The sequence below is a fragment of the Pseudomonas sp. Irchel 3E13 genome (assembly GCF_900187455.1).
Lineage (GTDB): Bacteria > Pseudomonadota > Gammaproteobacteria > Pseudomonadales > Pseudomonadaceae > Aquipseudomonas.
The window spans coordinates 56,874-113,033 of record NZ_FYDX01000021.1; the positions used below are offsets into that span (position 1 = coordinate 56,874).

The 56,160-nt window shown below is 64.1% G+C and carries 52 protein-coding genes and 2 pseudogenes (2 of these 54 running past the window's edge); 23 read left to right on the forward strand and 31 right to left on the reverse strand.

Annotation, left to right across the window (positions count from 1 at the left end; all coding sequences use genetic code 11):
- The 6 genes from ssuE to CKW37_RS28630 form a co-directional block, all read left to right on the forward strand.
- Positions 1–330 carry the 3' portion of an NADPH-dependent FMN reductase gene (gene ssuE / locus CKW37_RS28605; RefSeq protein WP_095159466.1) on the forward strand. Its footprint begins 264 nt before the window's first position, so 330 of the gene's 594 nt are visible here — the last part of the coding sequence; its start codon lies beyond the left edge, outside the window; its stop codon occupies positions 328–330.
- 100 nt (positions 331–430) lie between these two features.
- Complete coding sequence (locus CKW37_RS28610) at positions 431–1,396, forward strand: sulfonate ABC transporter substrate-binding protein (RefSeq protein WP_095159467.1); 966 nt, start codon at positions 431–433, stop codon at positions 1,394–1,396.
- 58 nt (positions 1,397–1,454) lie between these two features.
- The gene (ssuD, locus tag CKW37_RS28615; RefSeq protein ID WP_095159468.1) at positions 1,455–2,603 is read left to right on the forward strand and encodes an FMNH2-dependent alkanesulfonate monooxygenase; all 1,149 of its coding nucleotides are present in this window, start codon (positions 1,455–1,457) and stop codon (positions 2,601–2,603) included.
- Positions 2,604–2,613: 10 nt separating this feature from the next.
- Positions 2,614–3,411: an aliphatic sulfonate ABC transporter permease SsuC gene (gene ssuC / locus CKW37_RS28620; protein WP_095159469.1), complete on the forward strand. Its 798-nt coding sequence runs from the start codon at positions 2,614–2,616 to the stop codon at positions 3,409–3,411.
- Positions 3,408–4,220, forward strand: a complete 813-nt coding sequence (ssuB, locus tag CKW37_RS28625) for an aliphatic sulfonates ABC transporter ATP-binding protein (protein WP_177454491.1) — start codon at positions 3,408–3,410, stop codon at positions 4,218–4,220. The genes ssuC and ssuB overlap by 4 nt, the downstream gene beginning before the upstream one ends.
- A 28-nt stretch (positions 4,221–4,248) precedes the next feature.
- Positions 4,249–4,464 (forward strand): molybdopterin-binding protein, encoded by a 216-nt coding sequence (locus tag CKW37_RS28630; RefSeq protein WP_009400132.1) that lies wholly within the window; start codon positions 4,249–4,251, stop codon positions 4,462–4,464.
- 85 nt (positions 4,465–4,549) lie between these two features.
- Here the strand turns inward: CKW37_RS28630 and CKW37_RS28635 are convergent, their stop codons facing one another.
- The 4 genes from CKW37_RS28635 to CKW37_RS28650 all read right to left on the reverse strand — a co-directional run bounded on the left by CKW37_RS28635 (position 4,550) and on the right by CKW37_RS28650 (position 9,661).
- Entirely contained in the window at positions 4,550–5,176 is a 627-nt protein-coding gene (locus CKW37_RS28635) for a TetR/AcrR family transcriptional regulator (protein ID WP_095159470.1), read from the reverse strand.
- Between the two features lies 1 nt (position 5,177).
- Positions 5,178–6,761, reverse strand: a complete 1,584-nt coding sequence (gene gshA / locus CKW37_RS28640) for a glutamate--cysteine ligase (RefSeq protein WP_095159471.1) — start codon at positions 6,759–6,761, stop codon at positions 5,178–5,180.
- Positions 6,762–6,958: 197 nt separating this feature from the next.
- The gene (locus tag CKW37_RS28645) at positions 6,959–7,342 is read right to left on the reverse strand and encodes a PaaI family thioesterase (protein ID WP_075805926.1); all 384 of its coding nucleotides are present in this window, start codon (positions 7,340–7,342) and stop codon (positions 6,959–6,961) included.
- Entirely contained in the window at positions 7,343–9,661 is a 2,319-nt protein-coding gene (locus CKW37_RS28650; protein ID WP_095159472.1) for a Tex family protein, read from the reverse strand.
- 243 nt (positions 9,662–9,904) lie between these two features.
- Here CKW37_RS28650 and ompR point away from each other — a divergent pair, with 243 nt between their 5' ends.
- Complete coding sequence (gene ompR / locus CKW37_RS28655; protein ID WP_095159473.1) at positions 9,905–10,645, forward strand: two-component system response regulator OmpR; 741 nt, start codon at positions 9,905–9,907, stop codon at positions 10,643–10,645.
- A 126-nt stretch (positions 10,646–10,771) separates the two neighbouring features.
- A complete protein-coding gene (locus tag CKW37_RS28660; RefSeq protein ID WP_095159474.1) occupies positions 10,772–12,085 on the forward strand; it encodes an ATP-binding protein in 1,314 nt (437 codons plus the stop codon).
- On the opposite strand, the gene rimK is transcribed toward CKW37_RS28660, so the two are convergent.
- Together rimK and CKW37_RS28670 are read right to left on the reverse strand one after the other, a co-directional pair.
- A complete protein-coding gene (rimK, locus tag CKW37_RS28665; RefSeq protein ID WP_095159475.1) occupies positions 12,082–12,987 on the reverse strand; it encodes a 30S ribosomal protein S6--L-glutamate ligase in 906 nt (301 codons plus the stop codon). The two genes, CKW37_RS28660 and rimK, sit on opposite strands and share 4 nt — an antisense overlap.
- Positions 12,984–13,466: an ATP-dependent zinc protease gene (locus CKW37_RS28670; RefSeq protein WP_095159524.1), complete on the reverse strand. Its 483-nt coding sequence runs from the start codon at positions 13,464–13,466 to the stop codon at positions 12,984–12,986. The genes rimK and CKW37_RS28670 overlap by 4 nt, the downstream gene beginning before the upstream one ends.
- Positions 13,467–13,574: 108 nt before the next feature.
- On the opposite strand from CKW37_RS28670, the gene CKW37_RS28675 reads away from it, so the two are divergent.
- The 4 genes from CKW37_RS28675 (at position 13,575) to CKW37_RS28690 (ending at position 17,436) form a co-directional block, all read left to right on the forward strand.
- A complete protein-coding gene (locus tag CKW37_RS28675) occupies positions 13,575–13,973 on the forward strand; it encodes an RNA-binding S4 domain-containing protein (RefSeq protein WP_095159476.1) in 399 nt (132 codons plus the stop codon).
- Between the two features lie 206 nt (positions 13,974–14,179).
- Positions 14,180–15,082 (forward strand): Hsp33 family molecular chaperone HslO, encoded by a 903-nt coding sequence (gene hslO, locus CKW37_RS28680; protein WP_095159477.1) that lies wholly within the window; start codon positions 14,180–14,182, stop codon positions 15,080–15,082.
- A 179-nt stretch (positions 15,083–15,261) separates the two neighbouring features.
- Positions 15,262–16,803 carry a phosphoenolpyruvate carboxykinase gene (locus CKW37_RS28685; RefSeq protein WP_095159478.1) on the forward strand — a complete coding sequence of 514 codons (1,542 nt, stop codon included), beginning with the start codon at positions 15,262–15,264 and terminating at the stop codon, positions 16,801–16,803.
- A gap of 207 nt (positions 16,804–17,010) precedes the next feature.
- A complete protein-coding gene (locus CKW37_RS28690; RefSeq protein WP_095159479.1) occupies positions 17,011–17,436 on the forward strand; it encodes a thioesterase family protein in 426 nt (141 codons plus the stop codon).
- Positions 17,437–17,448: 12 nt separating this feature from the next.
- On the opposite strand, the gene CKW37_RS28695 is transcribed toward CKW37_RS28690, so the two are convergent.
- The 14 genes and pseudogenes from CKW37_RS28695 to CKW37_RS28755 all read right to left on the reverse strand — a co-directional run bounded on the left by CKW37_RS28695 (position 17,449) and on the right by CKW37_RS28755 (position 31,285).
- A complete protein-coding gene (locus CKW37_RS28695; RefSeq protein WP_095159480.1) occupies positions 17,449–18,105 on the reverse strand; it encodes a response regulator transcription factor in 657 nt (218 codons plus the stop codon).
- A gap of 154 nt (positions 18,106–18,259) precedes the next feature.
- Positions 18,260–19,327 carry a chemotaxis response regulator protein-glutamate methylesterase gene (locus CKW37_RS28700; protein WP_095159481.1) on the reverse strand — a complete coding sequence of 356 codons (1,068 nt, stop codon included), beginning with the start codon at positions 19,325–19,327 and terminating at the stop codon, positions 18,260–18,262.
- A complete protein-coding gene (locus CKW37_RS28705) occupies positions 19,324–20,136 on the reverse strand; it encodes a protein-glutamate O-methyltransferase CheR (protein WP_095159482.1) in 813 nt (270 codons plus the stop codon). The genes CKW37_RS28700 and CKW37_RS28705 overlap by 4 nt, the downstream gene beginning before the upstream one ends.
- A 1-nt stretch (position 20,137) precedes the next feature.
- The gene (locus CKW37_RS28710) at positions 20,138–20,641 is read right to left on the reverse strand and encodes a chemotaxis protein CheW (RefSeq protein ID WP_095159483.1); all 504 of its coding nucleotides are present in this window, start codon (positions 20,639–20,641) and stop codon (positions 20,138–20,140) included.
- A gap of 145 nt (positions 20,642–20,786) precedes the next feature.
- A pseudogene (locus CKW37_RS33865) lies at positions 20,787–21,723 on the reverse strand (methyl-accepting chemotaxis protein); the annotation flags it as partial.
- A gap of 12 nt (positions 21,724–21,735) precedes the next feature.
- Positions 21,736–22,275, reverse strand: a pseudogene (locus tag CKW37_RS33870) (MCP four helix bundle domain-containing protein); the annotation flags it as partial.
- Positions 22,266–24,317 (reverse strand): chemotaxis protein CheA, encoded by a 2,052-nt coding sequence (locus tag CKW37_RS28720; RefSeq protein ID WP_095159485.1) that lies wholly within the window; start codon positions 24,315–24,317, stop codon positions 22,266–22,268. The gene CKW37_RS28720 and the pseudogene CKW37_RS33870, both read right to left, overlap by 10 nt.
- A 3-nt stretch (positions 24,318–24,320) precedes the next feature.
- Positions 24,321–24,629, reverse strand: coding sequence for an STAS domain-containing protein (locus CKW37_RS28725; protein ID WP_095159486.1), 309 nt, complete (start codon positions 24,627–24,629; stop codon positions 24,321–24,323).
- The gene (locus CKW37_RS28730) at positions 24,629–24,994 is read right to left on the reverse strand and encodes a response regulator (RefSeq protein ID WP_095159487.1); all 366 of its coding nucleotides are present in this window, start codon (positions 24,992–24,994) and stop codon (positions 24,629–24,631) included. Before CKW37_RS28730 ends, CKW37_RS28725 begins: the two co-directional genes overlap by 1 nt.
- A gap of 17 nt (positions 24,995–25,011) precedes the next feature.
- Positions 25,012–26,097, reverse strand: coding sequence for a methyl-accepting chemotaxis protein (locus CKW37_RS28735; RefSeq protein WP_095159488.1), 1,086 nt, complete (start codon positions 26,095–26,097; stop codon positions 25,012–25,014).
- A gap of 336 nt (positions 26,098–26,433) precedes the next feature.
- Positions 26,434–26,907 (reverse strand): YMGG-like glycine zipper-containing protein, encoded by a 474-nt coding sequence (locus CKW37_RS28740; RefSeq protein ID WP_095159489.1) that lies wholly within the window; start codon positions 26,905–26,907, stop codon positions 26,434–26,436.
- 226 nt (positions 26,908–27,133) lie between these two features.
- Entirely contained in the window at positions 27,134–29,470 is a 2,337-nt protein-coding gene (locus CKW37_RS28745) for an FdhF/YdeP family oxidoreductase (RefSeq protein ID WP_095159490.1), read from the reverse strand.
- The gene (gene fdhD, locus CKW37_RS28750) at positions 29,467–30,303 is read right to left on the reverse strand and encodes a formate dehydrogenase accessory sulfurtransferase FdhD (protein WP_095159491.1); all 837 of its coding nucleotides are present in this window, start codon (positions 30,301–30,303) and stop codon (positions 29,467–29,469) included. The genes CKW37_RS28745 and fdhD overlap by 4 nt, the downstream gene beginning before the upstream one ends.
- Before the next feature lie 94 nt (positions 30,304–30,397).
- Positions 30,398–31,285 carry a LysR family transcriptional regulator gene (locus tag CKW37_RS28755; RefSeq protein ID WP_095159492.1) on the reverse strand — a complete coding sequence of 296 codons (888 nt, stop codon included), beginning with the start codon at positions 31,283–31,285 and terminating at the stop codon, positions 30,398–30,400.
- Between the two features lie 80 nt (positions 31,286–31,365).
- On the opposite strand from CKW37_RS28755, the gene lysM reads away from it, so the two are divergent.
- Positions 31,366–31,806 carry a peptidoglycan-binding protein LysM gene (gene lysM, locus CKW37_RS28760; RefSeq protein WP_095159493.1) on the forward strand — a complete coding sequence of 147 codons (441 nt, stop codon included), beginning with the start codon at positions 31,366–31,368 and terminating at the stop codon, positions 31,804–31,806.
- A 10-nt stretch (positions 31,807–31,816) separates the two neighbouring features.
- Here the strand turns inward: lysM and yrfG are convergent, their stop codons facing one another.
- Positions 31,817–32,479: a GMP/IMP nucleotidase gene (gene yrfG, locus CKW37_RS28765; RefSeq protein ID WP_095159494.1), complete on the reverse strand. Its 663-nt coding sequence runs from the start codon at positions 32,477–32,479 to the stop codon at positions 31,817–31,819.
- 73 nt (positions 32,480–32,552) lie between these two features.
- On the opposite strand from yrfG, the gene nudE reads away from it, so the two are divergent.
- Positions 32,553–33,119: an ADP compounds hydrolase NudE gene (nudE, locus tag CKW37_RS28770; RefSeq protein ID WP_095159495.1), complete on the forward strand. Its 567-nt coding sequence runs from the start codon at positions 32,553–32,555 to the stop codon at positions 33,117–33,119.
- The gene (gene cysQ / locus CKW37_RS28775) at positions 33,116–33,943 is read left to right on the forward strand and encodes a 3'(2'),5'-bisphosphate nucleotidase CysQ (protein WP_095159496.1); all 828 of its coding nucleotides are present in this window, start codon (positions 33,116–33,118) and stop codon (positions 33,941–33,943) included. The genes nudE and cysQ overlap by 4 nt, the downstream gene beginning before the upstream one ends.
- Here cysQ and CKW37_RS28780 read toward each other — a convergent pair.
- From CKW37_RS28780 to rfbB, 7 genes are read right to left on the reverse strand one after another with little or no spacing between them, the layout of a single operon-like run.
- Positions 33,932–34,387: a YiiD C-terminal domain-containing protein gene (locus CKW37_RS28780; RefSeq protein WP_095159497.1), complete on the reverse strand. Its 456-nt coding sequence runs from the start codon at positions 34,385–34,387 to the stop codon at positions 33,932–33,934. The genes cysQ and CKW37_RS28780 overlap by 12 nt on opposite strands.
- Positions 34,387–35,799: a sigma-54 dependent transcriptional regulator gene (locus CKW37_RS28785; RefSeq protein WP_095159498.1), complete on the reverse strand. Its 1,413-nt coding sequence runs from the start codon at positions 35,797–35,799 to the stop codon at positions 34,387–34,389. Before CKW37_RS28785 ends, CKW37_RS28780 begins: the two co-directional genes overlap by 1 nt.
- Positions 35,796–37,610: an ATP-binding protein gene (locus tag CKW37_RS28790; protein WP_095159499.1), complete on the reverse strand. Its 1,815-nt coding sequence runs from the start codon at positions 37,608–37,610 to the stop codon at positions 35,796–35,798. The genes CKW37_RS28785 and CKW37_RS28790 overlap by 4 nt, the downstream gene beginning before the upstream one ends.
- Positions 37,611–37,647: 37 nt before the next feature.
- On the reverse strand, positions 37,648–38,508 hold the full coding sequence (gene rfbD / locus CKW37_RS28795; RefSeq protein ID WP_095159500.1) for a dTDP-4-dehydrorhamnose reductase: 861 nt from the start codon (positions 38,506–38,508) through the stop codon (positions 37,648–37,650).
- Entirely contained in the window at positions 38,505–39,050 is a 546-nt protein-coding gene (rfbC, locus tag CKW37_RS28800) for a dTDP-4-dehydrorhamnose 3,5-epimerase (RefSeq protein WP_095159501.1), read from the reverse strand. Before rfbC ends, rfbD begins: the two co-directional genes overlap by 4 nt.
- The gene (rfbA, locus tag CKW37_RS28805) at positions 39,047–39,922 is read right to left on the reverse strand and encodes a glucose-1-phosphate thymidylyltransferase RfbA (protein ID WP_095159502.1); all 876 of its coding nucleotides are present in this window, start codon (positions 39,920–39,922) and stop codon (positions 39,047–39,049) included. The genes rfbC and rfbA overlap by 4 nt, the downstream gene beginning before the upstream one ends.
- Positions 39,919–41,001, reverse strand: a complete 1,083-nt coding sequence (gene rfbB / locus CKW37_RS28810) for a dTDP-glucose 4,6-dehydratase (protein WP_095159503.1) — start codon at positions 40,999–41,001, stop codon at positions 39,919–39,921. The genes rfbA and rfbB overlap by 4 nt, the downstream gene beginning before the upstream one ends.
- A 211-nt stretch (positions 41,002–41,212) precedes the next feature.
- Here rfbB and CKW37_RS28815 point away from each other — a divergent pair, with 211 nt between their 5' ends.
- The 3 genes from CKW37_RS28815 (at position 41,213) to CKW37_RS28825 (ending at position 45,796) form a co-directional block, all read left to right on the forward strand.
- Positions 41,213–44,113, forward strand: coding sequence for an aminotransferase (locus tag CKW37_RS28815; RefSeq protein ID WP_095159504.1), 2,901 nt, complete (start codon positions 41,213–41,215; stop codon positions 44,111–44,113).
- Positions 44,114–44,293: 180 nt separating this feature from the next.
- On the forward strand, positions 44,294–45,403 hold the full coding sequence (gene aguA / locus CKW37_RS28820; RefSeq protein ID WP_095159505.1) for an agmatine deiminase: 1,110 nt from the start codon (positions 44,294–44,296) through the stop codon (positions 45,401–45,403).
- Positions 45,404–45,595: 192 nt separating this feature from the next.
- The gene (locus CKW37_RS28825; RefSeq protein ID WP_095159506.1) at positions 45,596–45,796 is read left to right on the forward strand and encodes a hypothetical protein; all 201 of its coding nucleotides are present in this window, start codon (positions 45,596–45,598) and stop codon (positions 45,794–45,796) included.
- A 63-nt stretch (positions 45,797–45,859) separates the two neighbouring features.
- Here the strand turns inward: CKW37_RS28825 and CKW37_RS28830 are convergent, their stop codons facing one another.
- On the reverse strand, positions 45,860–47,968 hold the full coding sequence (locus tag CKW37_RS28830; protein ID WP_095159507.1) for a TonB-dependent siderophore receptor: 2,109 nt from the start codon (positions 47,966–47,968) through the stop codon (positions 45,860–45,862).
- 467 nt (positions 47,969–48,435) lie between these two features.
- On the opposite strand from CKW37_RS28830, the gene CKW37_RS28835 reads away from it, so the two are divergent.
- Positions 48,436–49,716: an OprD family porin gene (locus CKW37_RS28835; protein ID WP_095159508.1), complete on the forward strand. Its 1,281-nt coding sequence runs from the start codon at positions 48,436–48,438 to the stop codon at positions 49,714–49,716.
- A gap of 95 nt (positions 49,717–49,811) precedes the next feature.
- Here CKW37_RS28835 and CKW37_RS28840 read toward each other — a convergent pair whose 3' ends face one another.
- A complete protein-coding gene (locus CKW37_RS28840; protein WP_095159509.1) occupies positions 49,812–51,467 on the reverse strand; it encodes an FMN-binding glutamate synthase family protein in 1,656 nt (551 codons plus the stop codon).
- A gap of 346 nt (positions 51,468–51,813) precedes the next feature.
- On the opposite strand from CKW37_RS28840, the gene CKW37_RS28845 reads away from it, so the two are divergent.
- A complete protein-coding gene (locus CKW37_RS28845; protein ID WP_159985339.1) occupies positions 51,814–52,494 on the forward strand; it encodes a CatB-related O-acetyltransferase in 681 nt (226 codons plus the stop codon).
- Positions 52,495–52,548: 54 nt separating this feature from the next.
- On the opposite strand, the gene CKW37_RS28850 is transcribed toward CKW37_RS28845, so the two are convergent.
- A complete protein-coding gene (locus tag CKW37_RS28850; RefSeq protein ID WP_095159510.1) occupies positions 52,549–53,001 on the reverse strand; it encodes a DUF2846 domain-containing protein in 453 nt (150 codons plus the stop codon).
- Between the two features lie 244 nt (positions 53,002–53,245).
- Here CKW37_RS28850 and CKW37_RS28855 point away from each other — a divergent pair, with 244 nt between their 5' ends.
- The 3 genes in view from CKW37_RS28855 to CKW37_RS28865 are tightly spaced (each overlapping or abutting the next) and all read left to right on the forward strand, a layout consistent with a single transcriptional unit that may run on beyond the window.
- On the forward strand, positions 53,246–54,367 hold the full coding sequence (locus CKW37_RS28855; protein WP_095159511.1) for an AAA family ATPase: 1,122 nt from the start codon (positions 53,246–53,248) through the stop codon (positions 54,365–54,367).
- Positions 54,364–54,798, forward strand: coding sequence for a hypothetical protein (locus tag CKW37_RS28860; protein ID WP_095159512.1), 435 nt, complete (start codon positions 54,364–54,366; stop codon positions 54,796–54,798). The genes CKW37_RS28855 and CKW37_RS28860 overlap by 4 nt, the downstream gene beginning before the upstream one ends.
- Positions 54,798–56,160 carry the 5' portion of a hypothetical protein gene (locus tag CKW37_RS28865; RefSeq protein WP_095159513.1) on the forward strand. The gene runs 461 nt beyond the window's last position, so the window shows 1,363 of its 1,824 coding nt (coding positions 1–1,363); its start codon is at positions 54,798–54,800; its stop codon lies beyond the right edge, outside the window. The genes CKW37_RS28860 and CKW37_RS28865 overlap by 1 nt, the downstream gene beginning before the upstream one ends.

Sequence of the window (56,160 nt, forward strand, 5' to 3'; positions counted from 1 at the left end):
CTCGACCTGCTGCCCGAACGCGCCCTGCACCACAAGGTGGTCTTGCCCATCGCCACCGGCGGCAGCATCGCCCACATGCTGGCGGTGGACTACGCACTCAAGCCGGTGCTCTCGGCCCTCAAGGCGCAGGAGACCCTGCAAGGGATCTTCGCCGACGACAGCCAGATCGCCTACGGCCAGGGCAATTCCCCGGCCCACCTGGCGCCGGCCCTGGAGCAGCGCCTGCACGAATCGCTCGACACGTTTCACAGCGCCCTGGCCCGTCGGCCACGGCCGGTGGCTCCTGGCGTCCTGAACGAACGCCTGCTCAGCGCCCGCTGGAGTATCTGAGCCGCGACACCCGTTTCATCGCGTCACCCTTCACCTTACTCGCCCGATAACGAGGCAAGCAGGTGCAGCCTGAACCCAACAGCAAAATAAGGAGAGCGCAATGCGCACTGTCATTTTGCGTCGTGGCCTGGTCGCTCTGTTTGCTGCGGCTGTGTCCTTCGGCGCCATTACTCAAGCTCAAGCCGAAACCCTGCGTATCGGTTATCAGAAATACGGCACCCTGGTGCTGCTCAAGGCCAAGGGCACGCTGGAAAAGCGTCTCGCCGCTCAGGGCGTGCAGGTGCAATGGACTGAATTCCCCGGCGGCCCGCAACTGCTGGAAGGCCTCAACGTCGGTTCGATCGACTTCGGTGTGACCGGCGAAACCCCGCCCGTGTTCGCCCAGGCCGCCGGTGCCGACCTGCTCTACGTCGCCTATGAGCCGCCAGCGCCGCACAGCGAAGCGATCCTCGTGCCGAAGGGTTCGGCCATTCAGTCGGTCAAAGACCTCAAGGGCAAGAAAGTCGCCCTGAACAAAGGCTCCAACGTGCATTACCTGCTGGTCCGCGCCCTGGAAGACGCCGGCCTCAAGTACACCGATATCCAGCCGGTATTCCTGCCGCCCGCCGACGCCCGTGCCGCCTTCGAGCGTGGCAGTGTCGACGCCTGGGTCATCTGGGATCCGTACCAGGCTGCCGCCGAACAGCAACTGCAGGCCCGCACCCTGCGCGACGGCCAGGGCATCGTCGACAACCACCAGTTCTACCTGGCGACCAAGCCTTACGCACAACAGCATCCTGAAGTGATCAGCGCGCTGGTGGACGAGGTGCGTGCTGTCGGCGAGTGGTCCAAGGCCAACCCGCAGGAAGTGACCGACCAGGTTGCGCCGCTGCTCGGCCTGCCGGCCGACATCACCCTGACCTCGGTCAAGCGCCAAGGCTACGGCGCGCAGTTCCTGACCCCGGAAGTGGTCGCCGCGCAGCAGAAGATCGCCGACACCTTCAAGACCCTCAAGCTGATTCCAAAGCCGCTGAGCATCAAGGACGTGATCTGGACGCCACCGGCCAAGGTCGCCACGGCGCCTTGACGTTTTGCCCGAGCCGGGGCGCCGCCCCGGTCTGAGCCACCCTTAGGAGACAACTCCAATGAGCCTCAACGTTTTCTGGTTTCTACCGACCCATGGCGACGGCCATTACCTTGGCACCGCCGAAGGCGCTCGCGCCGTCGATCACGGTTATCTGCAGCAGGTCGCCCAGGCAGCGGATCGCCTGGGTTTCGGCGGCGTGCTGATCCCCACCGGGCGCTCCTGCGAGGACTCCTGGCTGGTGGCGGCATCGCTGATCCCGGTGACCCAGCGGCTGAAATTCCTTGTGGCCCTGCGCCCGGGGATCATTTCGCCGACCGTGGCGGCGCGTCAGGCGGCGACCCTCGACCGGCTGTCCGGCGGGCGTGCGCTGTTCAACCTGGTGACCGGTGGCGACCCTGAAGAACTGTCCGGCGACGGCCTGTTCCTCAGCCATGAAGAGCGTTATCAGGCCTCCGTGGAGTTCACCCGCATCTGGCGTCGGGTGCTGGAAGGCGAGACGGTCGATTACGACGGCAAGCACATCCAGGTCAAAGGCGCCAAGCTGCTCTATCCACCGATTCAACAACCGCGTCCGCCGCTGTATTTCGGTGGCTCGTCCGAGGCTGCCCAGGACCTGGCCGCCGAGCAGGTCGAGCTGTACCTGACCTGGGGCGAGCCGCCGGCCGCGGTCGCCGAGAAAATCGCGGAAGTCCGGGCCAAGGCCGCCAAGCTGGGCCGCACCGTCCGCTTCGGCATCCGCCTGCACGTGATCGTGCGGGAAACCAACGATGAAGCATGGAAAGCCGCCGAGCGCCTGATCTCGCACCTGGACGACGACACCATCACCCGTGCCCAGGCCTCCCTGGCGCGTTTCGACTCCGTAGGCCAGCAACGCATGGCTGCGCTGCATGGCGGCAACCGCGACAACCTCGAAGTCAGCCCGAACCTGTGGGCGGGCGTCGGCCTGGTGCGTGGCGGTGCCGGCACCGCGCTGGTCGGCGACGGGCCGACCGTGGCGGCACGGGTCAAGGAATACGCTGACCTGGGCATCGACACTTTCATCTTCTCTGGCTACCCGCACCTGGAAGAGTCGTACCGCGTCGCCGAACTGCTGTTCCCGCACCTGGATATCGCGCGTCCGTCGCTGCCGCAAGAGCGGGGCTATGTCAGCCCGTTCGGCGAGATGGTCGCCAACGACATCCTGCCCAAAGCCGCGGCACAGGGTTGAGGAGCGCAGCATGAGTCGTTCTTCCTCAACCCCGTGGACGCAGCGCCTGGCCCCGTGGGCCTTGCCGATCGCGCTGCTGGCGATCTGGCAACTAGCGGTCAGCGCCGGTTGGCTGTCGACGCGCATCCTGCCGGCACCGAGCGCGGTAATCACCGCCGGTGTCGAACTGGTGCGCAGCGGCGAGATCTGGACCCACCTGGCGATCAGCGGCTGGCGTGCCGGCCTGGGCTTCGTCATCGGCGGCAGCATCGGCCTGGCGCTGGGCTTCATCACCGGCCTGTCCCGTTGGGGCGAGCGCCTGCTCGACAGCTCGGTGCAGATGATCCGCAACGTGCCGCACCTGGCGCTGATCCCGCTGGTGATCCTGTGGTTCGGCATCGATGAGTCGGCGAAGATTTTCCTGGTGGCCCTCGGCACGCTGTTCCCGATCTACCTGAACACTTACCACGGCATTCGCAACGTCGATCCGGCGCTGGTGGAAATGGCCCGCAGCTACGGCCTCAGCGGTTTCTCCCTGTTCCGTCAGGTGATCCTGCCGGGTGCGCTGCCGTCGATTCTGGTCGGTGTGCGCTTCGCCTTGGGCTTCATGTGGCTGACCCTGATCGTGGCCGAAACCATCTCGGCCAACGCCGGCATCGGCTACCTGGCGATGAATGCCCGTGAATTCCTGCAAACCGATGTGGTGGTCCTGGCCATCGTTCTCTACGCGGTGCTCGGCAAGCTCGCCGACCTCGCTGCCCGTGGCCTGGAGCGCGTCTGGTTGCGCTGGCACCCGGCCTATCAACCGAGCAAGGGAGACGGCGCATGACCATTCTCAAGGAGCAACCGCCACGGCTGCTGCGCGGTATTCCGCTGGCCGTGCGCAACGTCGAGAAGACTTTCGGCCAGCGCAAGGTGCTGCGTGACATCGACCTGCACATTCCGGCCGGACAATTCGTCGCCATCGTCGGTCGCAGCGGCTGCGGCAAAAGTACCTTGCTGCGCCTGCTCGCCGGCCTCGACCAGCCTTCCGCCGGGCAACTGCTGGCCGGCAGCGCGCCGCTCGCCGAGGCCCGCGAAGACACCCGCCTGATGTTCCAGGAAGCGCGCCTGCTGCCCTGGAAACGGGTGATCGACAACGTTGGCCTGGGCCTGCAAGGCAACTGGCAGGAACAGGCACGCAAGGCACTCGAGGCGGTCGGCCTGGCCGACCGCGCCAATGAATGGCCGGCGGCATTGTCCGGTGGACAGAAACAGCGTGTGGCCCTGGCCCGCGCCCTGATCCACCAGCCACGCCTGCTGCTGCTGGACGAACCGCTGGGGGCGCTGGATGCCCTGACCCGGATCGAAATGCAGCAACTGATCGAAGACCTCTGGCGCAAGCATGGCTTCACCGTGCTGCTGGTGACCCACGACGTCGCCGAAGCCGTCGCGGTCGCCGACCGGGTGATCCTGATCGAGGACGGTGAAATCGGCCTCGACCTGCACGTGGACCTGCCACGGCCGCGGGTGCGTGGATCGCACCGCCTGGCCGCGCTGGAAACCGAAGTATTGAACCGTGTTCTTTCGGTCCCGGGCATCCCGCCCGAGCCCGAACCCGTAGCACCCTTGCCTACGCAACTGCGCTGGGCTCATTGACCTCAGAACCTACAAAGGAAGCAAGCAGATGACTATCAAAGCGATCAACGTGCGTAACCAGTTCAAGGGCACCGTTAAAGAAATCCTGGAAGGTCCGGTCCTGTCGGAAATCGACGTACAGACCGCCTCGGGCATCGTCACTTCGGTGATCACCACCCGTTCGGTAAAAGAACTGGAACTGACCATTGGCAGCGAAGTGATTGCCTTCGTGAAATCCACCGAGGTTTCCATCGCCAAGCTGTGATTTGTGTGGCATATCGCGAGCAAGCTCGCTCCTACAGAGACTGGGAACACCGATCCCCTGTAGGAGCGAGCTTGCTCGCGATTGCCTAACGCTTGGGCAAAAACGGCGGCAGATAAAGCCCCAGGTACGCCTCGAACACCCGCATCCCTTCCTCCGCCATCCGCGGCGTGATTTGCCCGTGCAACTGCATCGACCGGGCATACACCCGATCCCCCAGTTCCATCGCCAGGGCGAACACGTCCACGTCACGCGGCAGTTCCGGTAAACGGAAATGCTGCTCGAACAGCTTGTGCATCAGATCGCCCAGCTCGATATCGTGCTGACGATCCGCCTGGGTCACTTCGCTCAAACCATGCTGGGCCAGGATCAACTGCCGCGCCGCGGCGTCCTCGTGGTAGATCTCCAGCATGCGCATTTCCACCAGCCGCGAGAGGTCCCGCCAACTGTGCAGGGTCTGCGGATCGATGGGCGCTTGCAGGCAGGCGCGGAAGGCGCTGTGCACGTCCGCGGTGAGGGCTTCGAGCAGCGCCGGGACGCTGGCGAAGAAGTGATAAACGGACGAAGGCGGGATCTGCGCCCGCTCCGCCACGCTGTAGATCGACAGGCTGGCCACACCTTCGCTGGCCAGCAGGGTGCGGGCCGCGTCGAGGATCGAGTCGATCCGCGCCTGGCTGCGGGCGCGGGGTTTGCGAGGTGTGGTACCGCGACTCATATCAGTTGCTGATCGCCAGGATGCTGGCCTGGTAGGCGCCGACGAACAGGTCGAAGTCACCGACTTCCTGTTTCTCCAGCTCGGCCTGCTCTTCCAGCGACTTGCGCGCCAGCGCTTCGAAACGCGCTTGCTCGTCCGCCGGCAGCGGCTCGCTGCGCAGGAACTCGGCGTGGAGCTGGCTCTGGCGCAGGGAGAAGCGGGCGAAGCTTTCCTGATGTTCGGTCATGCTCGCCAGCACCTGCGCCGACGGCGTCAGCGACGGATCGTCGACCTTGGCGGCCTGTATTTGCAGGGCACGGGCGTGCTCGTCGCCGCCATGGGCACGATCAAGCAATTCGGCCAACGGCGCGATGCGTTCCAGCAACTCGCTGGCCCACGCCTTCAGCGTCACCGGCTGGCCGTCGCGTTGCAGTTCCAGGCCAGGGCGGCGGCCCTGCTTGACCACATTGAGGAAGTTGTCGGTGCACTGGCCGCACTCGCCATTTCCCAGCAGCGGGCTTTCTTCCAGCGCGCAGAACAGCAGGAATGCATCGAGGAAACGCGCCTGCGGCAGTTCGACGCCGGTCGGCAGGAACGGGTTGATGTCCAGGCAGCGTACTTCGATGTACTGGATGCCGCGGGACACCAATGCCTGGATCGGCCGCTCGCCGGTGTAGGTCACGCGCTTGGGGCGGATGTTGGAGTAGTACTCGTTTTCGATCTGCAGGATGTTGGTGTTGAGCTGCACCCACTCACCATCCTGGTGCGTGCCGATCTCGACATACGGCGGATACGGCGTGGCCACGGCACGGCGCAGGCTGTCGGTGTAGCTGCTCAGATCGTTGTAGCAAGGGGTCAGGCCGGCCTGGGCGTTGCTCTGGTAACCGAGGTCGCTCATGCGCAGGCTGGTGGCCCACGGCAGGTACAGGGTGTCGGCGTCGAGGGCTTCCAGTTGATGCGGGCGACCGCGCAGGAAACCCGCGTCCAGCGCTGGCGACGCACCGAACAGGTACATCAGCAGCCAGCTATAGCGACGGAAATTGCGGATAAGGGCGATGTAGGCCGACGACTGGAACTCGCGGTCGTCGCCGTCGCGGCCTTCGGCTTCACGCAGCAGCGGCCAGAGTTTTTCCGGCAGCGAGAAGTTGTAATGGATACCGGCGATGCACTGCATGGTGCGGCCGTAGCGCAGGGCCAGGCCCTTGCGGTAGACGTACTTGAGCTGACCGATGTTGGAGGTGCCGTACCAGGCGATCGGGATGTCTTCCTCGGCCGGCAACGGGCACGGCATCGACGGACTCCACAGGTACTCGCTGCCGAGCTTGCTGTAGGCGAAGCGATGGATGTTTTCCAGGCTTTCGAGGGTCTTCGCGGGATCGGCCAGCGCTGGCGTGATGAACTCCAGCAGCGACTCGGAATAATCGGTGGTGATCTGTTCGTGGGTCAGGGCGGCACCCAGGGCCTCGGGGTGCGGCGTCTGGGCCAGACGACCGTCCTCTGTCACGCGCAGGCATTCACGCTCGATGCCGTGCAGGCACTGCTTGAGCAGAGAGAGGTTGTCGCCCTGGCCGAGCAGGCTCAGGCGGCGGTTGAGAAGTTCGCTCAAGATGGATTCCTTCACACGTCAGTCGCCGCAATATGGGGGTGGAGGTGACGGTCTACAAGGGTGGACAGAGGAACTGGCGTTGTCGCCTGGTTTTCGCAGGGAGTCGGCAGCGCCCGCGCACTGCCGAAAGTACCGCAAATTGGGAGTTTTCGGCTAGATCTGTAGGAAAAGCGCCCGCGTGATGGCGGGCAAAGTTTTTACAGCGCGGCGAAGGTTCCTTGTGCCTTCGCCACCAGTTTGTCGCCCTGGAAGACGTCGGCGTCGAGCACCAGCGTGCGCCGCCCGGCGTGCAACACCCGGGCGATGCACAGCACCTCGCCCTCGCTGACAGCCCGCACGTAGTTGATCTTGCATTCCAGCGTCACGCTGCGCCGATCAAAGCCATGGCTGCTGGAGCAGGCCAGCCCCATGGCGATGTCGACCAGGCTGAAGATCGCGCCGCCATGCAGGAAGCCGCCGCGATTGCGCAAATGCGGCTCCAGCGCGAGGGCCACCTCTGCGACGCCTTCTTCAAGGCGTTGCAGGCGGCAGCCCAGCAACTGGCTGAAGGCGCTCTGAACGATATCTTCAGGCGCGTCCATTTACTTCTTCTTCAACTGCTTGGCGTTGGCGAACAGCGAGGCCATGGCGTTATTGGCAGGCGGCGGGGTTTCCTTGACCCGTGCCGGCGCACCTTGCTGGCGCGGCGCGGAACCTGGACGGCTGCCACGGGCACCATCGACTTTCTCGCCCGGGGTGTCGCTCATGCGCATCGACAGGCCGACGCGTTTGCGCGGGATGTCCACTTCCATGACCTTGACCTTGACCACGTCGCCGGCCTTGACCGCTTCACGCGGGTCCTTGATGAACTTCTCCGACAGCGCCGAGATGTGCACCAGGCCGTCCTGGTGCACGCCGATATCGACGAATGCACCGAAGTTGGTGACGTTGGTAACCACGCCTTCGAGGATCATCCCCGGTTCCAGGTCCTTGAGGTCTTCGACGCCTTCCTGGAACTCGGCGGTCTTGAACTCCGGACGCGGGTCGCGGCCCGGCTTGTCCAGTTCCTGGAGGATGTCGGTGACGGTGGGCAGACCGAAGGTTTCGTCGGTGTATTTCTTCGGGTCCAGGCGCTTGAGGAAACCGCTGTCGCCAACCAGCGAGCGGATATCACGGTCGGTCTCGGCGGCGATGCGCTGCACCAGTGGGTAGGCTTCCGGGTGAACTGCGGAGGCGTCCAGCGGGTTGTCGCCGTTCATCACGCGCAGGAAGCCGGCGGCCTGTTCGAAGGTTTTCTCGCCCAGGCGGCTGACTTTCTTCAGCGCTGCGCGGGTCTTGAAGGCGCCGTTGGCGTCACGGTGGCTGACGATGTTCTGCGCCAGGGTCGCGTTTAGGCCGGAGATGCGCGCCAGCAGCGCCACCGAGGCGGTGTTGACGTCGACGCCAACGGCGTTCACGCAGTCCTCGACTACCGCGTCCAGGCCACGGGCCAGTTTCAATTGCGAAACGTCGTGCTGGTACTGGCCGACACCGATGGACTTCGGATCGATCTTCACCAGCTCTGCCAGCGGATCCTGCAGACGGCGGGCGATGGACACCGCGCCACGGATCGTTACGTCCAGGTCGGGGAATTCACGGGCGGCCAGCTCGGACGCCGAGTACACCGAGGCGCCGGCCTCGGAAACCATGATCTTGGTGATCTTGAGGGCAGGGTACTTCTTGACCAGTTCGGCGATCAGCTTGTCGCTTTCACGGCTGGCAGTGCCGTTGCCGATGGCGATCAGTTCCACCGAGTGCTTGGCGCACAGCGCGGCAATCACGGCGATGGTGCGGTCCCAGTCGTTTTTCGGCGCGTGCGGGTACACCGTGGTGTAGTCCAGCAGCTTGCCGGTGGAGTCGACCACGGCCACCTTGCAGCCGGTACGCAGGCCCGGGTCGAAGCCCAGGGTCGCGCGCGGGCCGGCCGGCGCGGCGAGCAGCAGGTCGTGCAGGTTGCGGGCGAAGACGTTGATTGCCTCGCCTTCGGCGTTGTCACGCAGCTCGCCGAACAGGTCGGTTTCCAGGTGGCTGTAGAGCTTGACCTTCCAGGTCCAGCGCACCACTTCGGCCAACCACTTGTCGGCTGGGCGGCCCTGGTTAACGAGGCCGAAACGCTCGGCGATCATCAATTCGCACGGGTGCAGGGTGCCCGGCAGTTCTTCGCCGACCTTCAGCGCAGCGGACAGCACGCCTTCGTTGCGCCCGCGGAAAATCGCCAGGGCACGGTGCGACGGTACGCTCTTGAGCTGTTCGTCGTGTTCGAAATAGTCGCGGAACTTGGCGCCTTCCTCTTGCTTGCCGGCCACCAGGCGGGCACTGAGGGTGGCTTCCTGGGTGAGGAAGGTACGCAGTTTTTCCAGCAGGGTGGCGTCTTCGGCGAAGCGCTCCATGAGGATGTACTTGGCGCCTTCCAGCGCGGCCTTGACGTCGGCGACGCCCTTTTCGGCATCGACGAAGCGCGCGGCTTCGGTTTCCGGGGACAGTTGCGGGTCGTTCAGCAGACCGTCAGCCAGTTCGCCGAGGCCGGCTTCCAGGGCGATCTGGCCCTTGGTGCGGCGCTTCTGCTTGTACGGGAGATAGAGGTCTTCGAGGCGGGTCTTGGTGTCGGCCAGCTTGATTTCGCGGGCCAGTTCGGGGGTCAGCTTGCCCTGTTCCTCGATGCTGGCCAGGATGCTGGCGCGGCGATCGTCGAGTTCGCGCAGGTAGCGCAGGCGCTCTTCGAGGTTGCGCAGTTGGGTGTCATCCAGGCTGCCGGTCACTTCTTTGCGGTAACGGGCGATAAAAGGCACCGTGGAGCCTTCATCAAGTAGAGCCACGGCCGCCTCGACCTGTTGCGGGCGGACGCCGAGTTCTTCGGCGATGCGGCTGTTGATGCTGTCCATAAAACCACCTGACAAATTGTGAATGCTTGGGCCGCGGAGCCCGCGCCGCAGGGGCGCCGGAGCAAGGCGGCTCTCGGTGAAAAGCGGCGCATTATACCCAGCGCACCGGGCTTGCGGTGATAGCCGCTGGCCAGCTTGCAGGACCGTTCTACTGGCACATGGGGAAAAATCTGCTAACAATGCACACGGCACTGTCAAATGGCGGCTAAGCCATAATGCGCGCCGAGATTAAAGGAGCGACCCATGAGCAGCACTGCACAAACAGCCGAAGGCGAAAAAATCCTCATCGTCGACGATGACCCTGGCCTGAGCAGCCTGCTGGAGCGATTCTTCACCAGCAAAGGCTACCGCGCGAGGGCTGTACCGAACGTCGAGCAGATGGACCGCCTGCTGGCGCGTGAAGTCTTCAACCTGGTCGTCCTCGACCTGATGCTTCCCGGCGAAGATGGCCTTTCAGCCTGCCGCCGGCTGCGCGCGGCGAACAATCAGGTCCCGATCATCATGCTCACCGCCAAGGGCGACGAGCTGAGCCGGATCAAGGGCCTGGAGCTGGGCGCCGACGATTACCTGGCCAAGCCATTCAACCCCGACGAGCTGGTTGCGCGGGTCAAGGCGGTGTTGCGTCGGCAGACGCCTTCGGTACCGGGTGCTCCGGGCAGCGAGGATGAAACCGTCACGTTCGGCGACTACGAGCTGTCGCTGGCCACCCGCGAACTCAAGCGGGGTGAAGAAGTACATATGCTCACCACCGGCGAATTCGCGGTGCTCAAGGCGCTGGTCATGCACGCTCGCGAGCCGCTGACCCGCGATAAACTGATGAACCTGGCCCGTGGTCGTGAATGGGATGCGCTGGAGCGTTCCATCGACGTGCAGATCTCGCGCCTGCGCCGGATGATCGAGCCGGATCCTTCCAAGCCGCGTTACATCCAGACAGTCTGGGGCGTCGGTTATGTGTTCGTGCCGGATGGTAATGCCGGCAAGTGACCCCTCGTTTCAGGGAGTGAGTCATCAACAGCAGGGCCACCGCAGGGTTGCCCTGCTTTTGCATGAAGCGAAAGCCGTAAAGCCCGCGAGCCGCGCTCGTGCCTGCCTAGTGTGTAGCCGTTGTCCATGAAAACCCCGCTGTGGTTCCCGCAAAGCTTTTTCGCCCGCACCCTGTGGCTGGTGCTCATCGTCGTCCTGTTCTCCAAGGCGCTCACCCTGGTCTATCTGCTGATGAACGAGGATGTGCTGGTTGATCGCCAGTACAGCCACGGCGTCGCCCTGACCCTGCGTGCCTACTGGGCGGCGGACGAGTCGGACCGGGAAAAGGTCGCCGAGGCCGCCGGGCTGATCCGGGTGACCGGCAACGGCGTACCCGAGGGCGAGCAGCACTGGCCTTACAGCGAGATCTACCAGCGCCAGATGCAGGCCGAGCTGGGCGCCGATACCGAAGTCCGGTTGCGCGTGCATTCGCCGCCGGCGTTGTGGGTGAGGGCGCCGAGCCTGGGCGACGACTGGCTGAAAGTCCCGCTTTACCCACATCCGTTGCGCGGCCAGAAAATCTGGAACGTGCTTGGCTGGTTTCTCGCCATCGGCCTGCTTTCCACGGCCTCGGCCTGGATCTTCGTGCGTCAGTTGAACCAGCCGCTCAAGCGCCTGGTGTTCGCCGCGCGGCAACTGGGCCAGGGCCGCAGTGTGCGTTTGCCGGTCAGCGATACGCCCAGCGAGATGACCGAGGTCTATCGCGCCTTCAACCAGATGGCCGAGGACGTCGAGCAGGCTGGGCGCGAGCGTGAATTGATGCTCGCCGGGGTTTCCCATGACTTGCGCACGCCGCTGACCCGGCTACGGCTGTCGCTGTCGCTGATGGCCAACGACAGCGACCTGACCGACGACATGGTCCGCGACATTGAAGACATGGATGCGATCCTCGACCAGTTCCTCGCCTTCATTCGCGACGGTCGGGACGAGCCGGTGGAGGAGGTGGACCTGAGCGATCTGGTCCGCGAGGTGGTCGCGCCGTTCAACCAGCCCGAGGAGCAGGTGCGCCTGTGCCTTGAGCCGATCCCGCCGTTTCCGCTGCGCCGGGTATCGATGAAGCGTCTGTTGAACAACCTGATCGGCAACGCCCTGCACCATGCAGGGCAGGGCGTCGAAGTGGCGGCCTACGTTTCCGGTGACACCAGCGCGCCCTACGTCGTGCTGAGCGTGCTGGACCGCGGCGCTGGGATCGATCCCGGTGAGCTGGAAGCGATCTTCAACCCTTTCATTCGCGGTGACCGTGCCCGTAGCGGCAAGGGCACCGGCCTGGGCCTGGCGATCGTCAAGCGGATCGCCGCCCAGCACGGCGGCAACGTCGAATTGCGCAACCGTTCGGGCGGCGGCATCGAAGCCCGAGTGCGGTTGCCGCTGGGGCTTCTGCTGCCTCGGGACGCTGTTTAACCTTTCCCTTTGGTGCGGGTCAGATTTGGCCCGCCGTTCTTTTCCAGATGCTCGATGATCATCCCGGCAACGTCCTTGCCGGTGGTGACCTCGATGCCTTCCAGGCCCGGTGAGGAATTCACCTCCATCACCAGCGGGCCGTGGTTGGAGCGCAGGATATCCACACCGGCGACGCTCAGGCCCATGACCTTGGCGGCGCGGATCGCGGTCATGCGCTCTTCGGGCGTGACCTTGATCAGGCTGGCGGTGCCGCCGCGGTGCAGGTTGGAGCGGAACTCGCCCGGCTTGGCCTGACGCTTCATCGAGGCGATGACCTTGTCGCCGACCACGAAGCAGCGGATATCGGCGCCGCCGGCTTCCTTGATGTATTCCTGGACCATGATGTTCTGCTTCAGGCCCATGAACGCTTCGATCACCGACTCGGCGGCCTTGGTGGTTTCGCACAGCACCACGCCGATGCCCTGGGTGCCTTCGAGCACCTTGATCACCAGCGGGGCGCCATTGACCATCTGGATCAGGTCGGGGATGTCGTCCGGGGAGTGGGCGAAGCCGGTGACCGGCAGGCCGATGCCGCGCCGCGACAGCAACTGCAGCGAGCGCAGTTTGTCCCGGGAGCGGGCGATGGCGACGGATTCGTTGAGCGGGAACACGCCCATCATTTCAAACTGACGCAGCACGGCGCAGCCATAGAACGTTACCGAGGCACCGATGCGCGGGATCACCGCGTCGAAGCCTTCCAGCGGCTTGCCGCGATAGTGGATCTGCGGCTTGTGGCTGGCGATGTTCATGTAGGCGCGCAGGGTATCGACCACAACCATTTCATGGCCCCGTTGCGTACCGGCCTCGACCAGGCGACGGGTGGAATACAGACGCGGGTTCCGCGACAGCACAGCGATCTTCATGCAACACCTGTGGAAGGGGTAATGGTGGCCGGGAACACCGGCTTGTCCTGAACGTATTTGACGCCTGGGTTGACCACCAACTGGCCATGCACCAGTGCCTTGGAGCCGAGCAACAGGCGGTAACGCATGGCCTTGCGACAGGCCAGGGTGAATTCGACTTCCCAGACCCGGTCACCGAGCGCCAGCGGCGTGCGGATCACGTAGCGGACCTGGGCCTGGCCGTTGGAACTCTTGATGGTCTTCAACGTGACCAGTGGCGCTTCACAGCGGCGGTGGCGCAACTGCACGACCGAACCCAGATGAGCGTTGAAACGCACCCATTGCTCGCCGTCACGCATGAACGGTTCGACCTCGGTGGCATGCAGGCTGGAGGTGCTGGCGCCGGTGTCGATCTTGGCGCGCAGGCCGGCCAGGCCGAGGTCTGGCAGGGCCACCCACTCGCGCAAACCGATAACGCTCAAATGATCAAATGTCTTCACGATGCACAACCCGGAAAAAGTCGGTGAACTGTAAGCAGGCTGCGGACTTTTTGCATCCGCCAGTTACGGTAGTACAGTTCCATGACCGCTATGAATCGGAGCAGTGCAATGGCACAACAACCGGAAGACGACAAGGTTCGTCTGGACAAGTGGCTCTGGGCCGCTCGTTTCTACAAAACCCGCGCCCTGGCCAAGGCCGCGATCGAAGGCGGCAAGGTGCACTGTCGCGGCGAACGCTGCAAGCCTGGCAAGGAGCCACGTGTCGGTGAGGAATTCGTGCTGCGCACCGGCTTTGACGAGCGCACCATAGTGGTCAAGGCGCTCTCTGTGGTTCGCCGTGGGGCGCCCGAAGCACAGGCGCTGTATGCCGAGACCGAAGAAAGCATCGCCCGCCGCGAAAAGGCCGCCGATTTGCGCAAGGCCGGTGCCTTGGGTGTCACCACCGATGGGCGACCGACCAAGAAGCAGCGCCGGCAGATTCATCAATTCCACGATTCGGTGGGCTGAGCGGCCATTCGTCGCACGGGGACTGGTCAGCGGGTAGCCGATGGCACCAGAGTAATGGGCAGAACCCCCGGTCCTTGGATCGGGGAGCGAAATGGCCATAAACTAACGGTCTTTCGTGACAAAACCGATCACGCCTGCGCGGTGTGGCGGTACCGGCGCCCAACTGGCCCCTTGTCCTTTTCCCTCTTCAAAGAAAGCCTTTAGCCATGCCCGATATTGCGGATACCGATTTCACCCAACGCTTCCTCTTTGACGACCGCGACGTGCGCGGCGAACTGGTTTCGCTCGAGCACAGCTACGCCGAAGTGTTGGCCAAACACGCCTACCCTCAGCCGGTCGCGCAACTGCTCGGTGAACTGATGGCCGCTGCGGCGCTGCTGGTCGGCACGCTGAAATTCGACGGCCTGCTGATTCTCCAGGCGCGCTCCGAAGGCCCGGTCTCGCTGCTGATGGTCGAATGCTCCAGCGAGCGTGAGCTGCGCGGCATCGCCCACTACGACAGCGCCGCGATCAGCGACGATGCCGGCCTGCACGACCTGATGCCCAACGGCATGCTCGCGCTCACCGTCGACCCGCGTCGTGGCCAGCGTTACCAGGGCATTGTCGATCTGGACGGTGCCGATCTGTCGGAGTGCTTCACCAATTACTTCGTCAAGTCCGAGCAGCTCGGCACGCGCTTCTGGCTCAGCGCCGATGGTCACCGCGCGGGCGGCCTGCTGTTGCAGCAACTGCCGGTCGCGAGCCAGCCGGACGCCGATGACCGCGCCGAAAGCTGGGCGCACGTCACCATGATGGCGGGCACCTTGAGCCGCGAAGAGCAACTGGGCCTGGACAACGAGACCCTCTTGCATCGCCTCTACCACGAAGACGCCGTGCGCCTGTTCGATGTCCAGCCGCTGAGCTTCCGTTGCAGTTGCTCGCGTGAGCGCTCCGGCAGTGCACTGACCAGCCTCGGGCTGGAAGATGCGCGGGCGCTGGTGGTCGAGCACGGCGGTCACATCGAGATCGATTGCCAGTTCTGCAACGAGCGCTATCGCTTCGATGTTGCGGATGTTGAGCAATTGTTTGGTGGCGGTGGCGTGGACGCGCCGTCAGATACTCGTCACTGAAACGTTTCTGCTCAGGGAAATCTCCTGTCGAATCCGCCGAAGGCGCAGTTCTGACAGGAGGGCTCTACTTTTTTTGGGCGTTTCTGGCATAATCCGGCCACTTTTTTCGCTGTAGTAGCTTGTAAGAATCTACTACAAATCGTTTGGAGCACTCGGCCGCAGGCCGGATGGGGAATCTCATGACGCAAGCCAATAACGCCGTGTACACCGATCTGAGTGTCGACGAGCTGGTACAAGAAGCGCTGAAACGCGGTGAAGGCGAACTGGCCGATACTGGCGCGCTGGTCGTGAAAACCGGTCACCGCACTGGTCGTTCGCCAGTTGACCGTTTCATCGTCGAAGAGCCGAGCACCCAGGACGCAATCGCCTGGGGCCCGATCAACCGCAAGTTCCCCGCCGACAAGTTCGATGCCCTGTGGGCTCGCGTCGAGGCGTTCAACAACGCCCAGGAGCACTTCGTTTCCCACGTTCACGTAGGCGCTGCCGAGGATCACTACCTCGCCGTCAAGATGACCACCCAGACTGCCTGGCAGAACCTGTTCGGTCGTTGCCTGTTCATCAACCCGGCCCAGTACAACCCTGCCGGCCGGCAAGAGTGGCAGGTCCTGAACGTCGCCAACTTCGAATGCGTTCCAGAGCGTGACGGCACCAACTCCGATGGTTGCGTCATCCTCAACTTCGCTCAGAAAAAAGTCCTGATCGCTGGCATGCGCTATGCCGGTGAGATGAAGAAAGCCATGTTCTCGGTGCAGAACTTCCTGCTGCCGGCCGCTGACGTGCTGCCAATGCACTGCGCCGCCAACATCGGCGAAGAAGGCGACGTGACCCTGTTCTTCGGTCTGTCGGGCACTGGCAAGACCACCCTGTCGGCTGACGAAAGCCGTTACCTGATCGGTGACGACGAGCACGGTTGGGGCGAAGGTGTTGTCTTCAACATCGAAGGCGGCTGCTACGCCAAGTGCATCGACTTGTCCGAGAAGAACGAGCCGGTCATCTGGAAAGCCATCAAGCACGGCGCAGTCCTGGAGAACGTCGTCCTGGACGACGCCAAGCACGCTGACTACGCCGATGGCAGCCTGACCCAGAACAGCCGCGCCGCGTACCCGCTGGAGCACGTCGAGAAGCGTTCCGAGCAGAACCTGGGCGGCGAGCCTAATGCGGTCATCTTCCTGACCTGCGACCTGACCGGCGTACTGCCACCCGTGTCGATCCTGAACAACGAGCAGGCGGCGTATCACTTCCTGTCCGGCTACACCGCGCTGGTCGGTTCCACCGAAATGGGTTCGGGCGGCGGCATCAAGTCGACCTTCTCCACCTGCTTCGGCGCACCGTTCTTCCCGCGTCCGGCGGGTGAATACGCCGAGCTGCTGATCAAGCGCATCAAGGGCTTCGGCTCCAAGGTCTACCTGGTCAACACCGGTTGGACTGGTGGTGGCTACGGCGTCGGCAAGCGTTTCAGCATCCCGACCACCCGTGCGGTGATCGCGGCCATCCAGAGCGGTGCTCTGATCGGCGCTGAAACCGAGCACCTGGGCATCATCAACCTGGACGTACCGAAGTCGGTTCCAGGCGTTGATACCGAGCTGCTGAACCCGCGTACCACCTGGGCTGACCAGGCTGCCTACGACGAAGCGGCGAAAGGCTTGGCCAATCTGTTCATCGAGAACTTCAAGAAATTCGAAGTTTCCGATGCGATCAAGGCTGCTGGTCCGCAACTGTAAGTTGCTGCCCACCGCAGGTTGAAAAAAGCCCCGGCTCGCGAGAGCCGGGTTTTTTTTGGCCTGAGTGGCGGGGCTGGAGCTCCCACAGGGGCCGATAAGCCCCCAGCACCCAAGCCCAAACCCAAGGTCCCCCGGACACAACCTTTTCTATTGGCCATCAGCGACACAATCCTTCAGCATCGGCACTTCACTCCATGGAGAGCACCCGTGTCCGATCCGTTGCAGATTGAACATTTCCCCCACGCTGAATTCATCTCCACCCGCTGGCAGGACGCGGACATCAATGGTCAGATCGCCAGCGCCGCGGTCTACAGCTTTTTCGACACCGTGATCCAGTCGTACCTCGTCACCCACGGTGAAATCGATCCGCAGGAAGGCGAGGTGGTGGCATTCGTGGTGAGTTCCTCCTGCGATTTCTACGCCTCGGCGGGCTTCACCGATCTGTTGCAGGTGGGCATCCGGGCCGAGCGTATCGCCGGCAGCACGGTGGAGTTCGAGGTGGCCCTGTTCGACTACGCCGGCAAGCAGCTCTATGCCCTTGGCCGGGTGGTGCAGGTGTTCATCGAGCGCGCCACAGGCACGCCTGCGACCTTTCCCGACACTCTGAAGATGGCGCTGCTCTCGCTGAACTAAAGGCCGTCGGGCTCAGTCGTTGAGCCGGATAATCCCTTCACGTACGGCAAACAACACCAGCCCCGGCACGTCGTGAATCTGCAGCCGGTGCATGATTTGCGAACGATGCGCTTCGACGGTCTTCACGCTCAGGCCCAGGCCGTCGGCGATGGAGCGGGTCGATTCGCCACGGGCGATCAGCCGCAGGATCTCCAGTTGCCGCGCGGTGAGCTGCATCGCCGTGCTGACCTGGGGGCGGCGGCGGTTCTGTTTTACCGCCTGACCGATCACCAGCGGTAGCACCGCCGAGGACAGGTACTGCCCGCCGCCACGCAGTGACTGCAGAGCCAGCTCCAGCTCCTGCACCGTCGCGCTTTTCAGCAGGAACCCGTGGGCGCCCTGTTGCAGGCAGTGCATGACGAATTCCAGTTCCGAACGCGACGACAACATCAGCACCGTGCAGGCCGGCACGCGCAGGTACAGCTCGCGCAGCAGCTCCTCGCCGGTCAGCGTGCCGAGGGCGATATCCAGCAGGATGATGTCGGGCTTGAGCTGTTCGGACAGCTCGAGGGTGGTAACCGCGTCGCCTGCTTCTCCGACCACAGCGTATTCTTGTTTTTGTTCGAGCAACGCTCGCAGGCCTGCGCGGAACAGGGGCGAGTCGTCGGCAATCAGTAAACGGCAAAGCATAGGTTTGAGCCCGTGTCGCGTAGGGTTGGACGTTGATGTGGAACGAATCGTCGCTGCGCTGTGTTGCTCCCTTGCGGTGAATGCCTGCGTGTCGTGCACCGCTCAGTGGCGGCGCGAAAAAGGCGGCTGTGGGGGTGGTCTGATCTGGAAATGCTCAGCCATTGCGAACGCTGGCGCTGAACTGGTTGATCAGCGTCGGCAGGCGATCCAGCGGCTCGATGGTCTGGGCCGCGCCGAGGCGAATGGCTTCCTTGGGCATGCCGAACACCACGCAACTGGCCTCGTCCTGGGCCACGGTGTGGGCACCCTGTTCGCGCATGGCCAGCAGGCCACGGGCTCCATCGTCACCCATGCCGGTCATGATGATGCCCAGGGCATTGCTGCCGGCATGGCGAGCGGCGGAACGGAACAGGACATCGACCGAGGGCTTGTGCCGGTTGACGGCGGGGCCGTCGAGCACTTCGACCAGGTAGTGCGCACCGCTGCGCTTGAGCTGCATATGCAGACCTCCGGGCGCCAGCAATGCCAGCCCGGAGTGAACGCGATCCAGGTGCCTGGCCTCGCGTACTTCGATCTGGCACAGCCCGTTGAGGCGGCGCGCGAAATCGGCGGTGAACTTCTCCGGCATGTGTTGAACGATCACCAGGCCCGGACAATCGCGCGGCAATTGCCGCAAGAGGAATTCCAGTGCCTGGGTGCCGCCGGTCGAGCAGCCAAGTGTAACGATTCGGTCGGTGGTTTGGCGCAGCGCGGGGCTGGGCGGCAGGTCTTTTTTTTCCAGCGGCGGCAGCGTGTGCCGGGCGACCGGCCGGGTCTTCGCCGCGTCCTCGATGCAGCGCACCAGGGTGCCGGCAAGATTCTCCAGGCTCTGGCGCAAACCCAGCTTCGCCTTGGTGAACACGCCCACCGCACCCGCCGCCAGCGCCTCCAGGTTGAGGTCGGTGCCGGCTTCGGTGAGGGTCGAGCAAATGATGGTGGGCGTCGGTCGCTCGGCCATGATCTGGCGCAGGAAGGTCAGGCCGTCCATGCGCGGCATTTCCACGTCCAGCACCAGCACGTCGGGCCAGTCGCGGCGCATCTTGTTGATCGCGTAGATCGGGTCGGCGGCCATGCCGATCACCTGGATGCCGGGATGATTGCCGAGGAACTGGCTGAGCACCTGGCGGACCAGCGCCGAGTCATCGACGATGAATACACGAATCGGTCTATCACGCTCGATCATAGGCGTTCGAACACCGAAGGCCTGACCGGACGCAGCGGCAGGTCGAAGCCGTGGATGCTTTCGGCGTGGCCGATGAACAGCAGGCCACCCGGGCGCAGTTTGTCGCTGAGGCTGCGAACGATGCGCTGCTTCTGCGCGGTGTCGAAATAGATCAGCAGGTTGCGCAGGAAGATCACGTCGAACTGGCCGATCGATTCCGGCAGCGGCTGCACCACGTTGATCTCGCGCAGTTGCACCTTGGCCCGCAGCCACCCTTGCACGCGCATGCGGCCCTCCATGTCCTCCACGCCGCAGAGGCAGTGGCGGTGCAGCCAGCCGTCAGGAAAGTAGCGCGCCTGGGCCATGTCGTAGATGCCCTGTTCGGCGAGGCCGAGCATGCTCAGGCTGAGGTCGCTGGCGAGGATCGACCACTCGTTGCCGCGGGTATGTTCGGCGGCGGTCATGGCCAGGCTGTAAGGCTCCTCGCCCGACGAGCAAGCGGCGCTCCACAGGCGCAGCGGACCACCGCGCCCCTTGAGCCACTGGCCGAGGAATTCGAAGTGGGCGAACTCGCGGAAGAAGTAGGTCTCGTTGGTGGTCAGCAGATCGACCACCAGGCGCCGCTCTCTGGCGTATTGCGGGTGCGTCAGGCGGTTCAGGTAGTCGTCGTAGCTGTCGAGGTCGAAGTGGCGCAGGCGCTTCAACAGGCGCCCGGCCACCAGTGAGCGTTTGTTGCTGGACAGGTGGATGCCCGATGCGTCCTGCATCAATTGCTGCAACTGGCGGAAGTTCTGCTCGCCGAGTACCGGCAGCGAAGGCATGGCGGACATGTCAGTGGACCTTCGATGCCTGGCTGAGGTGACGGATGTCATCCAGCGACAGCACTTGCAGCATGTTCAGGATGATCAGGAACTCCTGGGCGTGCTGCGCCATGCCGGCGATGAAGTCCGAGCGGATCGCGGTGCCGAAGGCCGGTGGCGGCATGATCTGCCGCGGGTCGATCTCCAGCACTTCGTCCACCTCGTCCACCACCAGGCCGATGCGTTGCAGGCCGGCGTCCAGCGCCAGTTCGATGATCACGATGCAGGTGCGGTTGCCGGGCTCGGTCAGGCTCAGGCCGAAACGCGCAGCCAGGTCCAGCACCGGCACCACGTTGCCGCGCAGGTTGATCACGCCGTGGATGTAGCTCGGCATCATCGGTACGCGGGTGACTTCGGCGTACTCGATGATTTCCCGCACCAGATCGATGGGCAGCGCGTAGCCGGCCTCGCGCACGCGAAAGCTCAGGTGCTGGATGGCGTCGGCTTGCGCTTCGATTCGTTGTGGCTGGTTCATGGGCACCTCGCTCAAGTGAAGCTGACGAACTGGCCTTCATCGATCAGGGCCTTGGGGCCGGAGCGCACCGGTGCTGGCAGGCTGTCGCCGGCCCGCGTGGCGCGCAGCGGTGCACTGCCTTGTTCGAAGCGGAAATAACCGATCAGTTCCTGCAACTGGCTGGCCTGGGCGTTCATTTCCTCGGCGGTGGCTGCCAGTTCCTCGGAGGCCGAGGCGTTCTGCTGGGTGATCTGGTTCATCTGGCCCATAGCGATGTTGATCTGCCCGGCGGCGCTGCTCTGCTCCTGCGACGCGGCAGTGATTTCCTGGACCAGGTCGGAGGTGCGCTGGATATTCGGCACGATTTCGCCCAGCAGTTGCCCGGCCTGTTCGGCCAGTCGCACGCTGCTGGAGGCCACTTGTCCGATTTCCTGCGCGGCCACCTGGCTGCGCTCGGCGAGCTTGCGCACCTCGGCGGCGACCACCGCGAAGCCCTTGCCGTGATCGCCGGCGCGGGCGGCCTCGATGGCGGCGTTGAGGGCGAGCAGGTTGGTCTGGTAGGCGATGTCGTCGATGATGCCGATCTTGTCCGCGATCTGTTTCATCGCCAGCACGGTGTCGCCCACCGCGCCGCCGCCTTGCACGGCGTCATTGGCGGCCTTGCCGGCAATGCCGTCGGTGATCTTGGCGCTTTCGGTGTTCTGCGCGATGGAGGCGGACATTTCTTCCACCGAGGCGCTGGTCTGTTCGACGCTGGCGGCCTGTTCGTTGGCCGCCTGGCTGAGGGACTGGGACGTCGAACTGACCTGCTCGGAGGCCGACGACAGCGCGTCGGCGGAGCTGCGCACATCGCCGAGGATGCTACGCAGACGCTCGGTCATGTTCTGCATCGCGCCGAGCAGGCGGCCGGTTTCATCCTTGCGGTCGATCTGCAGGTCCTGGCTGAGGTCGCCGGCCGCCATGCGGTCGGCAGCCTGTACCGCGCCGAGCAGCGGACGGGTGATGCTGCGGGTGACCAGCACGCCGACCAGCATGCCGAGCAGGGTGGCGACCGCCACCAGGATGATCATCTGGGTGCGCGAGTTTTCGGCGATCTCGCTGATCGCCGCATTGGCTTCGCCGGCGCGCGCCTGCTTGGCGGTGCTGGCGTCGCCGAGCAGGCGATCGACTTCGTTGGCCGCTTCGGTGTTGCCCGGCATCAGCGCCAGTGTCTCGGTCATCGGCTGCAGGGCGCCGGATTGTTGGTGGACCGTCAGCACCTGATTGGCGGCCGCGATGTATTTCTGCAGTGGGGCTTCGATGGCCTCGACCTGGATCTGGCCTTCGCGGGTCAGGAAGTACTGCCGCGAACGGGTCAGCAGGTCGCGGGTCTTGTCCATCGCTTCACGGGCGACGCGGGACGCCTCGTCACGCTCTTCGACCGTGGCCGACATCAGGCTGCGGCGCACCGCGCGGTTGGCCATGAGCAACTGGATATTGGCCTCCTGCAAGGTCGTCAGGCCCACCACATCGACGTCGTACATGCGGTCGGACAGGTCGTTGACCTGGCTCAGGTTGCGGATGCCGATGAAGCCGATGATCGCCGTCAGCGCGACCACCAGCAGAAAGCCCAGGGTCAGGCGCACACCTATTTTCATGTTGCTGATCATTTGCATGGTGACTCTCCAAAGGGGCTGAGCATGCTCGGTGACGTGGCGAGGCGCGGTTCGCTCTCGGCGCGTTGCTGCAAGTGGCGGAACAGGCTGGGAATATCGAGGATCAGCGCGACCTGGCCGGAGCCGAGGATGGTCGAGCCGCTGATGCCGGACAGGTGCTGGAACATCTGCCCCAGGGGTTTGATCACGGTCTGCAATTCGCCCAGCAACTGCTCGACGATCAACCCGGCCTGCTGGCGACCCTGGCTGACCACGACGATGTTGCGGCGCACGCGCGGATCACCGCGCAAGCCGAAGTGCCGGCCAAGATCGACGCTGGGCAGTGGCTTGCCCCGCAGGTTGAGGTGGCCGCTGGCATCGAGGGCGTCGGTACGCTCCTCCATGCACTCGGTGACCATGTCCAGCGGGATGACGAAGTGGTCGCCGCCGACGCTGACCAGAAAGCCGTCGATGATCGCCAGCGTCAGCGGCAGGCGGATACGGAAGGTGCAGCCCTGGCCGGGCTGCGACTCGATCTCGATGATCCCGCGCAACTCGTCGATGGCGCTGCGCACCACGTCCATGCCGACCCCGCGACCGGACAGGTTGGACACCGCATCGGCCGTGGAAAAGCCCGGCTCGAAGATCAGCAGGTGGATGTCCTGATCGCTCAGTTGCGCGTCGGCGTCGAGCATGCCGCGGGCGATGGCTTTCTCGCGGATGCGCTCGGTGTTCAGGCCGCGACCGTCATCGCTGACTTCCAGCACGATCATTCCCGAGTCGTGAAAGGCGTTCAGGCGCAGGCTGCCCTGTTCCGGCTTGCCGGCGGCGCGGCGCTCGCTGGAAGGTTCGATGCCGTGGTCGATGGCGTTGCGCACCAAGTGCACCAGCGGGTCGGCGATGCGGTCGATGAGGGTCTTGTCCAGTTCGGTTTCGCTGCCGGACAGGGTGAGCTGGATCTTCTTGTTCAGCGCCTGGCTGACATCGCGGACCACGCGGTGGAAGCGGTTGAAGGTCTCGCCGATTTCCACCATGCGCAGTTTCAGCGCCAGCTCGCGAATCTGCTCGACGTGCTGTTGCACCGCCTGGACGCTCTCGATGCAGGCGGTGGAGCCGCTGCGCAGCGATTGCATCTGCGCCCCGGCGGTGCTGATGACCAGTTCGCCGACCAGATTGATCAGCTCGTCGAGCTTGTGCGCGGCGACCTTGACCAGGCTGCTGCCGTTGCCGTTGCGCGGCTCGCTGCTGGCGGCCGGCGCAACCGTCGGTTCCGGCGCTTGCGGGGCGGGCGCTAACGTTTGCGTCGGGGTGACAACAGGGTCCGCTGCGGGGCTGTCGGCGTCCTCCTGGACTTGCAGGCGCAAGGTGCAGAAGTCTGCGGCCAGGGCAAAGACATCTTCCAGTTCCTCGCGGCTTGCGGCGCTGATCAGGGTCAGTTCGAAGCCGAGGTAGCAGGCTTCGGCGTCCAGCGCGTGGAGGTCCGGCACGGCCCAGGCGAGGGTTTGCAGTGAGGTGACCTTGCCCAGCCGGTCCAGGTAACGCAGGAAGCTGCTTGGCTCGAAACCGTTGCGCAGCAGCTCGTTGTCGAAGCGGATCGACAGGAACCACTCGTTGATCTCGCCCGCAGCCTCGGCCGTGTGGCTAGCGATCGCTTCGCCGGTTTCCGACGCGACACCGCCGAGCGCCAGCAACAGTTGCGCCTGGCGCGGCGTGTGCGGGGCGAGGGTGGCGCTGTGCGGGTCGATGCTTTCGACCATGCCGTTGAGCTCGTCCATGCACTCGAGCATCAGCGAAACCAGCGCCGGGTTGAGGCTGCGCTGGCCGTCGCGCACGCCCATCAGCTGGTTTTCCAGTTGGTGGGCCAGCGACACCAGCGGATCAAGTGAAAAAATCCCCGCCGAGCCCTTGAGGGTGTGCACGGCGCGGAACAGCGCGTTGATCGCCTCGGCGTCATCGCTGGTCTGTTCCAGACGCAGCAGGTTGTCCTCGGCTTCCTTGAGCAGGTCGCGGGCTTCTTCGAGAAAGCCTTCGAGCAGTTGGCTCCATTGATCGCTATCGAACATCGCTCACTCCTTGCTCGCCGGGTACAGGGCTTCGAGGCGCAACAACTGCACCAGCGCGAGGGCCCGCTCGGACAGCGCGGTGACCCGGGCGCCCTCGGTCAGGGTCTTTTGCAAGGCCAGCAGCACCTGGACGCCGGCGCTGTCGAGGTCGTCCAGGCCGCTCAGGTCGAGGGTCCAGGGGCCGGGGTCGTCGGGCAGTAGGGCGAGCAGTGCCTGTTGCGTCTCGCTCACTTCGTAGATCGTCAGGTCACCCTGCATGCTCAGCCGTGCGGGTTCCCGGTCGCTGGCCGGATGCAGCGTGAGGGCGGCCATCAGCCGATCAGCTTTTCGACGGCCGCCAGCAGTTGCTGCGGCTGGAACGGCTTGACGATCCAGGCCTTGGCGCCTGCGGCCTGGCCCTCGGCTTTCTTGGCCTGCTCGCTTTCGGTGGTGAGCATCATGATCGGCGTGAAGCGGTATTCAGGCTTGGCCTTGACCGCCTTGACCAGCCCGATGCCGTCGAGGTTGGGCATGTTCACGTCGCTGATGATCAGGTTGATCTTTTGCCCGTTCAGCTTGCTCAGGGCGTCGCGCCCGTCGCTTGCTTCGATGATCTGGTGACCGGTGCCGTTGAGGCTGATCTTTACCAGTTGGCGCATTGAGGCGGAGTCATCGACGATCAGGATGGTCTTGGCCATGTCAGGGCCCTCGGCAGTTAGAAAAAGGTGACGTCGCTGGTAGTGGCCGCCTGGCTGTGGCCGGCGCGTTCTTCACTGGTGGTGAAGCGCTCGCGCAGGCGGGCGAGCCACGCCTGGGCATCGTGCAGGCGCTGGTCGCGGCGCTCGACGGCGTCGAGCAGTTGCAGCAAATCGGTCTGAAGGTGGTCGAGCATCTGGTCGGCGCGGTCCTGGAACTGCAGGGCGACCATCACGGCGTGGATATCGTCCTGAGTCGAACGGGCATTGCCCTGCAGGTTGCGCGAGGCGGCATCGAGGGCGTCGAGGTTGTCGCCCAGGCCGTTGATGACTTCGCTCAGCACCTGTTCAAGGCGGGCCAGGTTTTGCTGTTCTTCGGTACTGAGTTCGTTGGCAGCTTCGATGCTGGACTGGATCGCCTGGTTGATCTCGCCGACCTTGCTGTCCATCGAACGGCCGGTCTCAGCGGACAGCCGGGACAGCTTGCGCACCTCGTCGGCAACCACCGCGAAGCCGCGGCCGAATTCACCGGCGCGGGCAGCCTCGATGGCGGCGTTGAGCGCCAGCAGGTTGGTCTGGCTGGCGATTTCCTGGACGTGGCGGGCCATCTGCTGCAATTCGCCGGTGTAGCTGCCGAGGTGGCCGATGGTGGCGAGGAATTCCTGCTGGCGGCGGCTGCCCGCGGCGAAGGCTTCGGTCACCCCTTGCAGGCGCTGGTTGGCGTCGCGCAGGTTCTCGCCGAGGCCGCCGCTGGTCAGCACGTCTTCGCTCTGGTCGAGGCTGGCCTGCAGGCGCTGGCTGATGTCGGTGAAGCGTCCGAGCAGCCCGCCGATGTTGTCCGAAAGGAGGCGGCGGCTCTGTTGCAGGCTGTCGGTCCAGGACGGCATAACCACCGGCAGCAGTTGCTCCAGCGGATGCGGTGGTTGTTCGAGGGGGAGGTGGTGTTCAAGGTGGGACGGGGTTGGCGAGACGATCTTGCGCGGTCCCCAGAGCGTGGCGGCCAGGGCGATCAGCAGTAGCCCGGCGATGTTCGCCCAGGGCTGGCCGAAGAACATGCCACCGGCGCAGAGGGCGATTCCTATCCCGATTCCCAAGTACATCCGCATCCCTTACGCCTACTGTCCTTTTGAAGGCTTCGCATGGTAGCGGTAGTCATTTGACGTCAAAATCGGGACGCCCCTTAATCCGACTGGTCAGTCACGAGCGTGCCTTGGAAAAACAGGTGGGGTACGCGCTGACCGCGTGGACAGGATTTTTGGCTGAAACGCTTTAGGGCCCGCGCAGCGACAGATTCCGGCGTGGCTTAGGAGAGGGTAGGAAACGTAGGTGTATGGCGTAAGCCAAAAGTGTGATGGCGTTTGGCTTGATAAGCCAATGGTGCAAGGACTGTGGGGGCTTTCCGTATCCCGCCCCCGGGGGGAGGCGGAATACGCAGGCATCAATCAATGGCGCCAGTTGCGCTTGTGCTTGCGATGGCCGTAGTGATGACCGCGGTCATGCACATAGCGGCGATCGTAGCCACGGCCGCGGTCGTTGTAGCGACGGTCGTCTTCATCGGCCTTGTTACCCATGTAGTTGCCCAGCGCACCGCCTGCGCCACCGCCTGCTGCGGCGCCGATCAGGCTGCCGGTGTTGCCGCCCATGCTGCGGCCCACCACGTTGCCGCCTGCTGCGCCCAGGGCACCGCCGATGGCGGCTTCGCCACGGCTGCGCTTGTCGGCGCCGACGGCACTACCGGCCGCGCCACCGAGGCCTGCGCCGATCGCCGAGCCGGTGCTGCCACCGAGCGACTGACCGACCACCGAGCCCAATACCCCACCCAATGCGCCGCCAATACCGGCTTCGGTGGTGCCGCCTGCACTGGCAACGCCACTGAGCAGGCTGAGGGACAACACGAGAATCGAGGAGTACTTCATACGAGAGCCTCAAAGGGATGACGCGGCGATCCTGCGTTCCTTGAGGTGTGGCTGACAACGTAAATCCGACGAGTAACACGACTGCAACACATATTTCTAAGTTGTTGTTTTCTGGGTGAAACTTATCGTGTTTTGGTGGGTCATACGCTACTTGAACGGGGCCCTGACAGTGATGTCAGGGCCTTTTTTGTGGGCGCAGGAAAGCGCCCGGAAGGAATGTACGTGCTTATAGGATCCGCGCCTCAGGCGTCGCCCGCTGCAACTGAATCGCCACAAACTTCGACGTCGGCGTATGGCTCCCATCCCCTACGCTTTCCAGCGGCACCAGCGGGTTCACTTCCGGGTAGTACGCCGCTGCCTGACCCGCCGGGATGTCGAACGCCAGCAGGGTGAAACGCTTGACCCGGCGCTCCAGCCCGTCGCCCCACAGCGAGACGATATCGGCCTTGTCGCCCGGGTTGAAGCCCAGGCGGATGATGTCGGCTTCGTTGGCGAACAGCACGTCACGCTGGCCCCTGACCCCACGGTAGCGGTCATCGAGGCCGTAGATGGTGGTGTTGTACTGATCGTGGGAGCGCATCGATTGCATGATCAGGTCCGGTACCTGGCCAGTGGCGCGCACGCCTTCGTGCAGCAGGTCGTCGGGCAGGCGATTGGCCTTGAAGTTGGCCTTGCCGGTTGCGGTCTTCCAGATGCGCTGCCCGGCGCTGTTGCCCAGGTAGAAACCACCGGGGTTGAGCAGGCGTTCGTTGAACTGGTCGAAACCGGGAATGGTCTGGGCGATCAGGTCGCGGATGCGCCCGTAGTCGGCGATCAGCCAGTTCCAGTCCACCGGGTGGCTGCCGAGGGTCGCGGCGGCGATCCCGGCGACCACCGCCGGCTCCGAGCGCATCTGCCGCGATAACGGCTGCAACTGGCCGTTGGAGGCGTGGACCATGCTGAACGAGTCTTCCACGGTCACCGCCTGCGGGCCGTCGCTTTGCAGGTCGATGTCGGTGCGGCCGAGGCACGGCAGGATCAGCGCTTCCTTGCCGTGAATCAGGTGGCTGCGGTTGAGCTTGGTGCTGATCTGCACGGTCAGGTCGCAGTTGCGCAGGGCCTGGGCGGTGCGCTCGGTGTCGGGCGTGGCCTGGGCGAAGTTGCCGCCCAGACCGATAAAGACCCTGGCCTTGCCTTCGAGCATGGCGTGGATGGCTTCGACGGTGTTGTGGCCGTTGTGGCGCGGCACCTTGAAGCCGAAATGACGCTCCAGCGAGTCCAGCAAAGTCACCGGCGGGCGCTCGTTGATGCCCATGGTGCGGTCGCCCTGCACGTTGCTGTGACCGCGCACCGGGCACAGGCCGGCGCCCGGCTGGCCGAGGTTGCCGCGCAGCAGCATGAGGTTGGCGATTTCCTGGATGGTCGCCACCGAATGGCGGTGCTGGGTGATGCCCATGGCCCAGCACATGATGACCTTTTTGGCCCGTGCGTACATGCGCGCGGCTTGTTCGATATCGGCCAGGGGCAGCCCTGACTGCGACTCGATCTGCGCCCAGGACGTGTCATCGACCACCGCCAGATAGTCGTCCACGGTGGCGGTGTGCTCGGCAATGAATGCGTGGTCGAACACCGGTTCGGCGCCACTGACCTGGGCTTCGCGTTCCCATTGCAGGAGGAACTTGGCCATCCCGCGCATCATCGCCATGTCGCCGCCCAGCGCCGGGCGGAAATAGGCGGTGTTGGTCGGGCGGTCGCCGTTGGTGAGCATTTCGATCGGGTGCTGCGGGTGCTGGAAGCGTTCCAGGCCGCGCTCCTTGAGTGGGTTGACGCAGACCACCTGGGCGCCGCGTTTCACCGCTTCGCGCAGCGGTTCGAGCATCCGTGGGTGGTTGGTGCCGGGGTTCTGGCCCCAGACGAACAGCGCGTCGGCGTGTTCGAAATCATCGAAGGTCACGGTGCCCTTGCCGACGCCGACGCTCTGGCCCAAGGCCACGCCGCTGGCTTCGTGGCACATGTTCGAGCAGTCCGGGAAGTTGTTGGTGCCAAAGGCACGAACGAACAACTGGTACAGGTAGGCCGCTTCGTTGCTGGCCCGGCCCGAGGTGTAGAACTCGGCCTGGTCTGGGCTTTCCAGCGCGTTGAGGTGACGGGCGATGACGGCGAAGGCCTCATCCCAGGAAATCGGTTTGTAGCGGTCGCTGGCCGGGTCATAGGCCATCGGCTCGGTCAGTCGGCCCTGGTATTCGAGCCAGTAGTCGCTCTGGCTCAGCAGCGAGCTGATGCTGTGGCGGGCGAAGAACGACTTGTCGACGCGGCGCTTGGTCGCCTCCCAGTTCACCGCCTTGGCGCCGTTCTCGCAGAACTTGACCATGCCGCTTTCCGGCGAGTCGCCCCAGGCGCAGCCGGGGCAGTCGAAGCCGCCGTTCTGGTTGGTCTTGAGCAGGGCGCGGATGTTCTTCAGCGCGTTGTCGCTGCCGATCCAGGCCTGCGCCACACTGCGCAGCGCACCCCAGCCACCGGCGGCGCCGTTGTAGGGTTTGTAGCGCGGGACGGGTTTCTGGTCGGCTTGATGATGCAGGCTCACGATCGATTCTCCCGTGCAGGGCTGTAGACCCTCGGCGCACTGTGTTGTGGCAGGTGGATGAGGTTCAGGTTGTGCCGGCGGGCCCATTGCAGCGCCAGGCCGGTGGGCGAGGACAGGCTGACCAGGGTCTGGATGCCGGCGCGCAGGACTTTCTGGATCAGTTCCAGGCTGCAGCGGCTGGTGACCACGGCGAGGCCGCCGGTGGTGTCGATGCGCTGGCGGAGCAGGGCGCCGATCAGCTTGTCGAGGGCGTTGTGTCGGCCGATGTCTTCGCGGCCCATCAGTAATTCACCGTGGGCATCCATGAACAGCGCGGCATGTACCGCGCCGCAGTGCTGGCCCAGCGGCTGGAACGTGTTGATGCGCTGGCGCAGGCCGGCCAGCCACTCGGCGGGCGGCAATGGCGCGCCGGGCAAGGCCTTGAGGTCGGGCAGCGCCTGTTCCACGGCTTCCACGCCGCACAGGCCGCAGCCGCTGGTGCCGGCCATCTGCCGACGCTGGGTCTTGAGGTTCCAGAAGGCGCGGCTGGCGATTTCCACCTGCGCGTGCAGGGCCGAGCCGCTGCCGGCGAGTTTCACGTCATAGATATCGTCGATGTGCTCGACGATGCCGCTGCCGATGCTGAAGCCGACGACGAAGTCTTCCAGATCGGTGGGGCTTACCAGCATGACCGCCTGGCTGATGCCGTTGAAGGCGATGGCCAGGGCTACCTCTTCGGCGAGGTCGGCGCTGGCGGGAAGGTGGTCTTCGAGCTCGCTGTAGTCGTAACGCACGCTGGCGGCTGGGGCGTCCAGAAGCGTGGAAGCCGCGCAGACCGGGGGTTTGCTGCTCATTATTAGATACCCGCAGGCTAATCAGTCTTAAGCCTAGGCCCACGCTCGGGTATCGTCTAATCGCTTCTGCTGATGCCTCCATAGAGGCCGTCGATCATGCCTCTTCGAGCAATTTACGGTATTCGGCCATGCAGGCTTCGGCCAGTGCCGAGCGCGGCGCCGTGCGGCGCATGATCAGGCCCAGCGGGGCCAGGGTGCAGGCCGCTTCGATGGGGTGCAGGCGCAGTTTGCCGGTGACCGCTTCGAGCCCCGTGCCCAACGGCATCACCGCGCAACACAGGCCGCCGTGCACGGCCTGGATCAACTGATGGACGGCATCGGTCTGCAACAGTAGACGCGGGTTCAGGCCGCGGCTGTGGAAGTTGTGGTCCACCGACTGGCGAAAGTGCATGCCCGCAGTGAGCAGGCCCAGCGGCAGCTCGGCCAACGCTTCCCAGTGCAGCGGCTGATCGTCGAAACGGAAGTGCGCCGGGTCGTACAGCAGGCCCATGCGCGACTCGCCCAGTGGCAGCGCTTCGAAGCGGTCGTGGTCGAGTTTTTCCAGGTAGGACAGACCCAGGTCGAGGCGATTGCTGGTGAGCTGTTCGAGGATCTGTTCGGAACTGAGGGCACTGAGTTCGAAACTCAGGTCCGGGTGTTGGCGGTGCAGGCGCTGCAACAGCGGCAGTGGGTCGAAGCTCGACAGCGGCACCATCCCCAGCCGCAGCGTGCCGGCGAGATGCCCGCGACAGGCGGCGGCCTCGGCCTGCAGCCCGTCGTAGGCGGCGAGAACCGAGCGTGCCCACGCCAGGATCCGCTCGCCCTGGGCGGTGAAGCCTTCGAAGCGCTGGCCGCGATTGACCAGCTCCAGCCCCAGCTCGCGCTCGAGGTTGCGCAGGCGCATCGAGAGGGTCGGCTGGGTCACGTGGCAAAGCGCGGCGGCCTGGCCGAAATGACGGGTTTCATCCAGGGCGATGAGGAACTTGAGCTGTTTGATGTCCATCGTCGTCTCGGGGTTGGCGGGCGAAGCATTCTAACCTGACCTAGACTCCCTGCTCCGAGATTCATCACTAGGAGAGTGGCATGAGCATTTTCAGTTTCGTGAAAGAGGCGGGCGAGAAACTTATCGACCTGCTGACGCCGGGTAACGCCAATGCCAGCGAGCAACTCAAGGATCACGTGGCCAAGGTCGGGCTGGGCAACCCGAACATCGAGACCACGGTGGACGGTGACAAGGTCACGGTGAAGGGCGAGGTGAGCAGTCAGGAAGAGAAGGAGAAGATTCTGCTGGCGCTGGGCAATATTGCCGGCGTGGCCTCCGTCGATGATCAGCTCACGGTGACCGGGCAGGTTGTCGCTGCTTCCCGCTTCGTGGTGGTGAAGAAGGGCGACACCCTCAGCGCCATCTCCCTGACCGTCTACGGCAACGCCAACCTGTACAACAAGATCTTCGAAGCCAACAAGCCGCTGTTGAGCCATCCGGACAAGATCTATCCGGGGCAAACGTTGCGTATTCCAGAGTAAGCCCGCAGATTCACAGTCCTTCCAACAGAACCCGGTAATCCTCCTGCGCCGCGAACTCTTCGGTATCGCGCGCAGGTTTGCGGCTGTCTGGCTGGCGCACGGCGAGCAGGTGGGCGACGCCGAAGGTGCGGGCGCTGCGCAGGATCGCCAGGGTGTCGTCGATGAACAGGCTGCGTGCCGGGTCGAAGCCGGTGTCGGCTTGCAAGGCGGTCCAGAACTGCTGGTTTTCCTTGGGGAAGCCGTAGTCGTGGGAACTGATCATGCGCTCGAAGTAGGGCGCCAGGGCTACCCGCTCCAGTTTCAGCGACAGTGAGTCGCGGTGCGCGTTGGTGATCAGGATCACCCGTTTGCCGGCGTCGCGCAGGGCGGCGAGGAAGGTGTCGGCGTCCGGGCGCAGGGCGATCAGGTTGGCGGTTTCCTGCTTCAGTTCGCGGATCGGCAGCTTGAGTTCGGCGGTCCAGAAGTCCAGGCAATACCAGTTCAGCGACCCGGCGTTGCGCTCGAACAGCGGCTGGATTTCCAGCTCGGCCATGGCCCGGCTGATGCCGTGGTGCTCGGCATAGCGCTGGGGCAGCAGCTCCATCCAGAAGTGGTTGTCGTAGTGGAGGTCCAGCAAGGTGCCGTCCATGTCCAACAGGACCGTGTCGATGTCGCGCCAGGCGAGGGCAGGCATGTGAAATATTCTCGTTCGGTCAGGCTATCGTGGGCGGTATAGTAACCCGTTACCGCCAAGGAGCCGCCCCCTCATGCGCCAGAAACCCACCGTCCTTTCCCGCGAGATCGTCGCCAGCAGCCGCCTGTTCCGTGTCGAAGCCGTGCAATTGCGCTTCTCCAACGGCACCGAGCGCACCTACGAACGGCTGGTCGGGCGCGGCAATGGCTACGGCGCGGTGATGATCGTGGCGATGCTCGACAGCGAGCACGCCGTGCTGGTGGAGGAATACTGCGGCGGCACCGACGAATACGAGCTGTCCCTGCCCAAGGGCCTGATCGAGCCCGGCGAGGACGTGCTGGCGGCAGCCAACCGCGAGTTGAAGGAAGAAGCCGGCTTCGGCGCCCGTCAGCTTGAACACCTCACCGAGCTGTCGCTGTCCCCTGGCTACATGAGCCAGAAGATCCAGGTGGTCCTGGCCACCGACCTCTATGAAGAGCACCTCCCGGGCGATGAGCCGGAGCCGATGCGTGTCGATCGCGTCAGCCTGCGCGAGCTGTCGGCGCTGGCCCAGCATCCACAGTTTTCCGAAGGCCGGGCGCTGGCGGCGCTCTATCTGGTGCGCGACCTGCTGACCCAGCGCGGAGTGTTCCCGGCATGAACGATCTCGAACTGATGCCCCACGTGGTGGCGCTGGCGCGCCGCGCCGGCACCGCGATCCTGCCGTTCTGGCGCGTGAACGTGGCGGTAACGGCCAAGGCCGACGAATCGCCGGTCACCGCCGCCGACCTCGCCGCGCACGACGTCATCGCCGAGGGCTTGCAGGCACTGGCGCCGGATATTCCGGTGCTGTCCGAGGAAGACTGCGACATCGCCCTCGAAGAGCGCCAGCGCTGGCAGCGCTGGTGGCTGGTGGACCCGTTGGACGGCACCAAGGAGTTCATCGCCGGGACTGAAGAGTTCACCGTGAATATCGCCCTGGTCGAGCAAGGCCGTGTGGTCTTCGGCGTGGTGGTGATGCCGGTCACTGGCCGTTGCTACTACGGTGGCCGGGGCCTCGGCGCCTGGCGCGCGGAAGCCGATGGCAAGGTGCAGCCGATCAAGGTTCGCCTGGCGCCGCCGGTGGGTGAGTCGTTCACCGTGGTCGCCAGTCGCCGTCATTCCAGCCCGCAGCAGGAGCGTTTGCTGGCCGGCCTCGGCGAAGCGCTGGGGGCGCTGGAGCTGGCCAATATCGGCAGTTCGCTGAAGTTCTGCCTGCTGGCCGAAGGCGCCGCCGATTGCTACCCGCGACTGGCGCCGACCTCGCAGTGGGACACCGCGGCCGCGCAAGGGGTGCTGGAAGGGGCGGGCGGTGAAGTGCTTGGTCTGGACGGCGAGGCCTTTGTTTATCCGCCGCGCGAATCGCTGCTCAACCCGTTCTTCCTTGGCCTGCCCGCCGCCGCGCCGTGGCGCGGCAAGCTGCTGGCACTGGCGTCAGCGATGTAGGACGTACTGCCCGTCGAACGCCACGGCGGGCGCTTCACTGTTCTCGTTGAACACCTGGGTGTGCAGGCTCAGGCGCGCCCGGCCATAGCGCTGATAGGTGCTGACGAAACGCTGCCAGACCTTCTCCTCCGGCGCCTCGCACACGGCGATGGCCGCGCCGGTCACGGGCAGTGGATAACTGATCCGGCCTTCCTGGATGACGATATGCCCGTCATCGATCCCCGCCTCGCGCAAGCGCAGGTGCAACCAGCCCCAGCCCGCCAGCACCGCGCCGCAGTACAGGCTGCCGCCGAACATGGTGCTCTTGTGGTTGACGTTGGCGTCCAGCGGCAATTGCAGGCGCAGGCGTTGCTGTTGCCAGTCGAGGACCTTGAGGCCCATGTCGCGGGTCAGCGGGATGTCTTGGTGCAGGACGTTTTCCAAGTAGTGGCTGTCGCTGCTCATCAGCGGGTTTCCTCCAGGTCGTCAGCGGCGCTGGCGTTGCTGTCGGCGAAGCTCAGGCCGTGTTTGCGCAGCTTGTCGTGCAGGGTCTTGCGCGGGATGCCGAGGGCTTCGGCGAGGCTGCGCATGGAGTTGTGCGTGCGCGCCAGTTCCGCGGCGATCAGCGAGCGTTCGAAATGCTCGACCTGTTCACTGAGGTTGCCGTTGGCCGGTGGCAGGTCCAGTGGCGCGGCGGCGCTTTCGGCCTGGCCGTCCAGCGCCAGCTCAAGGCCGAGGGCGAAGCGTTCGGCGGCGTTCTGCAACTCGCGCACATTGCCCGGCCAGCCGTGGCGCAGCAGCATCGCCCGTTGCGCCGGCTGCAACGCGTGCGGCGGCAGGCCGTGGCGCTCGCTGGCGGCATCGGCGAAGTGCTGGAACAGCACCAGCACGTCGTCGCCACGCTCGCGCAGCGGCGGAATGCGCAGCGGCGCGACGTTGAGCCGGTAGTAGAGGTCGGCGCGGAAGCGGCCCTGGTCGGCGGCCTGGCGCAGGTCTTCCTTGGTCGCGGCGATGACGCGGATATCCAGCGGAATCTGCTGGTTGCCGCCGAGGCGTTCCAGCACGCGCTCCTGCAACATGCGCAGCAATTTGACCTGGACATCCAGGCTCATGCTTTCGATTTCGTCGAGGAACAGCGTGCCGCCGTTGGCGAATTCGAACTTGCCGATGCGGCGTTTCTGCGCGCCGGTGAAGGCGCCGGGCTCATGGCCGAACAGCTCGCTTTCCACCACCGACTCGGCCAGGGCGCCGGCGTTGATCGCCACGAAAGGACCGTCGCGGCGGCTGGACAGGTCGTGCAGGGCGCGGGCCACGACTTCCTTGCCTGCGCCGGTTTCACCGAGGATCAGCACGTCGGCGCGGGTCGCGGCGAGGGCGCCGATCTGCTCGCGCAGGCGCAGGATCGGTGCCGACTGGCCGACCAGTCGGGCACTGAGTTCGTGGCGGTCGCTGAGGGCCAGGCGCAGGCTGCGGTTGTCCAGCACCAGGCGGCGCAGGGCCAGGGCGCGGCGCACGCTGTCGAGCAGGGCATCGCTGGCGAAGGGTTTTTCGAGGAAGTCATAGGCGCCGGCGCGCATCGCCTGCACCGCCAGCGGCACATCGCCGTGGCCGGTGATCAACAGCACCGGCAGTTCCGGGTCCTGGCCGTGCAGTTGTTCCAGCAATTGCAGGCCGTCGATGCCGGGCATGCGGATATCGCTGACCACCACGCCCGGCCAGTCGGCTTCGATACGTTGGGCCAGGCCCTGGGCGTCGCTCAGCGGCAGCACGCGCAGGCCGGCGAGGTCGAGGGTCTGGCTCAGGGCCTGGCGCAGGTGCGGGTCGTCGTCGACCAGGATTACCTGGATGCGGCTGTCGATCAGCGTCTCGGTGGTCATGCCGAGTGGTCCTCCGAAGTCTTAAGATTGGCGCCGGGCTTGGCCACGCGCAGTTGCAGGGTCAGCAGCGCGCCGCCCTCGGGGTGGTTGGCCAGCAGCAACTCACCGCCCAGCGCGCGCATCAGCGTGTCGCAGATCGCCAGGCCCAGGCCAAGGCCCTGGGTGCGGGTCTTGGTGGTGAAAAACGGTTCGCGGGCACGGGCCATGGCCTGGCTGGTGAAGCCCGGGCCGTTGTCGCGAATGGTCAGGTAGACGTAGTCTTCACGCCGCTCGGCACTTATCCACAGTTTGCGGGGATTGGCTTTTTCGGTGAGGGCGTCGAGGGCGTTGGCCAGCAGGTTGCCGAGCACCTGGCGCAGGCGGGTTTCACCGGCCTGCACCCAGAACGTGGCTTCGGGCAGGTCGCGGATCAGCTCGACGGCCATTGCCCGGCGGCGCTTGGCCAACAGCGCCAGTGCGTCGTCCAGCGCCGGTTGCAGGGCCACGCTTTCCGGCGCGTGGCGGTCGCGGCGGGCGAAGGCGCGCAGGTGGGCGATGATCGAGGCCATGCGTCCGGTCAGTTCGTTGATCAGCTTGAGGTTGCCGCGGGCGTCGTCGATGCGCTGGTGGTCGAGCAGCACTTCGGCGTTCTCGGCGTAGCTGCGAATGGCCGCCAGCGGCTGGTTGAGTTCGTGGCTGATGCTCGCCGACATGGTGCCGAGCACCGACAACTTGCCGGCCTGGACCAGTTCGTCCTGGGCGCGGGCGGCTTCTTGCTGGGCTTGCTCACGCTCCAGCACTTCGCTTTTCAGGCGGCTGTTGAGGCCTTCAAGGTCGGCGGTACGGTCGGCCACGCGCTTTTCCGAGTCGTGACGGGCGCGGGCTTCGAAGTCGATACGGTCCATGTAATGCCGGCGCCGCTGCATGACCAGCCCGACCAGCAGCATCACCGCCAGCAGGGTGGCGCCACCGACGGCCAGCACCGTACTCACCGAGCGGTCCACCAGTGCCCGCGGGGCGAGGATGTTCACCTCCCAGCCAGTTTCCGGAATCGGCCGGGTCTGCACGAGCCAGGCCTGGCGGTTGAGGTTCAGCGGCTTGGGCTCCTGGGTCGGATAGGGCTGGATCGCGGTGATCGCCTGGCGTTCTTCATCGGTCAGCGGCCGGGTGGCACGGAAGCGCCAGTCGGGGCGCGAGGTCAGTACCACCACGCCGTTGCTGTCGGTCAGCAGCAATTGTTCGGGGGTTTTGCCCCAGAGGGTTTCGGTGTGGTCCAGGTCGACCTTGACCACCAGCACGCCGATGACCTCCTCGCCTTGCCACACGGGCGCGCCGAAGAAGTAGCCGCGCTTGGCCGAGGTGGTGCCCTGGCCGAAGAAGCGCCCCAGGCGCCCGGCGGTGGCTTCGCTGAAGTACGGGCGGAAGGCGAAATTGCGGCCGATGAAGCTGTCTTTCTTGTCCCAGTTGGAGGCGGCCAGGGTGTTGCCCTTGGCGTCCATCAGGTAGATCACTTCGGCGCCGGTCTGGCTGCTGATTTCCTTGAGCCGGCGGTTGGCGTTGGTCAGGTATTCCAGGCGAAACGGATCGGCCAGGACGGCGCGCAGGGTCGGCAGGTCGCCGAGAATCTGCGGCAGGGCTTCGTAGCGGTGCAGGATGCCCAGCAGGTTGGCGACGTAGAGGTCGAGGGTCTGGCGGTTCTGGCTGGCCAGCTCTTCCTGGTAATAGTGTTCGGCCAGGTGCTTGAGTGGCCAGAGCAGCGGCGCCAGACACAGGGCCAACAGGGCCAGGCTGCGCCAGCGGGGACGGCGGGGAGTGCTGGGGGTCATGGTCATCGCAACAAAGCGCCAGAAAGATCTGGCGCATTATGCGCTACTTCAGGCAGTCGATCAGCGCCTGATGCCAGTCGGGCTGACTGACGTTCCACTCGCGTTGCAGGCGGCTGCAGTCGAGGCGCGAGTTCAACGGCCGGCGTGCCGGCGTCGGGTATTCGCTGGACGGGATCGGCAGCAGATTGGCGCAGAGTTTGCCCTGGGCCTTGAGCTGCTCGCCGATCGCCTGGGCAAAACCGAACCACGAGGTTTCACCCTGCGCGGTCAGGTGGTAGACGCCCCAGGCGCCGGCCTGGCCGGCTTGCCAGCGCTCGATCAACTGACGGGTGCTGTCGGCGATGGTCCCGGCCCAGGTCGGCGCGCCAATCTGATCGGCGACGATGCGCAGTTCCGGCTTCTCTTGCAGCAGGCGCTGCATGGTCAGCAGGAAATTGCGGCCGTGGGTCGAGTAGACCCAACTGGTGCGCAGGATCAGGTGCTGCCCACCCACCGCGGCGATGGCCTGTTCGCCGGCCAGCTTGCTGTGCCCGTAGACACCCAGCGGGTTCGGCGTGTCGTCTTCGGTGTAAGGCCCGGTCTTGCTGCCGTCGAAGACGTAGTCGGTGGAGTAGTGGATCAGCGGAACGCCGAGGCGCGCAGCTTCTTCAGCGAAGATACCGGGCGCCGTGGCGTTGATCGCGAAGGCCAGTTCCGGCTCGTTCTCGGCCTGGTCCACCGCCGTGTGCGCGGCGGCGTTGATGATCAGGTCGGGGGCGATGGCGCGAACCTGTTCGGCAATGCGCTCCGGGTACGCGAGGTCGAGTTGGTCGCTGCCGAGGATGTGCAACCGGCCAAGCGTGCCCAGCGCGTGCTGGAGGGCCTGGGCGACCTGACCATTACGGCCAATGACGAGGATGTTCACGGGAACAGGTCCGCGTCACACAGCAGTTTGCCGTTCTGGTCCTTGGCCGAGAGTTGTGGCTCACCGTCCAGTTCCCAGTCGATGGCCAGGGTCGGGTCGTTCCAGAGGACGCAGCGTTCAGCGGCTGGGTTGTAGTAATCGGTGGTCTTGTACAGGAACTCGGCGTGGTCGCTCAGCACGTAGAACCCGTGGGCGAAGCCTGGTGGAATCCACAACTGACGGTTGTTTTGCGCCGACAGATGAATACTGGTCCAGCGTCCGAAGTTGACCGAGCTACGGCGCAAGTCGACGGCCACATCGAGCACCTCGCCCGCGGTGACCCGCACCACTTTTCCCTGGGCATTTTCAATCTGGTAGTGCAGGCCACGCAGCACGCCTTTTTGCGAGCGTGAATGATTGTCCTGAACAAAATGAGCGGCTACGCCGGTTTTTTCAGCAAACACGCGTTCGTTGAAGCTCTCGTAGAAAAAACCCCGGGCATCTCCGAAAACCGTGGGCTCCAGAATCAGAACTTCCGGCAGGGTACTGGCAGTTACCTTCATTGTGTTTTGCTCATCAGTCCAAGCAGGTATTGGCCATAGCCGGTTTTGCTCAGGGCTTCGGCCCGAGCGGTCAGCTCTGCCTCGTTGATCCAGCCCTGCTGGAAAGCGATCTCTTCGAGGCAGGCGACTTTCAGACCCTGACGATGCTCGATGGTCTGCACATACTGAGACGCCTCAAGCAGGCTGTCGTGGGTGCCGGTGTCCAGCCAGGCGAAGCCACGGCCGAATCGCTCCACGCGCAGGTCGCCGCGCTTCAGGTAGGCGTTGTTGACGTCAGTGATCTCCAGCTCGCCGCGTGCCGAGGGTTTGACGGAGCGGGCGATGCTCACCACATCGTTGTCGTAGAAATACAAGCCGGTCACTGCGTAGTTGGACTTCGGTACCGCCGGCTTCTCCTCAATGGAAAGCACGCGACCGTCAGCGTCGTATTCGACCACGCCGAAGCGCTCGGGCCCCTTGACCCAGTAGCCGAATACCGTCGCACCGTGACCATGACTGGCCGCTTTGAGCAACTGCGCGGTAAAGCCCTGGCCATGGAAGATGTTGTCGCCCAGCACCAGGCACACGGAATCGTCTCCGATAAAGTTTTCACCAATCAGAAAAGCCTGGGCCAGGCCGTCCGGGGTGGGTTGCTCGGCGTAGCTGATATCGATGCCAAACTGGCTGCCATCGCCGAGTAACTGGCGGTATTGCGGCAGATCGCGTGGAGTGGAAATCACCAGGATTTCGCGGATCCCGGCAAGCATCAGTACCGAAATCGGGTAGTAGATCATCGGTTTGTCGTAGATCGGCAGCAGCTGCTTGGACACACCGAGAGTGATGGGGTGCAGGCGGGTGCCGGAGCCGCCCGCCAGGACAATACCTTTGGTCATGCAATCAGGTCCTTGAAATCGGAGTTGCCCAGGCGTTGTCCCTGGTAGCTGCCGTCTTGTACGTGGCGGCACCATTCCAGGTTATCCAGATACCACTGGACGGTCTTGCGCAGGCCGGTTTCGAAGGTTTCTTCGGGAACCCAGCCCAGTTCGCGTTCGATCTTGCCGGCGTCGATGGCGTAGCGCTGATCGTGGCCAGGACGGTCCTGGACGAAGGTGATGAGGTCGGCATAGCTGGCAACACCTTGCGGACGTTGCGGCGCCAGTTCTTCGAGCAGGGCGCAGATGCCGCGCACGACATCGATATTCTTCTGTTCGTTGTGACCGCCAATGTTGTAGGTCTCGCCCACCACACCTTCGCTCACGACCTTGAGCAGGGCGCGGGCGTGGTCTTCGACGAACAGCCAGTCGCGGACTTGCAGGCCATTGCCATAGACCGGCAGCGGCTTGCCCGCCAGGGCGTTGAGGATCACCAGCGGAATGAGTTTTTCCGGGAAGTGGAACGGACCGTAGTTGTTCGAACAGTTGGTCAGCAGCACCGGCAGGCCGTAGGTACGGTGCCAGGCGCGGACCAGATGGTCGGATGCAGCCTTGCTGGCCGAGTACGGCGAGCTTGGCGCGTAAGGCGTGGTCTCGGTGAACAGGTCATCGACACCGTGCAGGTCGCCGTACACTTCGTCGGTGGAGATATGGTGGAAGCGGAACGCTTCACGCTCGCCGGCCGGCAGTTTCGTCCAGTAAGCGCGGGCTGCTTCCAGCAGGCTGTAGGTGCCGACGATGTTGGTCTGGATGAAGTCCGACGGACCGTCGATGGAACGGTCGACATGGGATTCAGCGGCCAGGTGCATGATCGCGTGCGGCTGGAAGCGCTCGAGGATCGCGCTGACGGTTGCCTGGTCGACGATGTCGGCCTGGACGAACTCATAGCGGGTATTCGTCGCGACGCTGTGCAACGACTCCAGGTTGCCGGCGTAGGTCAACTTGTCCAGGTTGAGCACTTCGTGGTCGGTGTTGTCGATCAGGTGGCGCACCAGCGCCGAGCCGATGAATCCAGCTCCACCGGTGATGAGAATTCGCATGTCGGGGCCGCCTTTATTCCGTAACTTGCATTGAGCAACGGCTACATACTTGTGTGCCGTCGCAGACGGTGCAAGCGGATTGTGCCGGATACGTTGTTTGTCATGCTTTATGCAACGAACTTTAGGCCAACTGTGCAGAATTTTTATCGATGCACTTGCGTTAGCGCCGGACAGATGGCGATATAACCTCAAAAAAACCGAGGTCCCCGCGATGCCCCTCAGCACCCTTATCCACCGCGCAAGCCAGCCGTGCCCCACCCTCAGCGAGCAACAGGCTCGTGTCCTGCTCGATCAGCACTACGGGCTGGCGGGCACCTTGCAGGCGCTGGGCAGCCAGCAGGACCTGAACTTTCGCCTCGACACCGGCCAGGGCCGTTATGTGCTGAAAGTCTGCCACGGCAGTTACTCGGCGCAGGAACTGGAGGCCCAGCACGCGGCCCTCGGCTATCTGCGCGAGCGCGGTGTGCCGGTGCCGGCGGTGCAGGTGGCGGCCTCGGGCGAGCAGTTGTTGTCGCTGGATATCGAGGGTCAGGCCGTACGTGCGCGGCTGCTGGACTACATCGACGGGCAGACGCTGACCCGCCTCAAGCATATGGAACCGCGGTTGATGGCCGAACTGGGCGCCCTGTGTGCGCGGGTCGACCAGGCCCTGGCCGATTTCAGCCATCCGGGCCTGACGCGCACCCTGCAATGGGACCCGCAACACGCCCAGGCGCTGATCGCGCACCTGCTGCCGGTGCTCGCCGAGGGGCCGCGCAAGGCGCGCGTGCAGTCCGCCGCGGCCCAGGCGCAGCAGGCGCTGGCTGAAATCCAGGCGGACCTGCCGATGCAGGCCGTGCACCTCGACATCACCGACGACAACGCCGTCTGGCAGCGCGATGCCGACCGGCAGTGGCAACTGCAAGGCGTGATCGATTTCGGCGATCTGCTGCACACCTGGCGGATCGCCGATCTGTCGGTGACCTGCGCGGCCTTGCTGCACCATACCGAGGGTGATCCGCTGCGTATCCTCCCCGCAGTCGCGGCCTATCATGCGGTCAACCCGCTGACCGAGGCCGAGCTCAAGGCGCTTTGGCCGCTGATCGTCGCCCGCGCCGCAGTGCTGGTGCTCAGTGGCGAGCAACAGGTGAGTATCGATCCGGACAATCAATACAGCCGTGCAAATCTCGCGCACGAGTGGGAGATCTTCGAGGTCGCCGACAGCGTGCCGTTCGCCCTGATGGAGGCGGCGATTCTGCAGGTGGCGGGGATCACGCCGACGGCGCCGGACCTGAGCGCTTGCGCAAACCTGCTGCCGGCCTTGCGCGAGCAGGCGGTGGCGCGGGTCGATCTGGGTGTGCTCAGCGAGCATTTCAGCGCCGGCAACTGGGAGGCGCCGGGTATCGATCAGCAACTGTTGCGTCAGCACCCGGCCCCGGCGGCGTCGCTGTATGGCGAGTATCGGCTGTCGCAAACCCATATCGATAACCCGCAAGAGCCGCAGACCTTCGCCTTGCAGGTCGAACTGCACCTGACGCCCGGCAGCGAACTGCGTGCGCCGTTTGCCGGCACCTGGCGTGAGGACGCGGCGGGCAGCGGCAGTCTGGAAGGCGGGCAAGTCACGCTCTGGCTGTCCGGGATCGACGCGGGTCCGGCCGATGGCCAGGTGATCGAGCAAGGCCAGTTACTGGCGCAAAGTGCCGAGATCGTCACGGTGCAGGTGTGCCGGGTGCCAGGGCTGCGTCCACCGGCCTTTGTCGTGCCGTCCCGTGCGCAGGCCTGGCGGGTGCTGTGTCCGTCGCCGGCAGCGCTGCTCGGTTTTGACTGCGACGCCGCGCCGCTGAGCGATGCCCAAGCCCTGCTGGAGCGCCGCGAGGCCAGCTTCGCCCGTTCGCAGAAGCACTATTACCAGCAACCGCCGCAGATCGAACGCGGCTGGCGCAACTACTTGATCGACCTGCAAGGCCGCTCCTACCTGGACATGCTCAACAACGTCGCGGTGCTCGGCCACGGTCACCCGCGCATGGTCAGCGAGGCGGCGCGGCAATGGTCGTTGCTCAACACCAACTCGCGTTTTCACTACGCGGCCATCGCCGAGTTTTCCGAGCGTCTGCTGGCGCTGGCGCCCAAAGGCATGGACCGGGTGTTCCTGGTCAACAGCGGCACCGAGGCCAACGACCTGGCCATACGTCTAGCCTGGGCCTACAGCGGCGGGCGCGAGATGCTCAGCGTGCTCGAGGCGTATCACGGCTGGTCGGTGGCCGCCGACGCGGTGTCCACCTCTATCGCCGATAATCCGCAAGCGCTGAGCACGCGGCCGGAATGGGTGCACCCGGTGACGGCGCCGAACACCTATCGCGGCAAGTACCGCGGCGCCGACAGCACGGTTGATTATGTGAACGATGTGGACAGCGTTCTGGAACAGGTCGACGCTACCGGCCGCCAGCTCGCCGGTTTCATCTGCGAACCGGTCTACGGCAATGCGGGTGGCATTCCACTGCCCGCCGGTTATCTGGAGCAGGTTTACAGCCGTGTCCGCGAGCGCGGTGGGGTGTGCATCGCCGATGAAGTGCAGGTCGGTTATGGACGCATGGGTGAATGGTTCTGGGGTTTCGAAGAGCAGGGCGTAGTGCCGGATATCATCACCATGGCCAAAGGCATGGGCAACGGCCAGCCATTGGGCGCGGTGATCACCCGCCGGGAAATCGCCGAGGCGCTGGAAGCCGAGGGCTATTTCTTCTCCTCCGCGGGCGGCAGCCCGGTCAGTTGCCGGATCGGCATGGCGGTACTCGACGTGATGGCCGAAGAAGGGCTGTGGGAAAAGGCCCGGGAAGTCGGCGGCTACTTCAAGGCGCGTCTGCAGGCGTTGATCGATGAATATCCGCTGGCGGGCGCGGTGCACGGGTCCGGGTTCTACCTCGGTCTGGAACTGGTGCGCGATCCGCAAACCCTGGAACCGGCCACCGAAGAAACCGCCGCCCTGTGCAATCGCCTGCGTGACCTGGGCATTTTCATGCAGCCGACCGGCGACTACCTGAACATCCTGAAGATCAAGCCGCCGATGTGCACGACCCGCGAAAGCGTGGATTTCTTCGTCGACAGCGTGGCCAAGGTGCTGTTGGAAGACCTGTAAGCGTTGAAACGCAAAAAGCCGGTCAATTCGATTGTTATCGAATTAACCGGCTTTTTATTGGTCGGAGTATTTTATTTGTCACTTCTAATGCAGATATTTATCGGCTATAAAGGCAATCACTGATTACCCACCCTTTCTGTACAACCACCGGCCCGCCCCGGGCACAACCCAGGTTCGACCATGAAGACTTTGACCTCTACCCCCCGTGCCGATGGCTTCCACATGCCCGCCGAATGGGCGCCACAAACCCAGGTCTGGATGATCTGGCCGGAGCGTCCGGACAACTGGCGCCTGGGCGGCAAGCCGGCGCAGGCCGCGCACGTTGCCGTGGCCAAGGCGATCGCCCGCTTCGAGCCGGTGACCGTCGGCGTTTCCGCCGGCCAGTACGAGAACGCCCTCGCGCGCCTGGCCGATGAGCCGAACATCCGCGTGGTGGAAATCAGCAACGACGACGCCTGGGTCCGCGACACCGGGCCGACCTTCGTCATCAACGACAACGGCGATGTGCGCGGCGTGGATTGGGGCTTCAACGCCTGGGGCGGTTTCCTTGGCGGTCTGTACGCACCCTGGAACCGTGACGAGCAAGTGGCCGGCAAGATCCTCGGTATCGAGCGCAACGCGCGCTATGTCACCGAAGGCTTCGTGCTCGAAGGCGGCTCGATCCACGTCGATGGCGAAGGCACCCTGATCACCACCGAGGAATGCCTGCTCAACGCCAACCGCAACCCGCACCTGAACCGCGAGCAGATCGAAGAAATCCTGCGCGAGAACCTCGCCGTGGACACCATCGTCTGGCTGCCGGACGGCCTGTACAACGACGAGACCGACGGCCACGTCGACAACTTCTGCTGTTACGTCAGCCCGGGCGAAGTGTTACTGGCCTGGACCGATGATTCCAATGACCCCAACTACGCGCGTTGCCGCGCGGCCATGGCGGTGCTGGAAAGCCAGCGCGATGCCAAGGGGCGCACGTTTGTGGTGCACAAAATGCCGATTCCGGGCCCGATGTTCGCCACCGAGGAAGAGTGCGATGGCGTCGATCCGGTCGCCGGCAGCCAGGAGCGCAGCCCGTCCTCGCGCCTGGCCGGTTCCTATGTGAACTTCCTCATCGTCAATGGCGGCATCATTGCGCCGAGCTTCAACGACCCGGCGGATGCTGAAGCTAGAGCGATCCTGGCACGCCTGTTCCCGGACCACAAAGTGGTCATGGTGCCCGGACGTGAGCTACTGCTCGGCGGCGGCAATATTCACTGCCTGACCCAGCAGCAGCCTGCACCCGCAAGTCGTTGATCTGACGTCAAAAAAAAGCCCGTCCTGTGACGGGCTTTTTTATTGGCTGGACGACAGTCGGCACCCCTGGATGGCACAGCTCTTGTATTTGATTCACTTGTTACCAAGTGGACGGACGGTCGTGCACCGCACGGATCTGTCATAAAGCTTGAGTAAGGTAGCCGCTCACGCCTCTGGGGGAGTACGTGTGAAATGAATGCAGCACGTGAGTTGGCTTCGCACCCGACAGTGATGAACCACGAAGCGCTCCAGGTATTGGCGCGGTGGTTGAAACACAATGGACCAACCCGGGTCAGGAAGACCGATCCACGGCGCATGCTGGTAGAACGCTATCCAGCAGGCCTGATTACCGACGCGGAGCTCGATGCTCTGGTGGGTATCTGGCAGGGCTGATGGGGCGACGGCTGAAAGAGAAAAAGGGCGGCACCGGTTAACGGTGCCGCCCTTTTTCATTGATCAGAAGCTGTAAGTCCCGGTCACCACCAGGCTGCGCGGATCGCCAAACTGGATCTGCGATGCGCTGGTCCCCGACGCGTAATAGGTCTTGTCGGCGATATTGCTCAGCGCCGCACGCAGGTCCCAGTCCCTGGTGCGGTAGCCGGCCAGGGCATCCCAGGTGCCATAGCCCGGCAGGGCGATGGTGTTGCGGGTATCGGCATAACGCTGGCCGACCAGGGTCAGGCCGGTCTCGGCGTACCAGCCCATTTCCGGTTTCCAGGTCAGGAACACGCTGGCGTTGCGCTTGGCCACATCGGCAATGCGGTTGCCGGCGTTGCCTTCACTGTCGTCGACGATGGTGGCGTCCTGCACACCAATACCGCCACGCACATACCAGTTGCCACCCAGCTTGCCGCTGGCGGTCAGTTCGATACCGCGCGAGCGTTGCAGGCCGGTGAGGATCACCCGGTTGCGGTCCAGCGGATCGAGGTTGCGGCGGTTGAACAGTTCCAGCTCATACACCGCGAGCGTGGTGCTCAGGCGCTCGTCCAGCCAGTCGCTCTTGACCCCGATTTCCTTCTGTCTGGTGTGCTCCGGGCCCACCTCGTTGGTGTTGCCCGCAGCGCCCGGTGTGATGCCGATCAGGCCGCCGCCGACTGGCGAGAACGTCTTGCTCCAGGAGGCGTAGAACGAGTGTTCTTTCCACGGTGTGTAGACCACGCCCAGACGCGGGCTGGTGCTGTTGCTGTCCTGCTTTTCGTTCCTGCCGGTGACCTTGCTGGTGGTCTCGACTTCGAAGCGGTCGAAACGCAGGCCGGCCAGTACTTGCCACTGATCGTTCAGGCGAATCTGGTCCTGCAGGTACAGGCCGCGGCTACTGACGTCGGTGTGGTTGTTGCTCGAAACCACCATCCGGCCGGTGTGCTGCAGGTCGCGGTTGGGGTTGTAGACGTTGAGTGACGGCACGGCCTGGCCACCCGCGCTGACCGCCTGCGCGGTGTGCAGCAGCGAATTGCGCCGCTGCTCGCCCAGCTCCAGACCGGTGAGGAGCGTGTGTTCGATGCCGAACGTATCGAAGTGACCTTCGGCTTCCAGGTTGTTGAACAGGTTGCGGGTGTTCAGGTCCTGCTGCCAGCGCTGGCGGGCGACCAGGCCGGTGGCCGGGGTGTAGCCGGACAGGTAGGTGTTGTCGAAATCGCTGTCCAGGGTGATCAGGCCGAGGGTGTGGCGCAGTTGCCAGTTCTCGTTCAACTGATAGTTCAGGCGCGAGCGCAGCGACTCGGTCTTGTCGTCGATGTAGTCGCGATGGGTGTCGCCGTAGGTGGTGTCGCGGCTGACGTCCACCGGGCGGCCGGTCAGCGGATTGCCGGGGATGCCGCGATCCGGCGTGCGGTTGTAGCGGTTGTACTCGTACTGCACCAGCCAGTTCAGGTCCGGGGTCAGTTGCCAGCTCATCGACGGGGCGAACAATTGGCGGTTGCCATCGATACCGTCGCGGAAGCTGTTGTTGTCGCTGTTACCCATGTTCAGCCGCAGGCTGATGGTGTCCGACGGATCAGCGCTGAGGTCGGCGTACAGGCTGCGCATGTCTTCGCTGCCGCCCTGGGCTTCGATGCTGGAGCGGCGACCGGCTTCCGGGGCCTTGCTCACCCGGTTGATGATGCCGCCCTGGCTGCCACGGCCATACAGCACGGCCGCCGGGCCCTTGAGTACCTCGATGCGCTCGATGTTGTGCAGGTCGCGAACGTACTGGCTGTCGTCGCGGATACCGTCCAGGTAGAAGTCGTTGCTCGCGTCGAAGCCACGAATCCGCACGCTGTCGAAGCGGGTGTCGGCGCCACTGCTGACGTTGGGAATGCCGCTCAGCGCCTTGCCGAGGTCGTTGGTCCCGTAATCCAGCACGTTGCTGGTCTTCAGCGAGTCGATGGCCTGCGGCACGTAGCGCGCCGGGGTCGAGGTGCGGGTGGCCGTGGTGACTTCTTTGACCCGTGGATCATCGCGCTCGCGCTCGCTGTCGGCGGTGACCGACAGTTCCGGCAACGTGGTGCTGGCAGCCACGGCCAGGCTGGAACTGAATAACAGGGAAAGGCCCAGGGACAAAGGAGAAAGGCGGCAAGGGGCAGGCATTTGAGGGAGTATCCGGGTGGGTTATTAGAGGTTGAGAAGCGCGCGAATGATAATGCTTGGCATTTGCAAACGTTAATTCTTTATCCTCGGCCATTCCGGTTGTTTGTATCTAAATGTGTCTTTGATGAAACTTTTCAGCGCTTCTATAAACCCTGTCCAAATGGGCAGTTTCAGCCGTTTTTACCCACGAAATGCGCTGCCCGTTGCGAGGAATTCGCAGCCGAAACGGCGGAAAACATGAAATTTGACATCATTCCTTCACGAATTTTTGACATGCCGTTCCGGGCGCGGCTAGGATTCGGCCCAACGCCTGTAGGCCCACTGGCCAAGACTCAAAAATAAAAGGCCCGCTGCGATCGATCGCACGCGGGCTTTTTATTTCCAGTCCGTGAGCGTCAACCCACGCAGGGGGCGTGGTTCTGGCGTTTGGCTGCAGCGCGTATCCATCACGTAATAAGGAAAACAAGATGTTGAAAACCAGGATCAGTCTGCTCGCACTGGGTCTTATGGCCGCCACTCAGGCAATGGCCAACGACCAAGCCGCTTCCAAAGGCTTCGTCGAAGACAGCAGCGCCTCGCTGCTGCTGCGCAACGCTTACATCAAGCGTGACAAGAAGCACGACACCAACGACCAGATGCAGTGGGGCCAAGGCTTCATCGGCAAGTTCAGCTCGGGCTTCACCCAGGGCACCGTTGGCGTCGGCGTTGATGCCTTCGGCCTGTACGCAGTGCGTCTGGACGGCGGTAGCGGTCACAACGAAGGCGGCGGTATCGACTTCTTCAAGCGTGGCGATAGCGGCAACGCCCAGCACGACATCTCTCGTGGCGGCGCAGCGGTCAAATTCCGCGTTTCCAACACCGTGCTGAAGTACGGCGACCAAATGCCTTCGCTGCCAGTGCTGCAATATGACGACGCGCGTCTGCTGCCTGAAAGCTTCACCGGCACTTCGATCAACTCCAAGGAAATCGAAGGCCTGGAGCTGAACGCTGGTCGTTACACCCGCGAAGCTCGCAAGTCCACCGAACAACGTGACACCGCTCTGAAGTCGATCAACGTATTCGGCGGTACCTACAAGTTCGCGCCGAACCTGACCGCCTCGCTGTACACCTCCGATGTCGAAGACGTGCTGAAGAAGCACTACCTGGGCGTCAACTACGTCCACGCCATTGCCAAGGATCAGTCGCTGACCCTGGACTTCAACGGCTACAAGTCGGACATCGACAAGAAGTTCGTCCAGAAGGCCGACCTGACTGGCGACAGCAACACCATCTGGAGCCTGGCGGCGACCTACGCTTTCGGCCCGCACTCGGTGACCATCGCTCACCAGCGCAGCACCGGCAGCACCGGCTACCAGTACGGCTGGTACCAGGACCGGGCTGGCGTGGGTGACGGTGGTTCGACCATCTACCTGGCCAACTCCTACTGGTCCGACTTCAACGCTGAAGACGAGCGTTCCTGGCAGATCGGCTACGGCCTGGACTTCGGCGCCTTCGGCGTACCGGGTCTGACCTACTCCGTTGCCTACGTGCGTGGTGACAACATCAACACCCACGGTTATGGCGAAGGCACTGAGCGCGAAATCTTCAACCAGTTCAAGTACGTCGTACAGGAAGGCCCTGCCAAGGACCTGAGCCTGAAAGTTCGCAGCTCGTTCCTGCGTACTTCGGATAGCGTGCGTGAAAACGGCTACAACGACGACGGCAACGAACTGCGCATCTTCGTTGAGTACCCGATCAGCATCTTCTGATCCTGATCTAGCTGTACCCGGGGCCGCCTTGCGGCCCCGATCGCTGGCAAGCTTCCACCCCACCACCTGTGGGAGCTGGATTGCCAGCGATGCTTTCAAGCCACCTCCATCTCCCCCCGTGGCACCTTCACCCCCGCATCCTCCGTCTCCGGCTCAAAGCTGTCGCTCCGGGCCATCCGCCACATCCGCGCATAAAACTCACTGTCGATCGAGCCGCTGAGCAATTCCCCTGGCTTGAGGAACAAGTGCACCTGGGAAAACAGCCGAATTTCGCTGGGGCTTATCCGCCGCACCAGATGCTTGGGCTTGAGTTCGCTCGGGTGCTCCAGTCCCGCCGCCGCGAGCATCTCGGCTAACGCATGCAGCGTATTGCGATGAAAGCTGAAAACCCGATCCGCCTTCTCCGGCACCACCAATGCTCGTTGTCGCAGCGGATCCTGAGTGGCGACGCCGGTCGGGCAGGCGTTGGTGTGACAGCTCTGCGACTGGATACAGCCGATGGCGAACATGAAGCCGCGCGCCGAATTTACCCAGTCCGCGCCAATGGCCAGCACGGCGGCGATATCGAAGGCGCTGACGATCTTGCCCGCCGCGCCGATGCGGATCCGGCTACGCAGGTTCAGTCCGACCAACGTGTTGTGCACGAACATCAGCCCCTCGCGCATCGGCACGCCGATGTTGTCGCTGAACTCCCGCGGCGCCGCGCCGGTGCCGCCTTCCTTGCCATCGACCACGATGAAATCCGGGGTGATGCCGGTCGCCAGCATCGCCTTGGCGATGCCCATGAATTCCCACGGATGCCCCAGGCAGAACTTGAAACCCACCGGCTTGCCGCCAGACAACTCGCGCAGCCGCGCAACGAATTCCAGCAGGCCGATGGGGGTGGAAAATGCACTGTGCGCCGCCGGTGAAATACAGTCCTCGCCGACCATCACCCCGCGCGTCGCGGCAATTTCCGGGCTGACCTTATGCGCCGGCAGGATCCCGCCATGCCCGGGCTTGGCGCCTTGGCTCAGCTTGATCTCGATCATCTTTACTTGTGGATCACGCGCCTGCTCGGCGAAGCGCTGCGGGTCAAAACGGCCTTCGGCGGTGCGGCAGCCGAAATAGCCGCTGCCGATCTCCCAGATCAGGTCGCCGCCGTGTTCACGGTGGTACGGGCTGATACTGCCTTCGCCCGTGTCATGGGCGAAACGCCCGCGCCGCGCGCCCTTGTTCAGCGCGGCGATGGCATTGGCGCTAAGCGCGCCGAAACTCATCGCCGAGATGTTGAAGATGGAGGCCGAATACGGTTGCTTGCACTGCGGCCCGCCGATGGAAATACGAAACGACGCCGGGTCGGGTGTCGGTGCCGGCAGCATCGAATGGCTGATGAACTCGAAGCCGGGACGGTAGGCATCCTTCAGCGTGCCGAAGGCTTTCTCCGCGCTCTCGTTCTTGGCCCGGGCGTAGACCAGCGAACGCTGCGCGCGGGAAAACGGCAACTGCTCGTCATCGCCCTCGATCAGGTACTGGCGGATTTCCGGGCGGATGGTTTCGATCAGATAACGCAGGTTGCCGAGGATCGGATAATTGCGCCGCACCGCGTGGTGCATCTGCCGCAGATCGTTCAGCCCGACCAGACTTAGCAGCGCGGTGATCACCGTCAACGGCCAGAGCCAGGCATGGGCGGGAAGAAAAGGAAGGCTGATGAAGAAGAACGACAGGCAGCCGGCCAGACAGGCGTAACGGCTTTGGAACAACGCTTTCATGAGGTTTCCGCAGGGCTCTTGATCGCGCCAAGGATAGGCAAAGCGGGGCGGGAGAAAACCTGGGGTTTTGGTAAAACTGTTTTATCGGGGAGGGCGTTGCAAAACCGCGTTGAGCCGTGAACTGACGAGTGGGGCCGGTCACTTTCCGGGGATATTCGATTGATGAAAAGCTCACTCAAGGTCACGACGCCCCAAGGCAGTAGCGGAGAGTCTGATCCTCCTGCTGGAAGCCACGACAACCGATGGCGACGACATCCGCCCGATGCTGCACTTCCCACGCCAAACCGCTACCATTTCGCCCCTTTGCCGCTAGGGTGAAAGACGTCGAAAACTGCTGGAGTCGAGGATGATCCTCACTGATTGGTACTGGAACCGCTGGATCCGCCGCCAGGGCTGCAAGCTTGGCAGCCGCTTGTCGAAGTTCCACAAAAAGTCCGTGCTCACCCTCGAAGACGGTGTGCGCATGGGCAACGTGCAGGTTGTCAGCCATGCGCTGTCCATCGGTGCCCACACCTACATTCGCGGCGAAGGTCAGTTGCAGTTCGTCGGTGCCATCGGGCGCTTTTGCTCCATCGGCAACGGCGTGGTCATCGGCCAGGAAAAACACAACCATCCCACCGACTGGCTCAGCACCCATCCCTTCCAGTACACCGACACCGACTGGGAATACGATGCGCCGATCGAGATGGCTACCCTCGGCCATGACGTCTGGGTCGGCCATGAAGCGCTGATTCTCGAAGGTGTACACATCGGCACCGGTGCCATCATCGCCACCCGCGCCCTGGTCACCCAGGATGTCCCGCCCTATGCCGTGGTCGCCGGCGTGCCGGCGCGGGTCATTCGCTATCGCTATTCCGAAGAGATGATCGAGCGCCTACTGGCGACCCAGTGGTGGGAGCGGGATTTCGAAGCACTGAAGAAACTGCCGCTGAACGATCCGGCGGCGTGTCTGGAGAAGCTGGAAGGGCTTTCGCCGGCGACCTATCGGCGGCTGGAATTGACGCGCAAGGGTGGGCGTCGAGTGTGACAGTCCGAGCCTTCGGACCTTGATTCGAAGGCTCGGATTACCGCGTCGAAAACCTTACTTCGACGCGGCCAGCTTGCAGCAATCTTTCAGATCACGCTGCGCCTGGGCTTCGGAGATTTGCTCCAGGCCAGCGCCACCTACGAATGCACCCATCTTGATGTACTGGCGCAGGTAGTAGTTCTTACCCGGCTCGGTAACCAGGGTGAGGGTGTTGTCGCTGAACTCGGATTCAGTGCCGATAACGTGTTTGCCTGGGGCGAGGAAGCGGTGGAAGTACACGCCTTTCGCCGTTTCGCCGATGAGTTCGCCGTTAACCGTCAGCGATTTCTTCAGTGCTTGTCCGGTGAAGCTGTCGCGGTAAATGTACAGGCCAGACTTGTCTGCAGGTGGCGCGGAGAAGGTCTTGAGCTGGGCGTCTGCTTCAGTGGAACCCATCGGTACGGAGGCGCAACCGGTGAGGATGGCGAAACCCAGAGCAGTGCCGAGCAGCTTGATGCTGTTACGCATTGAAAATCCTTTTAAAGAAGAGAATGAAGGCGCAGGAGCATTGAGTGCTCCGGCGATATCATTCTGCCATACCGTTTGTTTTTATCTTGTTGCTGCTGTGGTTTTTTTGAGGATTCATGAGCGGCGTCAATAGTTCAGGGCTTGGTTATCTGGGCAATCAGGTGCTCTATCACGGCATCTTCCTTCTTGTGATTACGCCTTTTCCTGAGGCAAGATTCTTCGTTTCAGCTCAGGGAAGGTGCTTATGTCCGCGTCATTGCACAGCGCTGCCGCACAGATTCGTCAGGCGGTGCGGGTCGCCACCGAGGGGTTGGTGGGGCGGGAGCAACTGGCCGAGCTGATTGTCCTCGCCGCCGTCGCGCAGGAGCACATTCTGGTGGTCGGTCCGCCCGGCACCGCCAAGAGCGCGGTGGTGCGCCGGGTGGCGCAGTGCATGGGCGGGCGCTATTTCGAATACCTGCTCGGACGCTTCACCGAGCCCTCCGAGCTGTTCGGCACCGTGGACCTGAAAAAGCTGCGCGAGGGCACGGTGGAAACCGATGTCAGCGGCATGCTGCCCGAAGCCGATATCGTCTTCCTCGACGAAGTTTTCCTCGGCTCCACCGCGATCCTCAATACGCTGCTCGGCGTGCTCAACGAACGCCGCTTCCGCCGCGGTCACACCCAGATCCAATGCCCGCTGCGGGTGTGCGTCGGCGCCGCCAACGGCCTGCCGGACGATGAAGCGCTGGCGGCCTTCGGTGATCGCTTCCTGCTGCACCTGTTCGTCGATTCGGTGCCGGACAACCAGCTTGAAGCGATGCTGTCCGGCGGCTGGCAGTCCGAGCAGCGCCCGGTCCAGCAACTGCTGGGATTGAGCCAGCTGGATGTGCTGGGCCATGCGCTGAAAGATGTCGACCTCGCGCAGGTTCGTCCCGCGCTGGCCCAGGCCATCCGCCGCCTGCGCGAGGCCGGGGTGCAGTTGTCGGACCGGCGCATCGTCAAGTCCCAGCGCCTGATCGCCGCCGCCGCGTTGCTCAGTGGTCGCACCGAAGCCAGCGAAGCGGACCTGTGGCCGCTGCTGTACGTGCTGCCGACCAAGGAGATTCAGCAGCACGGTCGCGAGGTCCTGCGCGATCTGTTCGCCCAGTCCAGCAACAGCCATTTGTTCAGTGCCGTGGAAGAGGCGACCTTGCAGCCGATGTCGCGGCTCAGCCGTCTCCTGGAAACCGCCGAAGACTACCTCGCCCGCCGCGAGCCACCCGCCAGCGCGCAACTGGAAAACCTGCTGCGGGAAATCGACGCCAACTTCAACAGCCAGACCATGCCGGCCCAACTGCAGGACGTTCGTGGACGCGTGACCCGCCTGCTGACCAGCACTGTATGAATGCCCCGCTGATGAGCTGGGGCTGGCGACCGCGCTCCGAAGCGGCCGCGCCCCAGGCGGCGGTGGGCTGGGGCGATGCTGCGCGGCGCCTGCATGCGCGTCTGGCGACGTTGCCCGAAGAACAGGCGGCGCGGCTGCAAGCCACGGCCAATCGCGATGTGCTGGTGGTGTGTGGTGCGGCCGAGGATTTGCCGTGGGTCGATGGCGTTGAATATGCCGCTACCGATGAGCGCGCGCCCGGTCTGTGGCTGCCCACCAGTTGGGAACCCGAAGTGCCGCTGGACCTGCTCGGCCAGGCGCTGTCGCGCGCCTTTTCCCGAGCGCCGCTGTTGCTCTGGCGTGAGCCGCAGGCGGTGGTTCCCCTTGATCGACAACTGCCGCTGACGTCGCAGCATGTGCAGCGCATCGCCGCGCACTGGACGGGCCGCTGATGCAATTACCTGACTCCCTGCAACCGTGGCGGCAATGGCTGACCTGGTTCGCCCCCGAGCACCTGCCGTTGTTCGCCGATCTGCTCGGGCGCCTCAACCCGATCCTCGGTCCGTGGCGCGGCCTGCAACAAGGCGGTGTGCCCGAGCCCGACGGCCTGGGCGACCTGCAGCGTCGCGGTTCCTACGAGCGCCTGCTGTCCAGCGAATGGCTGCTGGCGGGCGAGGTGCCGGAAGAATTCCTGCGCCGGGCGGTCTCCGGTGAGCACATGTTTCTCGCCCCGCAGTACCAGGCGCGGCAGGCCAGTCGCCTGATCGTGGTGCTGTTCGATGCCGGTCCGCTGCAACTGGGCGCGGCGCGGCTGGTGCATCTGGCCTTGTTGATGCTGCTCGCGCGCCGTGCGCAAGAAGCGGGCGCCGAATTGCGTTGGGGCATTCTCCAGGACGCGCCGCAGTTGCGCCCCCTCGATGGCGCGGCGCAGCTCAAGGCGTTGCTCGCCGCGCGCACCTGGAACGTGGTCAGCGAGGAACACTGGCAGACCTGGCGTCACTGGCTCGGCGAACAGTCGCAACAGGCCGGCGAGTGCTGGCTGGTGGGACAGCGCCTGCCCGCCAGCGACCGCCAGTTCTGCTCCCACCGCGTGCACCTGCACCGTAGCCTCGACGGCCAAAGCCTGACGTTCGAATTGCTGGCGAGCAGCCAACGCCGGGTGTTGCTGCCGATCCCTGATGAGGGCTCGGCGCTGCAATTGCTCAAGGGCCAGTTCGAAGGCGAAGTGGTTGCCGCACCGGTCAAAGGCGCCGTGCCGCGTGTCGCCCAGACCCTCGCGCCGATCATCTCCAGCCACGGCGGCCACGTGGCGCTCAGGCTGCTCGATCAGCCCGGCATGGTGGTCATCAAGCTGCCGGCGCATCACCAGAAAAAGGGGCTGGAAGTGCGCACCTCGGTCTGGAGCGGCAGCTCTTCGCCGTTGGGGATTACCTTCCTCGGGCGCTCCATTGGCGCGGTGTTGAGTGAGGGGGATCAACTGCGTTTCTGGCACATGAGCGGCCTGAGGGCGGTAGACAAACCAAGCCGCGATCAACTGCAACTGCCGCCCGGCACCGCCACGCTGCTGCCCACCGTCTGGATTCGCAACAGCACCGCCAGCCGCCTGCTTCTGCTGGACAGCAAAGGCCATCTGGCGAGCTGGTCCATCGCGGGCAAAACCGATGCCGGGCCCGACAACGGCAAGACCCGCTACCTGGCAGACGACGTGATGGCGATGGCCAAGGTCGACGAGGACGCCATGGCTTACGTGCGCCGCGACGGCAGCCAGTTGTACGCCAGCGCCGTAGGTGTTTCGGGTGTCGTGGGGCCGTTCA

Coding starts and splice junctions, on each gene's coding strand:
- CKW37_RS28610 (WP_095159467.1), top strand. CDS start 431: ATGCGCACTGTCATTTTGCGTCGTGGCCTGGTCGCTCTGTTTGCTGCG.
- ssuD (WP_095159468.1), top strand. CDS start 1,455: ATGAGCCTCAACGTTTTCTGGTTTCTACCGACCCATGGCGACGGCCAT.
- ssuC (WP_095159469.1), top strand. CDS start 2,614: ATGAGTCGTTCTTCCTCAACCCCGTGGACGCAGCGCCTGGCCCCGTGG.
- ssuB (WP_177454491.1), top strand. CDS start 3,408: ATGACCATTCTCAAGGAGCAACCGCCACGGCTGCTGCGCGGTATTCCG.
- CKW37_RS28630 (WP_009400132.1), top strand. CDS start 4,249: ATGACTATCAAAGCGATCAACGTGCGTAACCAGTTCAAGGGCACCGTT.
- CKW37_RS28635 (WP_095159470.1), bottom strand. CDS start 5,176: ATGAGTCGCGGTACCACACCTCGCAAACCCCGCGCCCGCAGCCAGGCG.
- CKW37_RS28645 (WP_075805926.1), bottom strand. CDS start 7,342: ATGGACGCGCCTGAAGATATCGTTCAGAGCGCCTTCAGCCAGTTGCTG.
- CKW37_RS28650 (WP_095159472.1), bottom strand. CDS start 9,661: ATGGACAGCATCAACAGCCGCATCGCCGAAGAACTCGGCGTCCGCCCG.
- ompR (WP_095159473.1), top strand. CDS start 9,905: ATGAGCAGCACTGCACAAACAGCCGAAGGCGAAAAAATCCTCATCGTC.
- CKW37_RS28660 (WP_095159474.1), top strand. CDS start 10,772: ATGAAAACCCCGCTGTGGTTCCCGCAAAGCTTTTTCGCCCGCACCCTG.
- rimK (WP_095159475.1), bottom strand. CDS start 12,987: ATGAAGATCGCTGTGCTGTCGCGGAACCCGCGTCTGTATTCCACCCGT.
- CKW37_RS28675 (WP_095159476.1), top strand. CDS start 13,575: ATGGCACAACAACCGGAAGACGACAAGGTTCGTCTGGACAAGTGGCTC.
- hslO (WP_095159477.1), top strand. CDS start 14,180: ATGCCCGATATTGCGGATACCGATTTCACCCAACGCTTCCTCTTTGAC.
- CKW37_RS28685 (WP_095159478.1), top strand. CDS start 15,262: ATGACGCAAGCCAATAACGCCGTGTACACCGATCTGAGTGTCGACGAG.
- CKW37_RS28695 (WP_095159480.1), bottom strand. CDS start 18,105: ATGCTTTGCCGTTTACTGATTGCCGACGACTCGCCCCTGTTCCGCGCA.
- CKW37_RS28700 (WP_095159481.1), bottom strand. CDS start 19,327: ATGATCGAGCGTGATAGACCGATTCGTGTATTCATCGTCGATGACTCG.
- CKW37_RS28705 (WP_095159482.1), bottom strand. CDS start 20,136: ATGTCCGCCATGCCTTCGCTGCCGGTACTCGGCGAGCAGAACTTCCGC.
- CKW37_RS28710 (WP_095159483.1), bottom strand. CDS start 20,641: ATGAACCAGCCACAACGAATCGAAGCGCAAGCCGACGCCATCCAGCAC.
- CKW37_RS28720 (WP_095159485.1), bottom strand. CDS start 24,317: ATGTTCGATAGCGATCAATGGAGCCAACTGCTCGAAGGCTTTCTCGAA.
- CKW37_RS28725 (WP_095159486.1), bottom strand. CDS start 24,629: ATGGCCGCCCTCACGCTGCATCCGGCCAGCGACCGGGAACCCGCACGG.
- CKW37_RS28730 (WP_095159487.1), bottom strand. CDS start 24,994: ATGGCCAAGACCATCCTGATCGTCGATGACTCCGCCTCAATGCGCCAA.
- CKW37_RS28735 (WP_095159488.1), bottom strand. CDS start 26,097: ATGCGGATGTACTTGGGAATCGGGATAGGAATCGCCCTCTGCGCCGGT.
- CKW37_RS28740 (WP_095159489.1), bottom strand. CDS start 26,907: ATGAAGTACTCCTCGATTCTCGTGTTGTCCCTCAGCCTGCTCAGTGGC.
- fdhD (WP_095159491.1), bottom strand. CDS start 30,303: ATGAGCAGCAAACCCCCGGTCTGCGCGGCTTCCACGCTTCTGGACGCC.
- CKW37_RS28755 (WP_095159492.1), bottom strand. CDS start 31,285: ATGGACATCAAACAGCTCAAGTTCCTCATCGCCCTGGATGAAACCCGT.
- lysM (WP_095159493.1), top strand. CDS start 31,366: ATGAGCATTTTCAGTTTCGTGAAAGAGGCGGGCGAGAAACTTATCGAC.
- yrfG (WP_095159494.1), bottom strand. CDS start 32,479: ATGCCTGCCCTCGCCTGGCGCGACATCGACACGGTCCTGTTGGACATG.
- nudE (WP_095159495.1), top strand. CDS start 32,553: ATGCGCCAGAAACCCACCGTCCTTTCCCGCGAGATCGTCGCCAGCAGC.
- cysQ (WP_095159496.1), top strand. CDS start 33,116: ATGAACGATCTCGAACTGATGCCCCACGTGGTGGCGCTGGCGCGCCGC.
- CKW37_RS28780 (WP_095159497.1), bottom strand. CDS start 34,387: ATGAGCAGCGACAGCCACTACTTGGAAAACGTCCTGCACCAAGACATC.
- CKW37_RS28785 (WP_095159498.1), bottom strand. CDS start 35,799: ATGACCACCGAGACGCTGATCGACAGCCGCATCCAGGTAATCCTGGTC.
- CKW37_RS28790 (WP_095159499.1), bottom strand. CDS start 37,610: ATGACCATGACCCCCAGCACTCCCCGCCGTCCCCGCTGGCGCAGCCTG.
- rfbC (WP_095159501.1), bottom strand. CDS start 39,050: ATGAAGGTAACTGCCAGTACCCTGCCGGAAGTTCTGATTCTGGAGCCC.
- rfbA (WP_095159502.1), bottom strand. CDS start 39,922: ATGACCAAAGGTATTGTCCTGGCGGGCGGCTCCGGCACCCGCCTGCAC.
- rfbB (WP_095159503.1), bottom strand. CDS start 41,001: ATGCGAATTCTCATCACCGGTGGAGCTGGATTCATCGGCTCGGCGCTG.
- CKW37_RS28815 (WP_095159504.1), top strand. CDS start 41,213: ATGCCCCTCAGCACCCTTATCCACCGCGCAAGCCAGCCGTGCCCCACC.
- aguA (WP_095159505.1), top strand. CDS start 44,294: ATGAAGACTTTGACCTCTACCCCCCGTGCCGATGGCTTCCACATGCCC.
- CKW37_RS28825 (WP_095159506.1), top strand. CDS start 45,596: ATGAATGCAGCACGTGAGTTGGCTTCGCACCCGACAGTGATGAACCAC.
- CKW37_RS28830 (WP_095159507.1), bottom strand. CDS start 47,968: ATGCCTGCCCCTTGCCGCCTTTCTCCTTTGTCCCTGGGCCTTTCCCTG.
- CKW37_RS28835 (WP_095159508.1), top strand. CDS start 48,436: ATGTTGAAAACCAGGATCAGTCTGCTCGCACTGGGTCTTATGGCCGCC.
- CKW37_RS28840 (WP_095159509.1), bottom strand. CDS start 51,467: ATGAAAGCGTTGTTCCAAAGCCGTTACGCCTGTCTGGCCGGCTGCCTG.
- CKW37_RS28845 (WP_159985339.1), top strand. CDS start 51,814: ATGATCCTCACTGATTGGTACTGGAACCGCTGGATCCGCCGCCAGGGC.
- CKW37_RS28850 (WP_095159510.1), bottom strand. CDS start 53,001: ATGCGTAACAGCATCAAGCTGCTCGGCACTGCTCTGGGTTTCGCCATC.
- CKW37_RS28855 (WP_095159511.1), top strand. CDS start 53,246: ATGTCCGCGTCATTGCACAGCGCTGCCGCACAGATTCGTCAGGCGGTG.
- CKW37_RS28860 (WP_095159512.1), top strand. CDS start 54,364: ATGAATGCCCCGCTGATGAGCTGGGGCTGGCGACCGCGCTCCGAAGCG.